The sequence below is a fragment of the Pelagimonas phthalicica genome (genome assembly GCF_004364805.1).
In the GTDB taxonomy this organism is placed as follows: domain Bacteria; phylum Pseudomonadota; class Alphaproteobacteria; order Rhodobacterales; family Rhodobacteraceae; genus Pelagimonas; species Pelagimonas phthalicica.
Genome location: NZ_SOAP01000004.1, coordinates 1 through 56,376 on the forward strand (window position 1 = coordinate 1; position 56,376 = coordinate 56,376).

A 56,376-nucleotide genomic window follows, 5' to 3' on the forward strand; every position below is an offset into this window, starting at 1 on the left:
CATTTGACCCGATAGTGATGTAGCTAATCATGAATTCTCTCTTTTACATGAGCATATTGCGCGCCTCAAATTTAGACGCGAATTCAGAACCAAAGGATGGTTGTGTGGGAGAGGCTCAAGCAATCATGGTCATCCTGATAGCGACCAAAGGACAATGGGTCAACGGCAGCTTTGTCCGCATGGTGGGCAGTGAGGCACGGATTTTGCAAAGTACACAATCTGCGCAAAACCGTCCCACCTCACACAATCGTGACCCCAAAAATCACCCTCATTCCCGGCACCTCTAACACCCCGTACGCAATCCCCCCAAAACTCTGCCAGAATCGAACAGATTGCCCCTGCCCGGGGCAAATTCCCGATCCGGGGGCCCATTTCAGCGGCACCCAATCCCCCAAAAACGCGGAGCGTTTTGCACAGATTGGCGTTTAACAAGTGGTTAAACCCACAGGTTTAACACAGCGCACGCTCGGTTTCCCAATCTCAACCCGCCCGCGCCCAAACAGGTTGCCCCCTTGACCGGTGGCCTGGGGTGACCTATCTGCAAGGGGCCGAAAAACGTTGGCCGGTACGGTTATCCCGGTCCTTGCAATCTTGCGAGAGCTAGTCGCTTTTCTTTCATCAAGCGAACCCAAGGCGATCCAGTTGAATATCTGGGTCGCATATCCTGTTTGCGGCCCTGATTTTGCCTATTGAAAGGAAAAACCATGGGCCCCGACAAAGTTACCCTCATCCTCGCGCAATTTCTGATTGCCCTCATGATGGCGTTTTTGATGACCTTCATCTTTACGGCATTTCCAATGCATTTCACCCAAGGCTGGCTTTGGGTCTGGCTACAACGCTTTGCATTGGCCTTTCCGATTGCCTTTGTCCTGTCATTGGTGGTCGGGCCATTTTCCTTCTTTGTCGCCAGATGGTTACGCAACCTTTTTTAACCATCCTGACCCGAACAAAGCCCGCTGCAAGGCGGGTTTCAACATCATCGCATTGCGCGGGCAAAAGCATCCGCCAAGTTTCCCCTTGCCAGAATCATAAGGAAAACCTTATGATAAGCTATGCCTTATGAACACGAGCTGAAATCGCTGTCCAATCCCATTCGCCAAAGCGTCATCAATGAACTGGCGCAGCGGCCGATGTCCGTGCGCGAATTGACGGTTAAAATTGATGTGTCGCAACCGGTTATGTCGCAGCATCTCAAGGTTCTCAAAGAGGCTGGCCTGATTGAGGTCCGCCCTGAAGGCACTCGGAATATCTACTGCGTCAACAAAGAGAAATTGGAAGAAATACGCGCCTTTTGGACGGCGCATTGGTCAAATCTGTTGGCGTCTCTCAATGAACAAAAGGAATAGTCACATGCCGCTTGAGCCGATCCAGGTCACGACCCAGGTGAACCGCAGCCCGCAGGACACCTTTGAGGCCTTCATGTCCAAAGTGTCGCTCTGGTGGCCCCTGGAAACGCATTCCGTCAGCCCCTATTTCGGCGATCCCGCCCCGGAAACCGTGATCATCGAACGTCATGAGGGCGGGCAGGTTTTTGAGATTTCAGCATCAGGCGAACACAGGATTTGGGGCAGAATTCTGGCCTTTGAAGAGGGAAAGCGCGTCGCTTTCACCTGGCATCCGGGCCTGTCCGAGGCCGAAGCGACAACAGTGTCAGTGTCCTTTGAACGGGCAGATGATGGCAACACCCTCGTCACTTTGGTCCATAGCGGCTGGGAGGCCAGAGGGGATCAGGCCGAAGACACAAGAGCGAACTACGTCACCGGCTGGGCCGACATCCTGCAGAACCGCTTCACCGACTTCACGAACGCGCTCTGACATGCAGGCCGCGCCGGGCTATCTGCCTTGATCGGATAATTGCCGGGCCAAAACCGCACATAGGATCGCCGCAAGCAACAGAAACACCGCCCCGATAGCCCATGCCACAGGTGTGGAATAGATCTCGGCCATGCGTCCAGCCAAGACCAATCCCAGGGCCGCCCCAAGCTGTTGTATCAGCGATCTCAGCGACAGCATGGTCGCGCGCTGATGATCCCCAACGCAGCGATGCAACAGGCTGCTGGCCGGTGTCTCGCTCAGACCAAGGCACACAGAATAAAGGATAAAAACACTGGCAAAGCCAAGGATACCCCCCTGCAAGGCCAGGGCGATCTGAACACCCGCCAGACAGAAAAATACGACCCCAAGCGTCACCCCATGCCGCCGCTTGAAAATCCGGCTGACAAAGGGGGACAGCGCGGCACCAAAAGCGATGGCAAAGAAATAGCTCGCGGTCAGGGCACCGATGACCGTGTTGGCATAGGCCGCGTCCAGCATCGGCTTGGCAAAGGTCGGCCAGATCACCTCGACCGGATTGGTGGCCATCAGGAAAAACGCCAGCGCCGCCAAAAGCACCGACAGCGTCGGATGCCGCAGGGCAAGCCAGCCAGCCTCCCGGATCACCTTTGGAACACTCGCAAAGCCCAGCCTCAAAGCACCGGGGTTCAGAGCGCGTGGCGTATCCACAATGGCCAGCATGGTGAACCCAAACACCCCCAGCATCACCACAAAACTCGCCGCATAAGAGGTGTCATAGATGCTGAACCCCAGGCGTTGCGCGACCGGCCCCAGGCTGTCCGGCAAAAGCCCGCCCAAGACCGCCCCAATCGCCAGCCCCATGGCCCCCGCCCATTGCGCCTTGGCCAGGGCGGGCTGGACATCGACATTGGGCGCTTCTGTCTGAAAACCCTCAACAAACCAGGCATCCAAGGTCCCGGATCGCAGCGCCCGCCCAAAGCCGATAAAGGCGAAGGATAGGGCGAGGACATGGAAATCACGGGTTGAAAGAAACAGCGCAAGCGAGATCAGACTGGCGATGACCGCCGCCAGGAAAACCGGCTTGCGCCCGATACTGTCCGCCAATCCGCCGAATGGCAGCTCCATCGCCATAGTCGTCAGCGAATAGACCCCAAAAAGCAGCGAGATCTGGAACAGATCCATCCCCCGGTCGCTGAGTGCCAGCGCCACCACGGCCACTGTCAGCCCCATCGCAAAGCGATCCAGAAACTGGTGCAGCTGAAACACCCGAATATGCCGTCGCGCCGCCCCGCTCAGCGCTGCAAAGGAAAACTCAGTCTCTGTACCCATATCGGCAACATCGACATTTCTCGCCCCCGCCACAACAGTTTTGCGCACCCCATGCCGCCCCTTCGCCCATCAAAGCAGCGGCGGGATCAAAGGCGGACCACCCGCAGGCGCTCCGCCCAGCATATCAGGCCATATCTCGCACGCGCCCGGAAATCCGAACCGGCGCGCCAGCTGTGTCATCCAGCTCAACCTGAATGAGCGAAGGCTGCCCCATATCCTCGCCCTGCCGTATTGTCAGCGTGCCACCATGGGGCCATGCCTGATCTCTGAGATAACCAGAAAAAGCCGCCGCCGCGGCACCGGTTGCCGGATCCTCCAGCACCCCGCCCGAGGCAAAGGCATTGCGCACGTCAAAGCTCTGATCACCGGCGATAACAACCAGCATGATCGTCACAATCCCATGTTTGCGCATCATCTCCCGCCCCTGATCCAGATCATAAGACATGCCTGCCAGCTGCGAACGCTCCTTAAGCGCCAGCACAATATGGTCAGCGCCGCCATGAATCCGGGCCGGGGCCAGACGCGGGTCAAGATCCCCCTGTTCAAATCCGAACAGGGCCAGGGCATCGGCCAACTCGTCATCAGAGATTGCCTGACTCTGTGTTGGCGGCGAAGACAGGCTCGCCTGCATCCCCGACTCAGACGATTGCGCCGCAACGGTGATCGCAGCATTGTTCAGCGTCAGGTCAAACTCCCCCGGCCCCGCATGCAACCCCAGCGCCGCGCCCAGGGCAATGGTGGCATGGCCGCAAAACGGCACCTCGGATTCCGGCGAGAAATAGCGCACCCGCCAGGCCTTGCCGCTGTCATCCTGCGCCACGGCAAAGGCGGTTTCGGAATAACCGACCTCAGCGGCGACACGCGCCATCTCGGCCTCAGAATAGGGTGTATCCGACAAAACCACCCCCGCCGGGTTACCGCCCGCATTCCCTGTGCTAAAGGCCGCAAATCGTTGAATATCCATTGGGTTTTCCTCGTATCAGTTTGACGGACATCATAGGAAAACCCGCCGCGAAAATCCTGCACATGTGAAAAGCGTTTTTCAGAAATTCCTTTTCAAACCAAGGCAACGGAAATAATCTTCTTTCATGTCAAAAGTGCTGGATCAAAAAGACTGTTCAATCATCGAGATTCTCGATTCGGATGGTCGCGCAAGCCTGTCAGAGATTGGCAAAGAGGTCGGGCTGACCGGCCCCGCCGTGGGTGAGCGCCTGCGCCGCTTGCGCGAGATCGATTGTATTGACGGGTTCGGCGTGCGGCTCGACTTGCAGGCCTTGGGCTACACGATTTTTGCCCTTGTGCGGATCAAACCGCGCAGCGGCCAGTTGCGCGCGGTCGAACAGATGATCCAGGATCAACCGCGCTTCATGTCCTGCGATCGCGTCACCGGCGAAGATTGCTATGTCGCTCGGCTGGCTCTGGTGACCATCGCCGAGTTGGACGACATCTTGCGCCCGTTCCATGACCGGGCAGAAACGCATACATCCATCGTCAAATCATCCATCTTCACCCCCCGCCTACCCCCGCTCGTGCCACGAGACTGAGCCAGACAAAGTCAGTTCAACGCCGGTTTGTCATTCTTGACATGGCGGGTCATGAGCTTTTTCTGCAACCGCCCCGACGGTACAAATCTGGCGGGCATAAGGACATCACGCCGCCGCCGTAAATTCGGAAACAGGGTTTCGATCTCGGCCCGGCCCTCCGGCGACAGCGCCTTTTGCGCCTCGCTCCCCAGGTAAAGGCTTTCTGACTTCGCACCCTCGGCAAAGAGCAGTTGATGCCCTTTGAACAGGAGGTGAATGTACTCAACCTCCTTCACGTCAAAATCCACAAAGATGCCGGGCAAGGCCGTCAGTTTGATCGCCGACACCAACACATCGCGCCGCCCAAACATCCGCTCTGCAACCTTCGACGTCACCAACATTCTATGCTGGCGCGAGACAAGCAGATCACGTTCCGGCAGGTTTTGCCCCAAGGACCCAGCACTTATGCGCACAGGTCGCAGCCCCTCATTGCGCTTGAAACCGGCTTGGTCGATGTGACGACGTCCAATCCAGCGGAGCTTCTGCGCCCCCTCATCGGCAGTCACCACCAGATCACCACTTCTGACCGTCGCGACATCCGCATAGCCCGTGGGCAGCAACACCCGCGTCCCGGCCGTGAAACAGGGGATCAGACCATCTTCAAAGGCCACGATCCCAACGGTTTCATTGATATGGTTGGTTTCGGAATTGCTGGATTGCTCCTCTTCGACAAAGACACCAACACTGCTGTTGGTTTGCCCATCAATGACAACAGTGGCCGTATCCCCGCCATTGATCGTCTGGGTTTCCGCCACCACCACCCCGTCGCTAAACGTGTCGCCCAGGCTTAGAACATCGGTGTTTTCATCCACGCCATCATGCGTATTTGCCGTGCCCGACGCCGCATCTCCGCCCGGCTCAATCGCGATCCAACCGATCGTTTCTGACGCGTGAACGCCATCCTCGCCCTCTTCTTCCTGCAATGTCAGGTCAAAACCCGAAGCGGTGATATTGCTGGGGTCACTATCGACAGTGGTCGTGTCATTTTCCGACATCACCGATGTCAGAACAACCGGAGGCTCCGTGAAACTGCCGCTAAAGGACACGCTGTCACCGGTGTTTTGCCCGGTGCTGGCAATGTCGCTTGTCCCCGCTTCGATGACGCGCCCATCTGGCAGGGTATGCACCCCTTCTTCAACCGCGATCCAGTTGATGGTCTCTGTCGCACCATGTGGGCCGTCATGATACTCCCACTCTTCGATGATGAAGGTGAAGGATATCGTGTCGCCATTCGCGTCCAGGGTCTGATCCGTGATGCGCAGGATAAACTGGTTGCCGCCGTTATTCGTGGCACTCAGCGCAAAGACAGGGTCGGTCAGCGGTTCGGTCAGATTGACCGTGATCGGTTGGTTCTCCGTCGGAGAATTCGTGGTTACGCTACCCGCCTCACCTATGGCCATACTCTTACCGCTTTCACTACCCTCTGAGCCTCTCATGCGTGTTGCTCAGACTAAACTGGTGAAAAATTACATTGGTTTTGAGGCGAATTTGTGGCTTCGGTTTGGAATTTAACCGGGGCGGACAACGTACCCGCGCTGACAGGGTCGTTCCCAATCAAAATCTCAATGGCATGCACAGGCGCCTCTGGGGCGGCATGTTCTGAACAGTCTTGCTAAAGCGCCAGATACCAGTCACCCGGAACCGCATTCCCGTCATAGAGTCAACATCCCCGGATCGCCCTGCGATCCGGTTCGCGCCCGACCCCGCCCCCAGGGCGGGCGCGAATTCGTCTCAACGTTTCAACTAGGTACAAAGTTATCTGATGCCACCACCCAGCTGCCAAGGTTTGACGCGCCCACCCTCGGTGCCGGGCGCGAACCTGTGTGGTTACTAATTGTCTATGTTGCGGATTTCAGTTCCAGGGGACTAGGCTCAGAAAGCGTTGACTAGCCGCTAATCACTACCCATCCTGTCCAAATCCAACAGTCGCCAGTAAGCGGGCTTGTTTCTCATCCTTCGATGGTCCCGAACATAGTCCCACGCTGTCTGCCCGGTTTGATCAACCAGATTATGGTCTGCCCCCGCGTCCAGCAAACGCCACAGCACCTCATCGGCACCATTCTTGGCAGCAACATGCAAAGGGGTCATTCCTTGATTGTTTGTTCCATCAAGCAGGTCAGGAAAAGCGGCGAGAAAATCGATCATCAAGTGGTTTTCGGCCTCTGCCGCCATATGAAGCAGCGAATTGCCATTCGCGTCGCGGCCAGAAACGGACGCACCAATCGCGATCAATGCCGCCATCGTCTCTCCACTTGCCCAATGGGCGGCAAGTTCAACGGGTGTCATCCCGTCTGAATTGGCCTTCTCTGCCAAATCCCCAAATGGCGCAAAAACGGGGATCGCATCAAACGCGTTGTTTCGCACCGCGTAATGCAACGGATTCCAGCCTTTTGGCGTCACGGCATAAGGATCGGCACCAAACTTAATCAGTTCCTCAGCGATCTTTCGCGCCTTCTCTCCGCCTCCATAAAACCGCCCATGCGCAAAAGCCCAATGCAATGGAGTCAGCCCTTCGTGATCTCCTGTAAAAACTGCACCATTTTCCAGCAACGCGCGAATAACACCGAGATTGCGAGCCTGCACCGCCAAATGGAGCGCTGTGTATTTGTGTCGACCTGCAATTACGTTGACGCCGGCACCTGCTGCTATCAACTCTTGAACCACCTCGGCATTGCCCCGAGGTGACGCCGCAAAATGAAGCGCTGTCGCGCTTGGACTGGCGACCGCACCTGTTTGGGCCGAAGCACCGTGAGCCAACAACAATTTGACAACCTCAGTGTTTCCCGCCGAGGCCGCACTTTGCAACGCCGTGTAGCCGAACTTGTCATGTGTTTCGATGTCATCCCGCTGCGAGAGGCAAAGCTCTACTTCAGCCGCTGTCGCGCTCCTGACAAAATTGTGTGACGTCCAATCGTCACAAGACGCAAGAACAGGCGTGGACAGAACGGTCACCCCGCCTGCCAAAACCTGCAGGCACATAAACAATTTCCAATTCACAACAGGTCCCCAAACAAAAACACCCCCCGCCAGCTCTGCATGTTAGGCACATGTCAGTTACGACCTAAATTCCATCGTTCCTGCAACCAAGTAAACCAATTGGAAGCGAGAACCAACAATTGGGAAAGACTGCCCCTCAACACAAACCTCGGCCCTTTTCACGCAAACGTGACCACAGAATTTGCCCCTATTCGTGCCCCTTGTGGCCCCACTCAGCCAATCCCCCCAAAACTCCGCCAGAATCGGACAGATAGCCCCCTGCCCGCATTAAACCCCCGATCCGGGGCCCCATTTTGGTGGCACCCAATCCCCCCAAAACGCGGGGCGTTTTGCACAGATCGGTGTTTTACAAGTGGTTAAACACCCATGTTTAACGCTGCGAACGCTCGGTTGTTTCGCCTTATGCCGCCTCTGCTATGCCCCCCTTGAAACCTGCAAAACCCCTCCCCATCTCAGAGTGACCGGGGTGCCTAATGCTGGGCCCCGCAACACGAAAACGCCTGTCCCAAACGGGAAGGCACCAACCCGGATCGCTCAACGGAGGATTCCATGCGACATTTTGATTTTGCCCCCCTTCATCGTGCCTCGATTGGCTTTGACCAGATTGCTGACATGATGGATCGCGTGCTGGCGAATGACACGCCCCAACAGGGCTACCCACCTTATAACATTGAGAAAACCGCTGATGACAGCTATCGGATTTCCCTGGCTGTGGCCGGGTTTGCCGAAGGTGATCTAAGCGTCGAGGTCAAGGAACAATCGCTGGTCGTCGCCGGGCGCAAGGCCAATGCCGATCAGGCCAAATACCTGCATCGCGGCATCGCCACCCGCGCGTTTGAGCGCAAGTTCCACCTTGCCGATCATGTCCGCGTCACCGGTGCCAGCCATGAAAACGGCATGCTGCATATCGACCTGACCCGCGAAATCCCCGAAGCGCTGAAACCCCGCCGCATCGCAATTGAATCCGCGGCAACCAAGCAGGTTGAAAAGGATGTGGTTGACGCCCAAGCCGTAAACTAACCCCTTGAAAATAAACTCCTCCGGTGCCCTGCCCGTCCCTTTGCGGGGCACCATCCAGACCCGCGCAAACCCCTCCCAATATTTGCGCGCAAAAGACCCCGGCCTCCTCCCGCCGGGGTCTTTTTGTCTTTGCCATTGACTGCCCCCACCGCTGCTTTAACCCTGTGCCCATGGATTGGCGCTCAGTGAATTTTGACTGGAACCGCGCGCGGGCCTTTTTGGTGACCGCCGAAGAAGGCTCGCTCTCTGCAGCCGCCCGCGCCTTGGGCATGGCACAACCGACCTTGGGCCGCCAGGTCGCGGCCCTCGAAGAAGAGCTGGGCGTGATCCTGTTCGAACGGGTCGGGCGTGGGCTGGAACTGACCGAGGCCGGGCGCGAATTGCTGGTGCAGGCCAAGGCCATGGGCGACGCGGCGCAGGCAATTTCCATTGTCGCCACCGGCCAATCCGAAGAACTGGCGGGCGAGGTCAGCATCTCAGCGACCGAGCTTTATTCCGTCTGGGTCCTGCCGCCCATCATCCGCAAATTGCGCGACATCGCGCCGGGGATCGCCATCAATGTGGTTTCCTCCAATGAAATCAGCGACCTGCGGCGACGCGAGGCGGATATAGCCATTCGCAACACCCGCCCCGAAGACCCGGATTTGATCGCCAAATCACTGGGCAATGATGTGGGCACCTTCTTTGCCAGCGCCGAATATCTTGAACAGCTGGGGCCGGTGACGTCGTTAGCGGATCTGAACAAGGCCGATTTTATCGGGCTTGGCGATGGTGACCGGGTTGTCACGGCTTTTCAGGAATTTGGCCTGCCGGTGACGGCCGAGAATTTCCGCACCAACTCTGCCTCGCATTTTGCCCATTGGCACCTTGCCAAGGCCGGGTTGGGCCTGTGTGTCGGCCCCTGCGCCATGGGCGATGCCGACCCGGATCTGCACCGGGTCCTGCCCAATGAGCCGCTCTTTGAATACCCGGTTTGGCTGGTCTCGCATCGCGAACTGCGCACCAATCCCCGCATCCGCCTGGTCTGGGACACCCTGCGCGATATGCTACCTGGGTTGCTGCGAGGGGTAAGCAAGTAATCGTCGAGCACGGGTATTCACTTCATTGAAGGTCAAACGCGACACAGGTTCGCGCCCGACACCGTGGGTGGGCGCATTTGTACTTGATACAACCTAGTTGGGTTAGAGCCCGATGGACAAAGTTGAAACGTTCCATTCATTTCGCGCCCGCCCTGGGGGGCGGGGTCGGGCGCGAACCGGATTGCAAGCAATCCGGGAAAAGTAAGCTATCCAGCCCCGATCAAAGCACCCGCCGCAAAGACCAAGGCTCCGCCGACCACCACTTGGAACGTCGCGCGCCAGAACGGGGTCTCCATGAACTTGTTCTGAATCCAGGCAATCGCCCAAAGCTCAATGAAAACAACGATCAAGGCGATGGTGGTGGCGGTCCAGAAATCAGTGATCAGATAGGGCAAGGCATGGCCCAATCCGCCCACCGTGGTCATCACCCCGCTGGCCAGCCCGCGTTTCAGTGGTGAACCACGCCCCGAAAGCTGCCCATCATCCGAGGCAGCCTCGGTAAAGCCCATGGAAATCCCCGCCCCGACCGAGGCCGCGAGGCCAACCAGAAACGTGGTCCAGGTGTCCTGCGTGGCAAAGGCGGTGGCAAAGATCGGGGCCAGGGTCGACACCGACCCGTCCATCAACCCCGCCAGGCCCGGCTGCACCCAGGTCAGCAGGAATTGGCGATGGCGTGTGGCGTCCTCTTCATCACCGTTTTCACTGGCCTTGTCGGCCATGCTTTCAGCGGCAGTCTGGTGCCCGGCCTCTGCCGCCGCCAGATCACCCAGCAATTTGCGCGTATCCGCATCCGTGCTGCGCTGCGCCGCTGACAGATAAAAGCGTTCCGCATCCCGCTCCATGCTCGCCGCCTCTTCGCGAATGCGCTCAAGCGACAGGTTCTCAACCAGCCAGACCGGGCGACGCGCATAATAGCCCGCCACATGTTCGCGGCGGATCAGCGGGATGACCTCGCCAAAACGCTGTTGATGCAAGGCGATCAGGGCGGCGCGATGGGTGTCCTCTTCCACCGCCATCCCGTCAAAGACCGAGGCGGTTTCGGGATAGTCGGCGCGCAAACGCTCCGCATAGCTGCGATAGATACGCGCGTCATCTTCTTCCGAGGAAATGGCCAGCGCCAGGACCTCTTGTTCGGACAGATCATCAAAGCGGCGGCGATGGGTTAAAAAGCGCATTTTCGGCCCTCTTTTTAGAATGACTCTAATGTAATCGGAATTTGCATAGCTGCAATGCGAAAAACTGAACCGAATAGTTCAGTTTCAATCTTGCAAACTGAACCGAATAGTTTAGATAACTAAACGAAACAGTTTAGAAGGACCCAAACAATGCGTTCTATTGCCCTAGCCGCCCTCGTTGCCCTGTCCACCGCCGCTTCGGCCATGGCCCTGCCCTCCATGCCTTTGCCAGACCTCACCTTCCCGGCCCCTGATGGGGATGTGACCCAAGGCTGCACCGATCTGATTGGCGGCGTGACAACCTGCGAATAAGCATTGACGTTACCGCAACAGATTCAAAAACCCGGGCATTCTTTGAGGGCTTGCTATCGAGCCCCTGGGGGATGCCCTTTCATTTTGCGCTACGGCAGGTGACTTGCTTCCTTGCCGCGCCGCGCTCAGCCGCCCTATATAGGGGTTGGGATAACAGGGGTTACATATGGGTTCCGACACCGCCACGACCACAGAACGGACAGCCGGCGTTCGCAAAGGGCGCAAGTTCGATCAGGTTCTCGCAGGCGCACGCGAAGTGTTTCTGCGCGATGGGTTCGAGGGGGCCAGTGTCGATGACATCGCCCGCGAGGCCGGTGTGTCCAAGGCGACGCTCTACAGCTATTTCCCCGACAAACGGCTGTTATTCATGGAGGTGGCTTCGGCCCAGTGCCGTGCTCAGGCCTCTGAGGCGCTGACCACCATTGATCTCACCGCCCCGCCGCGCCAGATCCTGACTCAGGCCGGACAGATGTTTTTGCATTTCATCTATTCCGATATGGGCCAGCGCATGTTCCGCATTTGCGTGGCAGAGGCGGATCGTTTCCCCGAGATCGGGCACGAATTTTACCACAGCGGCCCCATGGTTATGCGCCATGCGATGATCGAATATCTCAGCGCCGCGGTCGAGCGCGGAGACCTCAAGATTGACGATATGCCACTGGCGGCGGATCAATTCGCCGAGCTGTGCAAATCCGACCTGCATCCAAAACTGCTTTTTGGCATCCAAACGTCGTTTTCTGACGCAGAAATAACGCGAATTGTGGATGGCGCTGTCGACACCTTCATGGCACGTTACGGCACATGAACTGGCCCGCCCCAGGGCCCTGATTTGCCTTGGAGAGCGTGCATGCAAACTGTTTCGGAAAACCGGTGTTTTGGCGGAGTTCAGGGGGTCTATTCCCACAGCTCGGACGCCTGTTCCTGCGACATGACCTTTGGCCTGTTCCTGCCTGACGCCGCGCGCGAGGGCGAGGTGCCGGTGCTCTGGTATCTCTCGGGCCTGACCTGCACCCATGAAAACGCCATGACCAAAGCAGGCGCGCAGGCCTGGGCCGCCGAAGAAGGGCTTGCGCTGGTCTTTCCTGATACCTCGCCGCGCGGCGAAGGTGTTGCCAATGACGAGGCTTATGATCTGGGTCAGGGTGCCGGGTTTTACGTGAACGCCACCCAAGCCCCGTGGGCCCCGCATTTCCGCATGTGGGATTACGTGGCGGATGAGTTGCCCGCCCTGCTGGGCAAGGAATTCGCGGTTGATCTGGATCGCCAATCCATCACCGGCCATTCCATGGGCGGCCATGGCGCGCTGACCTTGGCGATGTCCTTGCCTGAGCGTTACCGCTCCGTCTCGGCCTTTGCGCCGATCGCCAATCCCACAGCTTCGGACTGGGGGCGCAAGCAGCTTGCTGCCTATCTGGGAGTGGATGAAAGCACATGGGCGGCGCATGATTCCACCCTGTTGATGGCCGAAAAAGGTTTTGACGGCCCGGTCCTGATTGATCAGGGCAGCGACGACCAATTCCTAGACCTGCTCAAGCCCGAAGCGCTGAGCCAGGCCATGGCGGCCAAGCGGCAAGAGGGCACGTTCCGCATGCAAAAGGGCTATGATCACAGCTATTTCTTTGTCTCCACCTTTATGGAAGACCACATCGCCTTTCACGCCAACGCGCTTTATTCATGACCACGCCTACCAAGATCACGACGCTCTATATCGACGCAGATGCCTGCCCGGTGAAAGCCGAGGCAGAGCGCGTCGCGACACGCCACAAGATCCCGATGAAACTGGTGTCAAACGGCGGATTGCGCCCGCACGCCAACCCTTTGGTCGAAACGGTGATCGTACCCGAAGGCCCGGATGTCGCCGATATGTGGATCGCCGAACGCGCCGGTAAGGGCGACGTGGTGGTGACATCAGACATGCCCTTGGCCGCGAAATGTGTTGAGGCGGGGGCAAAGGTTTTGCGCCATGACGGCTCGGCCCTGACCCAGGCCAATATCGGTCAGCAATTGGCGATGCGCGACCTGATGGCCGATCTGCGCTCGGCTGATCCGTTCCGCCAAGGCGGCGGCAAGGGCTTTTCCAAGGCGGATCGCTCGCGTTTTCTGGATGGTTTGGAACGCGCCCTGCGCGCGGCAAAGAAAGAGATTTTATGACACCCGAAGCAGTGATTTTCGACATCGGCAATGTGCTGATCGAATGGCAACCCGAACGCTATTATGACGCGGTGATCGGCGAGGACCGCCGCCGCGCCATGTTTGCCGAGGTTGATCTGCACGGCATGAATGATGTGGTGGATCGCGGCGGCGATTTTCGCGATACGATTTACGCAACGGCCGAGAAATACCCGCAATTTCGCGATGAAATCCGCATGTGGCATGACAATTGGCTCGACCTGGCCAAACCCGCCATCCCGCAATCGGTGCGTTGTCTGCGGGCCTTGCGCGCGCAAGGGGTCAAGGTCTTGGCCCTGACCAATTTCGGCATTGGCACCTGGGCGATTGCCACACCGGTCTATGACTTCCTCAACGAATTCGACCATGCCTATGTCTCGGGCCATATGGGCGTCATCAAACCAGAGACGCGCATCTATGAGATGGTCGAAGACCACTCAGGCCTTGACCCTTCGGCGCTGCTTTTTACCGATGATCGCATCGACAATATCAACGCCGCCATGGCGCGGGGCTGGCAGGTGCATCACTTTACCGGCTCGCAGGGCTGGGCCGATTGCCTGGTGTCCAAGGGGCTTTTGACAGCGGAGCAAGCGACATGATCATTATCCCCTTTGCCGCAGGTGAGGCCAATCTCGACTGGCTCGCCCTGACCGACGCCTTGGCCGCAGGACACGCTCTGCCCAAGGCCGAGATCGCCGATACGTTCCTTTATCGCGGCAAGGACACATTGCTGAACCGCTCGGCCTGGATCGACGGGCTGGGCGTGGCTGTCAAGGCGGCGACGGTGTTCCCGGACAACCCGACCAAGGGGGAGCCGATGATCAACGGCGCGGTGAACCTGTTCAACGATGCCACTGGCGCGCTCGAGGCTTTGGTGGATTTCCATCTGGTGACCAAATGGAAAACCGCCGGGGATAGCCTGTTGGCGGCGCGGCGCTTGGCCCGACCTGACAGTCGCAACATCCTGATTGTTGGCGCGGGCACGGTTGGGCGTTCGCTCTATGCCGCCTATTCCGCTGCCTTCCCAGATGCAGAATTCACCCTATGGAACCGCACCGCAAGTTCGGGTCAAGCGATGGCGGATGACCTTGGCATTCACTGGCAGCCTGATCTGCAAACTGCGATGGCCGGGGCCGATATCATCACCTCTGCTACCATGAGCACAACCCCGGTGATCAAGGGCGAGTGGATCCAGCCCGGCACCCATGTTGACCTGATCGGGGCCTATCGCCCTGACATGCGAGAGGCCGATGATACCGCCCTGCAACGCGCGCGGCTCTTTGTTGACAGCTTTGACACAACGCTGGAACATATCGGTGAGCTGAAAGAGCCGCTGGCCACAGGCGCGATCACCCGCGACCATGTGCTGGCGGATTACTACCAGCTCGACGCCTTTACCCGGCAAAGCGACGAGGAGATCACCATGTTCAAAAATGGCGGCGGCGCGCATCTCGACCTGATGGTTGGGCGCTATATCCTTGATTGCTGGACGGCGGCGCAAGGCTCGCAAGGATCATGAGTTGGTTGGCCTTGATAGCCGGGGCGGGCGTGCTCAGCGCCGCCGCCCTGCCAATCTACCAAGAGGCCAAACGCTCCCCCACCCCCGATGCCAGCCCCAAGGCCAAACTGTCCAGGGGCGAGACCTATTACCGCTGGTATGGGCCGGATAACGGGCCGGTTGCGGTCTGTGTGCATGGGCTCTCGACCCCGTCGATTGCCTATCACGAATTCGCCCAGAACATGGCACTGCTGGGCTTTCGCGTTTTGGTCTATGACCTCTATGGGCGCGGGGCCTCGGATGCGCCGCGCGGACGGCAAACCCCGGCCTTTTTTGAGCGGCAATTGCTGGACTTGCTGGCAGATCAGGGGTTGGATAGGGACATCACCCTGATTGGCTATTCCATGGGCGGCAGTATCGCCGCGCATGTGGCCGCCGAAAACCCCGAGCGTTTCCGCGAAGTTGTCCTGCTCGCCCCCGCGGGCATGGGCGAAGAGCTGGGGCGCATGGCGCGGCTTTGTGCGCGGGTGCCGGTACTGGGGGATTGGCTGTTTTCGCTCCTCTATCCCCAGCATCTCTTGGCCGGGATAAAAAGCGACAGCAGCGCCCCGCCCGCCGTGCTGCGCCACCAAGAGGCTGAATTGCAGCGGCGCGGTTTTATCCGCTCGGTCCTGTCATCACTGCGCGGCACCCTGAACCGCCCATTGGAAAAGACCCATCGCAAGCTAGCCGAGACCGGCCTGCCGGTGACAGCGGTCTGGGGGCAGGTGGACACGGTCATCCCCCTGCGCTCTATGGGAACTTTGGTGCAATGGAACCGCAATGCTCACCAGATCGTCATCGACGGTGCCGGGCATGGGCTGCCCTATACCCACGCGCTGGATGTGGTGGAGCATTTGCTGGACGAAGAGTAGCGCGAAACGACAGGTTCGCACCCGAGCCGAGGGCGGCACAAAGGCTTGCGGGACTGCAGATCAAGCGTTTCCGCGACGGGAAAAGCAAAGGCAGAAATTCGCACCCGCCCTGGGGGGCGGGTCGGGTGCGAACCGGATTGCAAGCAATCCGGGGCATTAGGTTATGGTCCTAAACCCGCCCTCGGGTCGGCCGCCAACCTATCGGTTCACTACGCAGCCACCGCCCCGGCACTCTCGCGCTTTTCGCGGATCGGCAGATGCACAATCGCGCTGAACGCTCCGACGCCAACACCAATCCACCAGACCAGCGTGTAATCGCCATAGATGTCGTACATCTTGCCGCCCAGCCACACGCCCAGGAACCCTCCAACCTGATGGGAAAAGAATACGATCCCATAGAGCGTGCCCATATAGCGCAAGCCATATAGATGCGCGACAAGGCCCGAGGTCAGCGGCACCGTGGCCAGCCACAACCCACCCATCACCGCCGAGAAGATAATCACCGACCAGGGCGTGATTGGCATCAGGATAAACGCCGCCGCCACAACCGTGCGCAGGGTGTAGATGATCGCCAGCAGGTATTTCTTGGAATAGCGATTGCCCAGCCAACCCGCTGTCAGCGTGCCAATAATATTGAACACCCCGATCAGGGAGATCGACACCGCCCCTAGGGCCGAGGTCGTGGTGATCCCGACATTATGCAGCACACCGCCCGCCAAAATCGGCCCGCACATCTCGGTCACAAAGGCCGGGAAATGCGCGGTGATAAAAGCCAGCTGATAGCCACAGCTGAAAAAGCCAAGGAAGATCAGGGTAAAGCTTGGATCGCGCGCCGCTTTTCCTAGGATCTCGCCCATGCTTTCCTGCAGCTCTTGCTTGGTGGCGGCCGGGGCGCGCATCAGCGGCAGCAGCAGCAGCACGGCAAGGATCGCGGCGGCAAAAATCAGGAACACTTGCTGCCAGCTCATCATGCCCAACATCCATTCCGCCATTGGCGCGCCAAAGACCTGACCGGCACTGCCCGCCGCCGTAGCAATCGCCAGGCTCATGGAACGGTTCGCATCACTGCTGGCCCGGCCAACAACCGCTAGGATCACGCCAAACCCGGTGCCGGCGATGCCAAAGCCGACCAATACCTCATAGGCCTGATGCGCCTCGGGCGTGACTGCCATGCTCGACAGAACCAGACCCGCCGCATAGACCAGCGCCCCCATGATGATCGCCTTGCGGTCGCCAATCTTTTCCGCAATCGCTCCAAAAATCGGCTGACCAATCCCCCAGGCAAGGTTCTGAATGGCAATCGCCAAGCTGAATTCAGCCCTCAACCAGCCAAATTCCTCGGCAATCGGGATCTGAAACACGCCAAAGCTGGCCCGGATAGCAAAGGACACCAAGATAATGAGACAGCCGACAATCAAGACCGGCGTAAAAAGAGGGGTACGGCTTTGCATAATATGGGCTCCTAACAGCCGCGCGACTGTGCCGCCTTGCCCCGATTACGTCAAATCGAATTAATTCATGTGACGCATCAACATCTTTTATGCGTTTTTGCGCACTACCCTTTTCGCTGATGAAACGCTAAGCCAAACCCATGGAAACACTGCACCAAATCTATGACGCCCGCGTCGCCTCTGGCCAGATCAAGCGCGACGATGCCCAGCTTGCCGCCCTGCCCGAGTTGGAGCGTATCCGCGAAGAGCTGGCCAAACCGGTCAAGCGCGGCTTTTTTCGCAAAGCGCCTGAGCCGCCCAAGGGTCTGTACCTGTGGGGCGGGGTTGGCCGTGGTAAATCCATGTTGATGGATCTCTTTGTTGATGCTTTGGACGAACCGGCGCGTCGCGTGCATTTCCACGCCTTCATGCAGGAAATCCATTCCGAAATGCACCGGCTGCGCAATGACGGAGTCGAGGATCCGATCAAACCCATTGCCAAATCCGTCTCGGATGCGGTGCGGGTGCTGGCCTTTGACGAGATGCAGATCACCGACATCACCGATGCGATGATCGTGGGCCGCCTGTTTGAACAGCTCTTTGAGGCCGGTTGCGTCGTGGTGACCACCTCAAACCGCATTCCCGATGAGCTCTATAAAGACGGGTTGAACCGGCAGCTCTTTTTGCCCTTCATCGATCTGCTCAAAGATAAGATGGTCGTCAAAGAGCTGGTTTCAGAACGCGACCACCGTCAGGACCGTCTACAGGGTGCGCAGGTCTATTTCACTCCGGTCAATTCAGACTCCCGCGCCGCGATCAACGCTCTTTGGGAAGAGCTGACTCACGGGGTCGAGGAAACCCTGACCCTGCATGTGAAAGGGCGCGAAATCGAATTGCCGCGTTACCATAATGGCGTCGCGCGGGCGAAATTCTTTGACCTCTGCGGCAAGATGTTGGGGCCGGGGGATTATCTGAAGCTGGCGGAAAATGTTCGCGTGCTGATCCTCGAAGACATTCCGCAACTCAGCCGCCGCAACTTTAACGAAGCCAAGCGCTTTGTTACTCTGATCGACACGCTGTACGAGGCTGGGACTTGCCTGATCGCCTCAGCCGCGGCCCGTCCCGAGATGCTTTATGTCGAAGGCACCGGCAGCTTTGAATTCGAACGCACCGCCTCGCGCCTGCGCGAAATGCAAAGCGCCGATTGGGGGGCCAAGGCGTTTGGCGATGGGGCTTAGAGACAGGACGCATTTTCCCCGGATCGCTTGCGATCCGGTTCGCACCCGATCCGCCCCCAGGGCGGGTGCGAAATAATCACATCCGCAGGATATCACTCCAGGTTCGGAAGGTCGAAACCCGGTCAATAAGTCAAACGGCACCCACCCTCGGATCGGGTGCGAACCTCTGATGTGTTCGAAAAAACCACATATCCCAAACAAAAATCAGGGTCCCGAAGGACCCTGAAGACTGCTCGTTGGCTTTGTTTCGCCTGTATTGTTAATTCTGTTATTCCGTTTCAGGAATGCGCAGGGTCATGCCCGCGCGCAGGTCTGACGGATTGGCCAGCACGTCCTGATTTGCATTGATGATCTGAAGATAAGCCACCGTGGTGCCATAGAACCGGAACGCGATGCCCGGCAGGCTATCGCCCTCTTTGACCGTATAGGTCCGCATGGGCGGCGCTGCGGGTTCGAGCTTGGCGGTTTGCTGATTGGCCAGCGCCGGAACGCGCGCCTGAGGGCGCAGGGTTGGCGTGGCGGGCTTTTGGCTCGGCTCGGCCTGGAAGGCACCGATAATGCCGTAACTCATGGTCGCCACCGCATCATTTGTGATGTCACGTTTGGCGGGTTTGGCAGCCACGACCGGAGCTTGCTGAACCGGGGCGGCCTGAACTGGGGCTTTGGCCACCGGTTGCGGCGCGGGCGCGGCGGGTTTCGGGGCCAGGGCCGCCTTGACCTGATCGGCCAAGGATGTCGCCGCAGGAGAAGCTTGCACAGGGGCAGGAGCCGGTGCCGGAGTGACAGTGCGCGGGGCCAAAGCCGCGCGTGCTTGGTCAGCCAGCGATGCCTCTTGCACCGGTTTTGGCGCGGGCTGCGGCTGGGGCACCAGATTGGACGGGCGCGCCACCGGGCGGATGCGCGGGATCTCGGCCACTTCGGCCTGGATCGCCGCGCGCACAGTCGCTGGAACCGGCGCTTGCGCCACGGGCTGGTTCATCACCACACCCGATTGCACCAGAGCTGGTTGCAGGCTCAGCGTGGCAGGTTCGGAACGGCTGACTTCGTTGAGTTCGCCCTGCGGCTTGGCATTGCGGTCATCCAATCCCCATAGAACGGCACCCACCATGGTGACGGTCCCAAAGGACAAAGCGATAAGACGTATCATGCGCGCCCCCAGACACTGGGCACGGTGCCGGTCTGGCCGGCCAAATCATGCGAAACCATGTGTATTCCCCCAAAGAACCGCGAACCGAAAGTGGCAGCTTTCTTGCGATTACATCGGTTATAGGCGAATCACCTATTCGCCGTCAACATTTAGTAAGCGCGTCAAGGGGTATGAAATGTGTGTCAGCTCCGCCACAAGGTGTAGCGGTCTATTTTGCAGGCAAAATCAGCGTCAAACCCACCCGAAGATCGTCTGGCCGCGTCAGGATCCCCTGATTGGCTGCAAAAAGCGGGCCGGTCATGTTCACATCGCCATAGATCTTTTCGGCAATCGACACGAGGCTGTCGCCGGTTTCGACCACATAGACTTGTGGCTGGGACAGGTCCGGCGCGGCGGCACCATTGGGCGCTTCGTCCAATGAGCGACGCACGATGGTATGCAACAGGCTGCCCGGCTGACCCGGCGCGCTTTCGCGGCCCGTAGCGTGGTTCAGGCTCGACAATGTCTGCCAGGTCATCTTGCGCAGCGATTGATCATCCAGATCGTCCTGGGCCATCACCGGCGCGGCGGGACGCGGAGCCTGTGGCTGCACCAGAGCCGGAGGGCGTGTTTCGCGCAGGCCAGCCGCCGCCATCGGATCAACCGGAGTCAATCCGGGATCGGCGCGGGTGACTGTGGGCTCGGCCACGGGCAGGTCAGCGCTGCGCTGGCCCATACCGGGCATCATCACCACCAAGGCCACCGTCACGGCGACAAATCCAAGGGCAAGAAGAACCATCCTGATCATTATTCACTCCTCCCGCTATCGGCTCAGCGCTGTGCTGAGACCCAGGGCCACCCAGGCGTTCAAACCGCCCCGGTAATATTTGAGCTTGCTCGCCGGATAGCCGGCATCCAGCAGGCTGCGCACCGCCTCGGCCGCCTCTGGATCATCGGCACCGCTGCCAAATATCACCAGATCAAAGGCCGAGGAAAAATCACCGCTGCGCACGCCCAGCGCGTTCAGCAGATCATCGCGATAGGGATTGCCCGGACGCAGCGTTGCTGCGGGCACGTTGACCGCGCCCGGAATAGTCCCGGCCCCAAACCCTTCGGGCAGACGGATATCCACCAACAGGCCAGATCCTCCGGCCACAAAGAGTTCGAGGAAATCCAGCATCTCAAGCTCGCCAATCGTAGACACGCCCGGCCCCGCCTGCATCGGTTGCAGACAGGCAGGCGGACACGCCACGCCAGAGCGGGTGATCGACACAGAGGCCCCGTTGACCGACATCTGAAAGCGATCTCGATCTTCGGAAATACGGCTTTGCTGCGCCAAGGCTGGCATGGCCAGCATGGCGACACTCACCGCGGTCAGTACTAGACCCTGATACATCTGCTCGTCCTCTGGCGGTCTTTTTGACCGTCACTTGTTATACTTATTCCAAAATATAGGGCAGACGGGTTGAATCAGTCAATATGCGGTGGGTGCACACAAGCGTGTAAATCAACCCTCAAAAGGGGAATTTTCATGGGAAAAACACCCGTTTTGGGAAAATCGCCGTCAGAACGGCCTTTTAGCAGCCTCGTAGTGAAAGCCTTACTTTCGAAACCCGAGACCGTGCCACATCTGTTTTCCACGCTTCGCAGACAGCCAAGCGATATTTGAAAACAGTAAGATAAGGTATCTAGATATGAAAAAGCTCTCTTTTGGCGTTATCGCCGCCGCGCTTGTTCTGGCCTCCGCCGCCCATGCTGCCCCAAAGAAAACCGATGACCCTGCCTGCCCCTATAAAGTGGGCGGCATTTGCTACTCAAAGCCCGGTGCGAAAACCGGCTGTAACGGCTTGGACAAAGTCACCTTTGGCAAGGAAACCTATTGCAAACTGGGCCCGGCAAACAACCCCAAGCCCGTGCCAACTCTGAAAGAGCCGGCACGGATTCAAGGTCGTGATGGCTAACCCCTATTCGGGCAGCGCGAATTCGCGCAGCACATAGCCCGCCAGATAGAGAGAGCCGCAAATCAGCACCCGCGCCTGCGGCTCTTGCTTGGCGATGCTTGTCAAAGCGGTCGCCACATCCGGGGCGGTTGCCGTCTCAAAGCCGACATTGGCCGCCGCCTTGGCGGTGTCTTCTGCCGACAGGGTTGCCGCCTCACCCGGGATGGATATCCCGGTCAGATGTTGCGCCTGCTCGGACAAGGGGCGCATATAGCCGCTGACATCCTTGGTGTTAAGCATGCCACAAATCAGATAGGTCGGGCGTTTTGGCAGGCCTGACAGGTGTTTGGCCAAAGCCTCCCCCGCTGCTGGGTTATGCCCGCCATCGAGCCACAGCTCGACACCCGGAGCCGCCTCGGCCAGGGGACCATCCTTGAGCCGCTGCATCCGCGCGGGCCAATAAGCCTCGGACACCGCCGCCTCATAAGCTGCTTCGCCCATGTTCAGATGCCGCAAAGCCGCCAAGGCCGCCCCGGCATTCTGATACTGGTGTTCGCCCGGCAGGTTGGGCAAGGGCAGGTCGAGCAAGCCGGTTTCGTCCTGATAGATCAGGCGACCGCGTTCCTCATACACATGCCAGTGCTGACCATGGGCGATCAGTTCACAACCCAAGGCGCGCGCCCGATCCTCTATAACTTCCATCGCCTCATCGGGTTGCGGGCCAACAACGCAAGGCACGCCGCGTTTCAGAATGCCCGCTTTCTCTCCGGCAATCTTGGCCAGGGTGTTGCCGAGAAACTGTTCATGGTCGATCGAGATCGGCGTGATCACCGTCAGGCCCGGCTTTTCAACCACATTGGTGGCGTCCAACCGCCCACCCAGCCCGGTTTCGAGCAAGGTGAAATCCGCCGGTGTCCGCGCCATGGCCAGCAGCCCGGCGCAGGTTGTGATCTCAAAATAGGTGATCTGCTCGCCACCATTGGCGGCATAGCATTCATCGAGGATCGCACTCAGCGCTTCTTCGGTGATCAAAGTGCCCGCCAGCCGGATGCGCTCATGAAACCGCGCCAGATGCGGGGAGGTATAGGCGTGCACGCTCTTGCCCGCCGCCTCCAAACCCGCGCGGATCATGGCCTGAGTACTGCCCTTGCCATTGGTCCCGGCAAGGTGGATCACCCCCGGCAGATCATTCTGCGGATTGCCCAGCGCGTCCAGCAAACGCCACACGCGATCCAGCACCAGATCCATCACCTTGGGATGCAGTGCCATCATCCGATCCAGGATGACATCCGAGCGGGCTTGGCTCATTTCTGGTCGGCCTCTGGCGCAGCGACGTCTTGATCTTCTGGTCCAGGCGCGGGCAGGTCACCCCATGTGGGTGGCGTCTGCTTCATCAGCATGCGGCAGATCATGATCAGTTCTTTGCGGATCTCGCGGCGGTCGGTGACGCGGTCGAGCATTCCGTGTTCCAGCAAGTATTCAGCGCGCTGGAAGCCCTCGGGCAGTTTTTCCCCGATGGTCTGCTCAATCACCCGCGCCCCGGCAAAGCCGATCAGCGCGTTGGGTTCGGAAATCTGCACATCCCCCAGCATCGCATAAGACGCGGTCACGCCCCCGGTGGTCGGGTGGGTCAGCACAACGATATAGGGCAGGTTCTTTTCCTTGAGCATTTGCAGCGCCACGGTGGTGCGCGGCATCTGCATCAGGCCCAGAATACCCTCTTGCATACGGGCCCCACCCGCAGCGGAGAACAGCACAAAGGGGCGACCAAGGCGCGCGGCCTCTTCGGCACCGGCAACGATGGCGTTGCCGACATACATTCCCATGGAGCCACCCATAAAGCTGAAATCCTGCGCGGCGGCCACGATGGGCGTGCGTCCGATTTCACCGGCTGCAACCAGCATGGCTTCTTTCTCACCGGTCTTTTTCTGCGCCGCTTTCATCCGCTCGGGATATTTCTTTTGATCGCGGAATTGCAGCGGGTCGGCGATGGGTTCGGGCACCTCAACCTCGGCATAAACACCACCATCAAACAGCGCGTGGAACCGTTCACGCGGGGTGATATGCATGTGGTGATTGCAATTGGTGCAAACGTGCTGGTTGTCGCTCAGCTCGCGATGGAACAGCATGGTACCACATTCGCTGCATTTCGTCCAAAGGTTCTCGGGCACTTCACGGCGCGAAAAGATCGAGTTGATGCGAGGACGGACGTAGTTTGAAATCCAGTTCATTGGGCACCTTGGCGGTTTTCTGATTTCGCCTCACTTAAGCGTGACGGAACGGAAATGCAATCAAACCCGCAAGGCAAGACGCGCCGCAAGCCAATAAATCACGATAAAAAGGAACTCGGCGGGCATTTCGGCACGAATGGCGGCCTCGGCCTCGGGGCCAAACGGCAGCTGCCACAGCGCCAGACCCGACATATCCCCATATAAAGAGACCAGCGCCAGCGCGGTAAAGTTATTGGCGAAATGCAGCGCAATGGCGGGGCCCAGCGTGCCGGTGCGCGCGGTCAAGTCGGCTGCAGCAATGCCAAAGAGCAAAGACCAGACCACAAGAAACGACGCATTCGAACCATAGACCTCGGGTTGGTAATGCAGCATGGCAAACAGGGTCGATGGCACGAACATCCACACCATGGGATTGGCAAAGCGCGCCGCCAGTTGCGACTGAAAATAGCCGCGAAAGACCAGCTCTTCGGCCCCGGTCTGAATCAGCAGCGCCACAATGGTCAGCGGCAACAGCATCAGCCAATGCCCGAGCGACAGACCGGGCAACAAAGGTTCACCGGTCAGGAACATCAGCGCCATGATCACGCCCGTCAGCCCGATCATCATCCGCAGCACCGCCCAGAATTGCGTCACAGCGGGGCGCAGCGGACCAAACAGGCTGCGAAATGGGCGTTGATGCACCAGCTCACTCGCCACGATCACCCCCAGCCCCATGCAACCGGTCAAGATCAGCACCGCCAAAAGCGACCCGGGCGTATCCGCCCTCTGAATGCCCGAGACCAGACGGAAATAGGTGTCACCCGAGGCCACCGTATGAATGATCGCAAACACCGCCTGCACCAGCACGATCTGCAAAAACGCAATCGCAACCAACCCCAAAGCCAGCCGCCCCAAGCCAGATGAAGGGCGGGCGGCCGTGACCATGCGCTCAAAAGGGGCGTATTTGTTGCTCATCACATCCTCGCTTGTCGGCGGTGTTGTGGAAAAGTTGACAGCTGTCAACTGATTGTCAAAGGGTTAACGCCTGCCAAGCCAATTGACGCCAAAAATTAACATGTTACCAACTCAGTATGATTGAGGTTTTGCTGAAAACGCTGCCATTCTTTGGCTTGATCGGGCTGGGCTATGGCGCGGCACGCACGCGGTTCTTTGATGAACAGGCCACGGCAAACCTGACCAAGTTCGTGTTCTACTTTGCCCTGTCGGCGATGCTGTTCCGTTTTTCCGCCAATCTTTCGCTGGCGGAGATCTTTGATGCGCAATTGGCCGGGGCCTATCTGTTTGGCACCGCTGCGGTTTACGGCGTGGTGATGATCGTCGGTTTTCTGCGCCGCCTCGATGTCGCCACCGCCGCGATCGAAGCGCAGGTGGGGGCGATCGGCAATACCGGTTTTCTTGGCGTGCCGATGCTGGCGCTGCTTTTGGGACAACAGGCCATCGGCCCGATCATCCTTGTGCTGTCCATCGACCTCATCGTGTTTTCCTCGCTTTTGGTGATCCTGATCACCGGCTCGCGCGAGGGGCGCTCCAAGCTGGCCATGGTGAAGACCGTCAGCATGGGCCTGCTGAAAAACCCGATGATCGTGTCGATCTCACTGGGGCTATGTGTGTCGGCCAGCGGCGTCACCCTGCCCGAGGTTGCCAATTCTTTCCTCACCACGCTGGGCAATGCCGCCACCCCCGGCGCGCTCTTTGCCATCGGCGCTTCGCTCGCGACGAAATCGGCGGAACGGATCGAGATTGCCGTCTGGCTCAGCTTTGCCAAGCTGATCCTGCACCCGCTCTTTGTCGCCATTGGCGTCTATTACCTGTTTCAGGTCGGCGACTACCCGGCCTCGGTGGCGATTTCCGCTGCCGCCCTGCCTGTGGCGGGCAATGTCTTTATCCTTGCCCAGCATTACGGCGTCGCGCCCCAGCGAGTCTCGGCGGCGATCCTGATTTCCACCGCCGTCAGCATCCTGACCGTCAGCTGGATCATCGCCGCTGTGACCGCCTGACAGGGTCAGGAATCTCTGCCCTGACAGAACGCGCCCAAGGGGTTAGCCTGCGCGCAATTTATTCAAACAGGGACATTGGGCATTATGGAATATCTGGAAAAACTCCCCATCGAAAAGGGCTTTGCCGAGGTCTTTTATGACCGGATCGAACCCGAGCTGAACATGCTCGAAACCCAGCGCCAAAACATGCGCAAGGAAGGGCAGCGCAATTTCTGGATCATCATGGGGATCGGCATCGCCATCAGCGTCGCGGCGTTTTTCCTGCTGCAAGGCCATGAATGGCAATTCATGATCATGTTTGCAGGCATTGGTGGCGGGTTCTTTGTTGCCATGATCGGCAAGGGCCGCGCCACTGGTGGCTGGAGCAGCACCATCAACGATGTCATCATGCCGCCGGTCTGCGACTTTGTCGGCGACATGCACTATGATCGCCATGCGGGCAAAGGCTTTGGGCTCAGCCGCTTCACATCGCTGAAACTGGTGGCCAATTACGATGATGCCAGCCTCGAAGACCGGATCGAAGGCACTTATAACGGCGTCGATTACGCCATGGTCGAGGCAACCCTGACCAAGGAAAGCACCGATTCCGATGGAGACAGATCGGATTCAACCGTGTTTCGCGGGCTGCTGTTCCGCATCTCTCTGCTCAACGATGCCCCCTGCCCGATCCTGATCACAAAGGATTATGGCAAGCTCGGCAATCGTTTTGCGGGCATGTTCTCGGGCGGCAAAGGGCGCGGCATGCCACGGGTTGAAACCGGCCACCCGGAGTTTGAGCGTTTTTTCGAGCTACATGCTGATCATGGCGAAGCGGCGCTGGAATACCTCCCCGATGCCTTCCTCGACAACCTGATGGATTTGGGCTCGACCGATATTCGCTGTGCCTTTGACGGGCGCGACTTTCTGATGGCCATGGGGCGCAAACAGGATTTCCTGAAAATGCCCGGCATCAATCAGCCGATGTCCGAGCTGACCGGCGAGATCAACAAGGTCTTTGTCGACCTCGCCATGATCCGCCGGGTCATCGACCGCCTTACGAATTCGGCCTAACAGCCTGGTTAGCAAACTCCACCCGGGTTTCTTCTTGGCCCAAATACTCCGGGGGTGAGGGGGCTGGCCCCCTCTCCTGCCAGCCCCTCAAACGAATCCCTTGCCTTATGGGCGCATTCCTCCTATATCCCCCTCAACAGCGGCGTGCTGGGGTCCACACCCACCACCCACCGGGAAAGATGCACGGGCCGCTGGCCCGTTTTTTTGTGCTTGCAGGATCCGCCTGCAACAAGTGCCGGAAAGGCAGACAAACATGAGTGATCTCATCGCCAAATCCGCCATGGATCGGCGTATCGCTGAAATCATCGCCCCTGTCATCGAGGATATGGGGTTTGAACTGGTGCGCATCCGCCTGATGGGCGGCAACACCAAGACCTTGCAAATCATGGCCGAACGCCCCGAGGGCGGCATCGAAGTTGACCAATGCGCCGAAATCTCCATCGCGGTCAGCGCCATTCTGGATGTCGAGGATCCGGTGACGGACGCCTATAACCTTGAGGTCTCCAGCCCCGGCATCGACCGCCCCCTGACCCGCCTCAAGGATTTCGCCAATTTCGAAGGCTATGAGGCCAAGCTGGAAACCGCCGACCTGATCGACGGGCGCAAGCGCTTTCGCGGCATTCTGGCCGGGGTCGAAGACAATGATGTGCTGATCAACACCGACCAGGACGGCGAAACCGTCACCATCGGCCTGAACTACGACTGGCTGGCCGAGGCCAAGCTGGTCATGACCGACGAGCTGGTCACTGAAATGCTGCGTGCGCGCAAAGCGCAGGCTGTGGATGAATCCAAATTCGATGAAATCGAGGCCGAAACCGGCCCGCAGGAGGAGTAAGAGCGATGGCAATCACCTCTGCCAACCAGCTGGAACTGCTGCAAACCGCCGAAGCGGTGGCACGCGAAAAGATGATCGACCCCGGTCTGGTTGTCGAAGCCATGGAAGAAAGCCTCGCCCGGGCGGCGAAATCACGCTACGGCGCGGAAATGGACATCCGTGTCTCGATTGACCGCAAGACCGGCAAGGCGACCTTTACCCGCGTGCGCACCGTCGTCGATGAGGAGGAGCTGGAAAACTACCAGGCGGAAATGACCGTCGAGACGGCCAAGCAATATATGGCAGACCCTCAGATCGGCGACACCTTTGTCGAAGAGGTTCCTCCGGTGGAGCTGGGCCGTATCGCCGCGCAATCCGCCAAGCAGGTCATCCTGCAAAAGGTGCGCGAAGCCGAGCGTGACCGCCAGTTCGAAGAATTCCAGGATCGCGCCGGCACCATCATCAACGGTGCTGTGAAGCGCGAAGAATATGGCAACGTGATTGTCGATGTGGGCCGTGGCGAAGCCATGCTGCGCCGCAATGAAAAGATCGGCCGCGAAAGCTATCGCCCCGGCGACCGCGTGCGCTGCTTCATCAAGGATGTGCGCCGCGAAACCCGTGGCCCGCAGATCTTCCTCAGCCGCACCGCGCCGGAATTCATGGCCGAGCTGTTCAAGATGGAAGTGCCGGAAATCTATGACGGCATCATCGAGATCAAGGCCGTGGCCCGTGACCCGGGTTCGCGCGCCAAGATCGCCGTGATCTCGCACGATGGCGGCATCGACCCTGTTGGGGCTTGCGTTGGTATGCGTGGCTCCCGCGTTCAGGCGGTTGTGAACGAGCTTCAAGGCGAAAAGATCGACATCATTCCCTGGAATGAAGACACGCCGACCTTCCTGGTGAACGCTCTGCAACCTGCCGAGGTTTCCAAGGTGGTTCTGGACGAAGAGGCCGAGCGCATCGAAGTTGTCGTTCCTGACGAGCAGCTGTCGCTGGCGATTGGTCGTCGCGGTCAAAACGTGCGTCTGGCGTCGCAGCTCACCGGTCTGGATATCGACATCATGACCGAATCCGAGGAATCGGAGCGCCGTCAGAAAGAATTCGAACAGCGCACCAAGCTGTTCATGGAAACGCTGGATCTGGACGAATTCTTTGCCCAGCTGCTGGTGTCTGAGGGCTTCACCAATCTCGAAGAAGTCGCCTATGTCGAAATCGACGAGCTGCTGGTGATTGACGGTGTTGACGAAGACACCGCCAACGAACTCCAGACCCGCGCCCGTGAATTCCTTGAGGCACAGGCCCGCAAGGCGATGGAACGCGCGCAGGAACTGGGTGTTCAGCAAAACCTCATCGATTTTGAGGGCCTGACCCCGCAGATGATCGAAGCTTTGGCCGAGGACGGTGTTCTTTCGCTCGAAGATTTCGCCACCTGCGCCGACTGGGAGCTGGCCGGTGGCTGGACCACCGTTGATGGTCAGCGCGTCAAGGATGACGGTCTGCTCGAAAAGTTCGACGTCGATCTCGAAGAGGCGCAGAACATGGTCATGACCGCGCGCATCCTGCTGGGCTGGGTTGACCCTGCCGAGTTGGAAGCAGCCGAGGAAGAAGACGGCGAAGATGCAGCAACCGAGGAAGAGGTCTGAACCTGATGTCCCGAGGCGGCCAGACAAAAAACCGCGAAGACGGTCCGGAACGCAAATGCATCGCCACAGGCGAGGCACAGCCGAAAACCGGCCTCATTCGCTTTGTTCTGGGGCCGGATGGACGAATCGTGCCAGACTTAGCTGGTAAATTGCCCGGTCGGGGCGTATATGTGAGTTCCGACCGCAAAGCGCTGGACAAAGCCATCTCAAAAGGCCTTTTTCAGCGCTCCCTGAAACAGCCGGTGAAACTGCCCGAAGGGCTGCTTGAGCTGCTGGAACAAATGTTGGTGCGCCGGGTGATCGACCTGATCAGCCTTGCGCGCAAATCCGGGGATGCGGTTTCTGGCTACGAAAAGGTCAAGGATTGGCTGATGAAGGATCAGGCGGATGTCCTGATTCAGGCAACAGACGGTTCCGAGCGCGGCAAGACCAAGCTCAGCACACCTTATGGTGGAACATATATAGGATGGCTCTCAGCGGATGAGCTGGGAATGGCGTTTGGGCGTCAATCTGTAATACATGCGGCGCTAGGCACTGGCGGTCTGGCCTCACGTGTTGTAGAGGAAGCCCAAAGATTGAAGGGTATGCGTGTTCCGGCGTCCAAATCAGGGGCGAAAGACACGGATCGCGGCGGCAGGGGCCGCCGGAAAGGATAAGAAGCTTCATGAGCGATAACGACGGCAAAAAGACATTGGGACTGCGCGGTGGCGCCCGTTCGGGCAATGTGAAGCAGAGCTTCAGCCATGGCCGCACCAAGAACGTCGTGGTGGAAACCAAGCGCAAGCGCGTTGTGGTCCCCAAGCCGGGTGCGGCTGGGGCCAAGGGCGCTGCTGGCCCGGCAGGCGGTGGTGGCAAGCGCCCCGCTGGCATCTCTGATGCGGAAATGGAACGTCGTCTCAAGGCGTTGCAGGCTGCGAAAGCCCGCGAAGCCGAAGAGACAGCCAAGCGCGAAGCCGAGGAAAAGGCCCGCGCCGAAGCCCGCGAGCGTCAGCGCGCCGAGAAGGAACAGAAAGAGCGCGAACAGCGCGAAGCTGAAGAACGCGCGCGCAAGAAGGCCGAAGACGAAGAGCGTAAGGCCAAGGAAGCCGCTGAGGCTGCCAAGCGCGCTGCGGCGGCTCCGGCCCCCGCTCCGGCCCGCGACGACGCACCGAATCGCGGCAAGGCCAAAGAGGCTGCTCCGCGTCGTGACGACCGTGGCAACAACAATGACCGCAACGATCGCAATCAGCGCGGCCGTGGCCGCGATGACAATCGTCGCAGCGGCAAGCTGACGCTGAATCAGGCGCTGGGTGGCGACGGCAATCGCGGTCGCTCCATGGCCGCGATGAAGCGCAAGCAGGAACGCGCCCGTCAAAAAGCGATGGGTGGCACCCAGCAGCGTGAGAAGGTTGTGCGCGACGTTCAGCTGCCCGAGGCAATCACCGTGGCGGAACTCGCCAACCGGATGGCCGAACGCGTGGCAGATGTGGTCAAGGCCCTGATGACCAATGGCATCATGGCGACCCAGAACCAGACCATCGACCAGGACACTGCGGAACTCATCATCGAAGAGTTCGGCCACAAGGTGACCCGCGTTTCTGACGCTGACGTCGAAGACGTGATTCAACAGGTCGAAGACAAGGAAGAAGATCTGCAAGGTCGTCCGCCTGTCATCACCATCATGGGTCACGTTGACCACGGTAAAACCTCGCTCTTGGACGCGATCCGCAATGCCAAGGTGACCGCAGGCGAAGCCGGCGGCATCACCCAGCATATCGGCGCCTATCAGGTGAAAACCGATGGCGGCACCGTGCTGAGCTTCCTCGATACTCCGGGCCACGCGGCCTTTACCTCGATGCGCTCGCGTGGTGCTCAGGTGACGGATATCGTTGTTCTGGTGGTTGCGGCTGACGATGCGGTGATGCCGCAGACCGTCGAAGCGATCAACCACGCCAAGGCGGCTCAGGTTCCGATGATCGTGGCGATCAACAAGATCGACAAACCAACCGCGAACCCGACCAAGGTGCGCACAGACCTGCTCCAGCACGAGGTTGTGGTGGAACAGATGTCCGGTGAAGTACAGGATGTCGAAGTCTCTGCCCATACCGGTCAGGGTCTGGATGAACTGCTCGAAGCGATTGCGCTGCAGGCGGAAATTCTGGAACTCAAAGCCAACCCGGATCGCAATGCCGAAGGCGCGGTGATCGAGGCGCAGCTGGATGTGGGCCGCGGCCCTGTTGCCACCGTTCTGGTTCAGAACGGCACCCTGCGCACCGGCGATATCTTTGTTGTGGGTGAGCAATACGGTAAGGTCCGTGCTCTGATCAACGACAAGGGCGAGCGCGTCAAAGAGGCGGGCCCGTCGGTTCCGGTCGAGGTTCTGGGTCTCAACGGCACACCCGAAGCGGGTGACGTGTTGAACGTGGTGGAAACCGATGCTCAGGCGCGCGAGATCGCCGAATATCGTGCCAACCTTGCCAAGGAAAAGCGCGCCGCTGCCGGTGCCGCGACCACCCTGGAACAGCTGATGCAGAAGGCCAAGGAAGACGAAAACGTCTCCGAACTGCCTGTTCTGGTCAAAGCAGACGTACAGGGTTCGTCCGAGGCGATCGTTCAGGCGCTGGAAAAAGTCGGCAACGACGAGGTACGCGTGCGCGTGCTGCATTCCGGTGTTGGCGCGATCACCGAGACCGATGTCGGCCTGGCCGAAGCCTCGGGCTGCCCGGTCATTGGCTTTAACGTCCGTGCAAACGCCTCGGCCCGCAACGCGGCCAACCAGAAGGGCGTTGAGATCCGTTACTATAGCGTGATCTATGACCTGGTGGATGATGTGAAAGCGGCGGCCTCTGGCCTGCTCGAAGCAGAGATCCGCGAGAACTTCATCGGCTATGCGAGCATCAAAGAGGTGTTCAAGGTCACAGGCGTTGGCAAGGTTGCCGGTTGTATCGTCACCGAAGGTGTGGCGCGCCGTTCTGCCGGTGTGCGTCTGCTGCGCGACAACGTGGTGATCCACGAAGGCACGCTGAAAACCCTCAAACGCTTCAAGGACGAAGTGGCCGAGGTTCAGTCGGGTCAGGAATGCGGTATGGCGTTTGAAAACTACGACGATATCCGCGCTGATGACGTGATCGAAATCTTCGAGCGCGAAGAGATCGAACGCACGCTGGACTAAGTCTTTTGGTCGGCACCGATCACAAAACAAGAAAAACCCCCGAAGGACCTTCGGGGGTTTTTCTTTGGTGGCTTTGACCGTTCCTGAGGGTGGAGTTTAAGCCGCCTGAGCAATGGGCTTGACAAGGCGACCAACATAAAGCTTGTCACCAACGCGCACACAAACCCGCCCATCTGGTAAGGTCTTCTCAAATTGCCCCTGAATGGAAACGCAGCTTCCCAGGGTGATTGTTCTAATCATGGCAGTTCTCCCCAAAGACCGTGCTGAACACAGCGAAACGTGATGATCTGCGAAGGGATGTGGTGTGACCGCGACAGTCCGGGTTGCCCCAGCCAAAAGCGCAAACATGTGTCCAGGCCCCTCCTCAGACAACACGAGTCAAACCTATAAAAGATAGGTTAACAGAATCCTGCACCAGCGGACGCAACCTCGCGAAAATGTGCAACAGGGTGAGGGGTTGCCCCTAATGTCTGGTCCCAGTGCGTAACCCTAGAGCCAATCACGCAAGATCGGGATCAGGGGAATATCTGCCGGGGGCATGGGATAATCGCGCAGCTCGCTGGCGCGGACCCATTTCAGGGTCTGCCCCTCTTGGGCCTGCGGGATACCCTCCCATTTGCGGCAGGCAAAGAGCGGCATGAGCAGGTGGAAATCATCATAGGTGTGCGAAGCAAAGGTCAGCGGAGCCAGACAACTGGCCCAGGTGTCGATGCCCAGCTCTTCTTGCAATTCCCGGATCAGGGCCGCCTCGGGGGTTTCGCCCGGTTCAACCTTGCCCCCGGGAAATTCCCACAGCCCGGCCATGGATTTTCCCTCGGGGCGTTGGGCCAGCAGAATGCGGCCATCAGCGTCAATCAGGGCAACGGCTGAAACAAGAATGGTTTTCACGGGAATGCTCCTGTTCGCGGGCGGGTGCGAGGGGCCAGCCCCTCGCGCTCCCCGGGATATTTTTGGCCCAAAGAAACCATGAGGGCGCGTGTGTTATGATCGGTAATCGGCGTTGATGCTGATATATTGATGGGTGAGGTCGCAGGTCCAGACGGTGGAGCAGCCCTGACCAAGGCCGAGATCGACGGTGATGTCGATTTCTTGTTCTTTCATCAGCGCCGCCCCGTCCTCTTCGCGGTAGCTGTCGGCGACCCAGCCGCTTTCGGCGACAAGCACATCGCCAAAGCGGATCGAGAGCAGGTCACGATCTGCCGCCGCGCCGGATTTACCGATGGCCATGACGATTCGGCCCCAATTGGGGTCCTCGCCAGCGATGGCGGTTTTGACCAGCGGCGAATTGGCGATGGCCAGCGCATGGGTGCGGGCGTCTGCATCATTGGCCGCGCCGGTCACGTTGATGGTGACGAATTTGCTCGCCCCTTCACCGTCGCGCACCACCTGATGGGCAAGGTCGAGAAAGACTGCTTCCATGGCCTTGGCAAAGGCGTCATGACCGGTGACATCAACGCCAGAGGCCCCTGTGGCCGCCATCAAAAGCGTGTCCGAGGTGGAGGTGTCGCTGTCAACCGTGATGCAGTTGAAACTGCGCGCATTTATGCCGCTGACCAGAGCTTGCAGATCGGCGCGGGCGACTTTGGCGTCGGTGAAGATATAGACCAGCATGGTCGCCATATCCGGCGCAACCATGCCCGAGCCTTTGGCAAAACCGGCGATATTGACGGTCTGGCCGTCGATCTCGACCGCGGCTGAGGCCCCTTTGGGGAATGTGTCGGTGGTCATGATCGCCTCGGCGGCGGGTTTCAGTGCGGTTTCATCCAGCGTCGCGACCAGCTCGCCCACCTTGCCGGTGATGCGGTCATGGGGCAGGCGTTCGCCAATCACCCCGGTCGAAGAGGTAAAGACCCGTGTCTCGGGCAGGCCCGTCGCCTCGGCCACCGCCTGGCAGATCGCCGCGACAGAGCCATCACCGGCCTTGCCGGTGAACGCGTTGGAATTGCCCGAATTCACGATGATCGCTGCACCAGCATCGCTGTCAGCGCCAATCTTGGCCTGACAGTCCAGCACGTTAGAGGAGCGCGTCGCGGATCGTGTAAACACCCCGGCCATCACCGACCCCGGATCGAGCACGGCCAGCATGACATCGGTTCGGCCCTGATATTTCACCCCCGCAGCGGCCGCGGCAAAGCGCGCGCCTTTGATCATGGGCAGGTCAGGAAAGTGTTCTGGGGCCAGAGGCGACCGGGGCAGTGTCATTTAGTTCTCCAGCAGGTCGAGATTGGAGAGGATCGAGGTGTCGACATCCTCTTTCTTGGTGCGGGTGACATTGGCGGCATTGACCAGATCTTCGATCTTTTTGGTCACGGTTTGCTGACGGAGCGTGCTTTCAATCTGCGCGCGCACCTGATCCAGGCTTGGGGCCTCTTTGATGCGGGTCTCGTTCAGCTTGATCACGTGCCAGCCAAATTGGGTTTTGACCGGGCCACCCACACCGCCGGGCTCCATTTTTTCCACGGCTTCCTGGAAGGGGGGCACCATCATGCCCGGGCCAAACCAACCCAGCGCACCGCCCCCCGGACCGGATGGGCCGGTGGATTTTTCCTTGGCCAAGGTCGCGAAATCCGCACCGGCGGCCAGCTCGGCCACGATGGCTTGGGCCTCTTCTTCGGTCTCGACCAGAATATGCGAGGCGTTGAATTCCTTGCCCTGCGGGCCATTGGCATATTCTGCCTCATAGGCGGCCTTGATCTCGTCTTCGGGGATCGGCTGTTCGGCCAGTTCGGCCAAGACGACCGAGGCCAGCTGCGAGCGGCGCTCATTGTCCAGCGCAATGCGCACGCGTGGCGTTTCCTTGGCCATCTCATCGGTCGACAGAACCTGCTGCTGAATCAGCTGATCAAGGATCCCGTCCCAAAGCACATCGCCGGGCAGTTGCTGGTACTGTTCAGGCAGAAAGGCGCGGACCATCAACATGTGACCCAGCGTGATCTCGACCCCGTCCACGGTCGCCACAACGCTGTCCACCTTGAGCTCTTCGGCCTGCACAGGCAGTGCCATGCTCACGGTGAGGGCGACGGTGCCCCAGAAATTGCGGGATTTTAACATCGTTTTGGTCCTTCCAGACGGGCCGCGACATGGGCGGCGTTGACACTCCACACCCCCGGGCTTACATGCCGAATGGGCATTTTAAAACCGGTCGTTTCTTCCGTCATATGGGCTGTATGAGCGCCGGGCAAGCAGATGCCGACTGATGTTGGATGAAACAGGTAGATCAAGCATGCTGGGAAAACTCGCGCGAAAGGTGTTCGGCACCCCGAATGACCGCAAGATCAAGGCCACCCGCCCGGTGGTGGCACAGATCAACGCGCTGGAGGACGAGTTTGAGAAACTCGATGATGCCGGCCTGATCGCCAAAACCGAAGAGTTCAAAAAGCGCGTCGCAGATGGCGAATCGCTGGACAAGCTTTTGCCAGAGGCCTTTGCCAACTGCCGCGAGGCCGCGAAACGCGCGCTGGGGCTGCGGGCCTATGATGTGCAGCTGATGGGCGGGATCTTCCTGCATCAGGGCAATATCTCGGAGATGAAAACCGGTGAGGGCAAAACCCTCATGGCAACCTTTGCCGCCTATCTGAACGCCCTGACCGGGCGCGGCGTGCATGTGGTCACGGTGAACGATTATCTCGCCAAGCGTGACGCCGAATGGATGAGTAACGTCTATGGCGCGCTGGGTCTGACCACCGGTGTTGTCTATCCACGTCAGCCCGATGATGAGAAAAAGCAGGCCTATGACGCCGACATCACCTATGCCACCAATAATGAGCTGGGTTTTGACTATCTGCGCGACAATATGAAATCCGAGCTCAAACAGATGAGCCAGCGCGATCATTATTTCGCCATCGTGGATGAGGTCGACTCGATCCTTGTCGACGAGGCGCGGACACCGCTGATCATTTCTGGCCCGGCGGATGACCGTTCTGACCTTTATGTGTCCATCGACAAGCTGATCCCGGATCTTTCGCCCGAACATTACTCGGTCGATGAAAAGACCCGCAATGTGACCTTTACCGATGAAGGCAACGATTTCCTCGAAGAGCACCTTCAGGCCCGTGGCCTGCTGCCCGAGGGTCAGTCGCTTTACGATCCTGAATCGACAACCATCGTGCACCACGTGAACCAGGGTCTGCGTGCCCATGTGCTGTTCACCAAGGACAAAGACTATATCGTCCGCGATGGCGAGGTTGTACTGATCGACGAATTCACCGGTCGTATGATGGCCGGGCGTCGCCTGTCCGAAGGTTTGCACCAGGCGATCGAAGCGAAAGAGGGCTGCAACATCCAGCCTGAAAACGTCACACTCGCCTCTGTGACCTTCCAGAACTATTTCCGCCTCTATGAGAAACTGGGTGGTATGACCGGCACCGCGGCCACCGAAGCCGAAGAATTTGCCGAAATCTACGGGTTGGGCGTGGTCGAAGTGCCCACCAACCGCCCTGTCGCCCGGATTGACGAAGACGACAAAGTCTATCGCACCGGCAAAGAAAAGTTCGAAGCGATTGTCGAAGAGGTCAAGCAGGCCCATGAAAAAGGCCAGCCGGTTCTGGTCGGCACCACCTCGATTGAAAAATCCGAGATGTTGAGCCAGATGCTCAAGGCGGCAGACCTGCCCCATAACGTTCTGAACGCCCGCCAGCACGAGCAAGAGGCGCAGATCGTTGCCGATGCTGGCAAGCTGGGCGGCGTGACCATTGCAACCAACATGGCGGGCCGTGGCACCGACATCAAACTGGGCGGCAATGTCGAATTCAAGATCATGGAGGCCATCGCCGCCGATCCCGAAGGCGATCCCGAGGCGATCCGGGCCCGGATCGAAGAGGAACACACCGCCGACGAGCAGGCGGTCAAAGACGCCGGTGGTCTCTTTGTTTTGGCGACCGAGCGTCATGAAAGCCGCCGCATCGACAACCAGCTGCGTGGTCGTTCCGGCCGTCAGGGCGACCCGGGCAAATCTTCCTTCTTCCTCAGCCTCGAAGATGACCTGATGCGCATCTTTGGCTCGGAACGTCTGGACAAGGTGCTGTCCTCGCTTGGCATGAAAGAGGGCGAGGCGATCATTCACCCCTGGGTGAACAAATCGCTGGAACGTGCCCAGGCCAAGGTTGAGGGGCGCAACTTTGACATCCGTAAGCAGCTGCTGAAATTTGACGATGTGATGAATGATCAGCGTAAGGTGATCTTTTCCCAGCGTCGCGAGATCATGGAATCCGAGGATCTGTCCGAGATCACGCAGGATATGCGCCACGAGGTCATTGACGAGCTGGTCGATATCTATGCACCCGACAAATCCTATGCCGAGCAATGGGACATGGAAGGGCTCTATGGCGCGACCATCGAAAAGCTGGGCCTTGATATTCCGGTCATGGGTTGGGCGGATGAGGATGGCGTCGACCAGGACGTGATCCGCGAACGCCTCGAAGAGGCCAGCGACAAGCTGATGGCCGACAAGGAAGAGGCCTTTGGCTCCGACACCATGCGCCAGATCGAAAAGCAGTTCCTGCTGCAAACCATCGACGGTAAATGGCGCGAGCACCTGCTGACGCTGGAACATCTGCGCTCGGTCGTGGGCTTCCGCGGCTATGCGCAGCGCGATCCGCTGAACGAATACAAGACCGAAGCCTTCCAACTGTTCGAAAACCTGCTGGAATCCCTGCGCGAACAGGTCACCACGCAGCTTGCTCAGGTCCGTCCGATGACCGAGGAAGAGCAGCGCGCCATGATGGCCGAAATGATGCAGCAACAGCAGGCCCAACAGGCCGCCTTGCAGCAGCAAGCGGCGCAACAGGCGGGTGCCGAGGGGGCTGAGACTGCCCTGGCCGGTGATTTTGAACCGCTGATCGAAGGCTTTGACGAAAACGATCCGTCAACCTGGGGCAATCCGGGCCGCAACGATGCTTGCCCATGTGGCTCTGGCAAAAAGTTCAAGCACTGCCACGGGCGTTTGGCGTAAACGTCAAAACAAGGCTCCATCACGCGGAATCAAGGGCCTTGGCCCGCCGCGTGATCGCCGTCCCGCCCCCCGGGATGGCGATTTTCAAGCGTCTGGGTGAACACGGATGCTGTAAAGAGCTTGGCTGAGATAAAGTGGCAAAAAGCAACGGAGCGTCGCCAACCCGCAGGACGGCGACCACACGCCTCCGTCCTTTTTTCTCCCAAGTCTATGCCCCTCTCCCCTTCTGCCCGGCACCAATGCCCCAATTCGCGTCATACGGTATCAAAATGCCGCAATGACTCCGCCGCCCTGCCCCAAGACCGCCATGTTTCCCCGCCATTTTCATCCCGTATCTTCATGAACGGGAGGCCAAAATGGCGCGTCTCAAAAGCACTCTGCTGGCAGGAACGACCCTGGTTTGCGCCTTGGGCATTGGTTATGTCATGCAATTCGGCCTGGCCCTGCCCGGTCAAAAACAAACCGCTGCGGCTGAACCGCTTCAGGTGACCGATGTGGCTGAGGTCTCTTCGGCAACAGCCCTACCGCTGCCCCCCTCCGATGTGCAGTTTGAAATCGACCTGCCCGACCAGAAAATCGAACTGGCCGCCGCGGATGCCGGTCTGGCCGGAACCGACCTGCCGCAGGAACCGCTCAGCGAAAGCTTTGGCTGTGACGTGCGCATGGAATCCAGCCCCGCCGCCGGAGCCATGGTGCGCCTGTCCTTGTCCTCCGCCTGCCATGGCAGCGACCGTGTGACCATCCACCACCAGGGCATGATGTTCACCGAGGTCATGCAGCCCGATGGCACGCTTGACATCACCGTGCCTGCCCTGTCGGAAAACGCGGTCTTCATGGCCTCTTTTGCCAGCGGCGACGGCGCAATGACCACCGCCGAAGTGCCCTCGATGCCCTTCTATGACCGCGTGGCCGTGCAATGGCGCGGCGAGGCCGGGCTGCAATTGCATGCGCTGGAATTTGGCGCTGAATATTTCGGCACAGGCCATATCTGGGCCGATACCAGCGGTGATCTGGGTGCCGCGGCGCGCGGCGAAGGTGGGTTCCTGACCCGTCTCGGCCAACGCGCCGCACCCGAGGCGCAGCTGGTTGAGGTCTATTCCTACCCCACCGGGGCCTCCACCCGCGATGGCGACATCGCCCTGTCGGTCGAGGCCGAGGTGACGGCAGCCAATTGCGACACCATGGTCGAGGCGCAAACTTTTGAACTGGTGGGCGAAGCGGATCTGCGCATCCGCGATCTGACACTGGAAATTCCCGGCTGCGACACTGCTGGTGACTTTCTGGTGTTGAATAATCTTGTCCAAGACCTGACAATCAGCGCGCGTTAACCGCGTCACTTCAGGATCTGGGCAGGGCAAAACATGCAGATTTGGCGTGCGGCGATCATCGCCGCACTTTTTCTATTCGGGCAGGCCATTGCGGCCTTGGCCCAAGACATCACCCTGCGCTCGCGCGATGGCGCGATCGAGCTGACCGGCAGCCTGCTGGGCTTTGATGGCGAGTTCTATCGCATCGAAACCAAATTTGGCGAGTTGACCGTCGACAGTTCCGGCGTGCTCTGCGAAGGCCCGTCTTGCCCCTCGTTGACCGATTACGTGGCACAATTGTCGATCTCGGGCTCGGCCACCATCGGCTCGGTCCTAATGCCTGCCCTGCTCGAAGCCTTTGCCCTGCGTAACGGGCTGACCGCCAAGCGACAAAAGATCGACGCGCACCGCTTTGCCTATGTGCTGACCAATATCCGCAGCCAGAAAACCGTCGGCGTCTTTACCTTTCGCGTGACCAACACCGATGAAGGCTTTGCCGACCTGCTCGCGGATGAGGCCGATATCGTCATGGCCCTGCGCGAGATCCGCGACAGCGAGGTGGCATTGGCGCGCGAGGCCGGGCTGGGGGACCTGGAAAAACCCAATCGCGCCCGCGTTCTGGCGCTGGACGCGCTGGTTCCGGTGGTTGCCCATAACAACCCGGTCGATCAAATCTCGCTCAATGATCTTTCGCGCATCCTGTCCGGTCGCCTGACAAATTGGCGCGAGCTGGGCGGGGTTGATGCCCCGGTCAGTGTGCATCTGCGCGATGCGGGTTCCGGCCTCTCACAAGGGCTGGAGGACCGGGTTCTGACCCCGGCGAATGTGACCCTCGCCCCAACGGCGCAGCGCCATGACAGCAATGGCGCGCTGGCCAACGCCGTGTCGCGCGACCCGTTCGGCATCGGCATTGCCAGTTTTTCGGAAATCGCCAATGCCAAGCCATTGGTGATTGGCGGCGATTGCGGGTTTTCCCTGCGCGCCGCCCGCCGCTCGATCAAGACCGAGGATTACCCGCTGACCGCGCCTATGTTCCTCTATGTGCCTGCCCGCCGTCTGCCCGCATTGGCGCGCGAATTTCTAGCCTTTACCCGCACCCCACCGGCGCAAATCGTCATCCGCCGCGCCGGGTTCGTTGATCAGGCCCCCGAAGAGGTGCCCGTCGATCTGCAAGGCAACCGCTTTACCAATGCGGTGGTGGTGGCCCAAGGGCAAACCGGATTGGCACAGCTGCAACGCATGGTGCGCAGCCTGTCCGAGATGCGGCGGCTGACCACCTCTTTCCGGTTTGAAACCGGTTCGACCCGGCTAGATGCGCAGTCGCGCTCCAACGTACAACAGCTCGCCCGCTCGCTTGAGGCGGGAGTTTATGATGGGCGCAAGCTGGTCTTTGTTGGCTTCTCTGATGGGGTTGGTCCGGCATCAGAAAACCTCGACATCGCCCGCAAACGCGCCGAAACCGTGCGCCGAGCAGTGGAACGCAGCGCTGAAACCGCGGATCTAGACCGGATCGAGATCGCCTCGGACGCCTTTGGCGAGGCCATGCCCATGGCCTGTGACGAAACCTCCTGGGGACGACAGGTGAATCGCCGGGTTGAGGTCTGGGTGCGCTAGAGGCACGCGGTTCCAAATTTCATCGATGAAATTTGCAAATTCCGTGCACGGAATTTGGGTGCGTCTAGAGTAGACCTTCGGCGCGAAAACTCAGCTCGCGGGATTTGCCGATCACCAGGTGGTCATGCAGGGTGATGCCCAGCACCTCACCCGCCTCGCGGATCTGTTCCGTCATCTCAATATCCGCGCCGCTGGGGGTCGGGTCACCGGACGGGTGGTTATGCACCAGGATCAGCGCCGTGGCGTTCAGCTCTAATGCGCGTTTGACCACTTCGCGTGGATAGACCGGCACGTGATCCACCGTGCCTTTGCCCTGTGCCTCATCCGCGATCAGCACGTTTTTACGATCCAGATAAAGCACGCGGAACTGCTCCACATCACCATGCGCCATTGCCGTCTGACAGTAGCTCAACAAGGCGTCCCAACTGCTGACCACCGGCTTTTTCAGCACCTTGGATTGCGCCAGCCGATGCGCCGCCGCCTCAACAATCTTGAGTTCGGTCACCACCGCATCGCCAACCCCCTTAATCTCGGCCAATCGCGAAACAGGGGCCGACAGAACCCCGTTGAAATCGCCAAACAGGCTGAGCAATTGCCGCGCCAGAGGTTTCACGTCGCGGCGCGGGATGGCGCGGAACAGGACCAGTTCCAACAGCTCGTAATCGGGCAGCGCATCCGCCCCGCCGATCATGAACCGCTCGCGCAGCCGGGCGCGGTGATCCTTGATATAAGAGGGCAAGACCTTGGTATCGGGCACCGGTTGGACGGGTGCCTCATCCAGGTCAAACAGCGCAGCCTGTGAATCAGAGAAATGCGGACCTCGGGTCATACCGCAACTTTGCGCTCATCTTGGTGAACAAGTGGTTAAGACGGCAAAGGGGCAAAAAGCAAAACGGCACCCGAAAGGGTGCCGTTCTCAAAGTCTTAACACGAGCAGGAATTTACCCCTTCATCGAATCCCAGAAATTCTTCACCGAAGAAAAGAAGCTGGAGCTTTCGGGGTTGTTATCCTCTGCCAGACCTTCGAATTCGCGCAGCAATTCCTTTTGGCGCGAGGTCAGGTTGACCGGCGTTTCCACCGCCAATTCGATGAACATATCCCCGGTGCCACCGCCGCGCAGGGCTGGCATGCCCTTGCCGCGCAGGCGCATCTGGCGACCCGATTGGCTGCCTGATGGGATTTTCACCCGCGAGCGGCCGCCATCAATGGTTGGCACTTCGATATCGCCGCCCAGTGCCGCCTTGGCCATCGAGACCGGCACACGGCAATGCAGCTCGGTGCTTTCGCGTTCAAAGATCTTATGCTCTTCGACCTCGATAAAGATATAGAGGTCGCCAGGAGGCCCCCCGCGCATCCCGGCCTCACCCTCACCAGACAAGCGAATGCGGGTGCCGGTTTCCACGCCCGCCGGGATATTCACCGACAGCGCGCGCTCTTTCTGCACGCGGCCCGTGCCGCCGCAGCCTTTGCACGGGTTCTTGATGATCTGCCCCAGACCGGAACAGGTCGGACAGGTGCGTTCCACGGTAAAGAACCCCTGGGTCGCGCGCACCTTGCCCATGCCGGAACAGGTCGGGCATGTGGTCGGTTCTGCGCCGCCTTCGGCGCCAGAGCCGTCACATTCGCCACATTGCACTGTGGTTGGCACGTTCAGGGTCTTTTGCAGGCCGGAATAGGCCTCTTCCAGAGTCACGCTGAGATTATAGCGCAGGTCGGACCCACGCGTTGCGCGCTGACGCCCGCCGCCACCGCGACCGCCCATCATATCGCCGAACAGGTCGTCAAACACGTCGGAGAACGCGCTGGCAAAGTCACCCTGGCCGCCGCCAAAGCCGCCACCAGGACGTCCGCCACCGCCGCCCATACCACCCTCAAAGGCGGCGTGGCCATAGCGGTCATAGGCGGCTTTCTTTTCCGGATCCTTCAACACGTCATAGGCTTCGTTCACTTCCTTGAACTGCGCCTCTGCGTCGGGATTGTCGGCATTGCGGTCCGGGTGCAGCTCTTTGGCCTTCTTGCGATAAGCTTTCTTCAGCTCATCCGCAGAGGCGCCTTTGGCCGCTCCCAGGACATCATAAAAATCACGCTTGGACATCTAAGCCCTCCTTTCCAGGAAAGGAAAAGGGCCAGCCCGGGTCCAATGCCCGGACCGGCCCCGATCACTACGACAGGCGCTTATGCGCGTTTGTCGTCACCCAGATCTTCGAAATCGGCGTCAACGATGTCATCGTCACCCGCCGCCGGGCCAGCATCATCCGCGGCGGCAGGTTCATCACCCGCTTCCTCGGCCTGTGCCTTGTAGATCGCTTCGCCCAGGCGCATCGCAACTTCGGTCACGTTCTGGATGCCAGCCTTCAGTTTCTCTGCAGAAACGTCGTCTTTCTCCAGATCGTCCTTCAGCGCGGCAACGGCCAGTTCGATCGCCTCAACGGTGGATGGGTCCACCTTGTCGCCATGCTCTTCAACCGATTTCTCGGTGGAATGCACGAGGCTCTCGGCCTGGTTGCGCGCCTCGACGAGTTCCTTGCGCTCTTTATCGGCTTCGGCGTTTTCTTCCGCCTCTTGCACCATGCGCTCGATATCGTCATCCGACAGACCTCCCGAGGCCTGAATGGTAATCTGCTGCTCTTTGCCGGTGGCCTTGTCTTTGGCGCCAACGGAGACGATGCCGTTTGCGTCAATGTCAAAGGTCACTTCGATCTGCGGCATGCCACGTGGGGCTGGCGGGATCTCTTCCAGATTGAACTGGCCGAGCATCTTGTTATCCGCTGCCATCTCGCGCTCACCCTGGAAAACCCGGATGGTCACAGCCGACTGGTTGTCTTCGGCGGTCGAAAAGACCTGAGACTTTTTCGTCGGGATGGTGGTGTTGCGGTCGATCAGACGGGTGAACACGCCACCCAGGGTCTCGATGCCCAGCGACAGCGGGGTCACGTCCAGCAGAACCACGTCTTTAACGTCGCCCTGAAGAACACCGGCCTGAATGGCCGCGCCCATGGCAACAACTTCGTCCGGGTTCACGCCTTTGTGTGGCTCTTTGCCAAAGAATTTGGTCACCTCTTCGATGACTTTTGGCATACGTGTCTGACCACCAACCAGAACGACTTCGTCGATCTCGGATGTGGACAGGCCCGCATCTTTCAGAGCCGCTTGGCACGGTTTGATCGAAGCTTTGATCAGGTCACCCACCAGGCTTTCCAGCTTGGCGCGGGTCAGTTTCATCACCAGGTGCAGCGGGGCACCGGAGTTTGGATCCATGGTGATGAACGGCTGGTTGATCTCGGTCTGCGTGGCCGAGGACAGTTCGATCTTGGCTTTTTCAGCGGCTTCTTTCAGACGCTGCAGGGCCATCTTGTCCTTGGTCAGGTCGGCACCATGCTCTTTCTTGAACTCATCCGCCAGGTAGTTGACGATGCGCATGTCAAAGTCTTCACCACCCAGGAAGGTGTCGCCATTGGTCGATTTCACTTCGAACAGACCATCGTCGATTTCCAGGATGGTCACGTCGAAAGTACCACCACCAAGGTCATAAACGGCGATGGTTTTGCTTTCTTTCTTGTCCAGACCATAGGCCAGCGCAGCCGCGGTCGGCTCGTTGATGATGCGCAGCACTTCGAGACCGGCGATTTTACCGGCATCTTTGGTGGCCTGACGCTGAGCGTCGTTGAAATAGGCAGGAACGGTGATGACCGCCTGGGTCACCTCTTCGCCAAGATAGCTCTCGGCGGTTTCTTTCATTTTGCCCAGGATAAAGGCCGAGATCTGCGAAGGAGAGTATTTCTCACCCTTGGCTTCGACCCATGCATCGCCATTGCCGCCGTCAACGATGGCGTATGGAACGATGTCTTTATCTTTGGTGACTTCGGCGTCGGTGGTACGACGGCCGATCAGACGCTTAACCGCGAAAACGGTTGCTTCTGGGTTGGTGACAGCCTGACGCTTGGCCGGCTGGCCAACGAGGCGTTCATCGTCGGTAAAGGCGACGATAGAAGGGGTGGTGCGTGCGCCTTCTGCGTTTTCAATAACGCGGGCAGCAGAACCATCCATGATGGCAACGCAAGAGTTTGTGGTGCCGAGGTCGATACCAATCACTTTGGCCATGTTTTCGATCCCTTTCGTTACAGGCGATATCTCGGAGCGATGGACCCATTATGGCATCCGGCTCCGCTTTGCAATGAACACTGGACCGGCCGGATCCAGCGCGTTCGAAGGGTATATAAGGAGCCATCCTGCACCCTGCAAGCATCGCGGTGTCCGCAATTGTGCAGAATTGCTTGGCGAATGTTAGGAATCCGGCAAGAAAGAGGTATGAAGCACGCAATTTCCCCACCGATCCGGCAAAAGGGCTTTGAGATCTATCGCGGTTTTCTGGACCGCAGCGCACAGGAATCACTGGTTGTGACCTTGCGTGACCTGCTGCGCCAGGCGCCATTGTTTCAACCCGTGACCGCTCGGGGCAAACCGATGTCGGTGCGCATGAGCGCGGCGGGGGAGTATGGTTGGATCAGCGACCGGCGCGGCTATCGCTATGAGCCGCAGCACCCAAACGGCACGCCCTGGCCTGCGATTCCTGAGCAAATTTTGGCCATCTGGCAAGCACTTGCCAATGGCGGAACGCCCCCGGATCGCGCGCCGCAATGCTGTCTGATCAACTGGTATGGCGAGGGCACGAAAATGGGCCTGCATCAAGACCGAGATGAGAGCGATTTCGCTTATCCGGTCGTGTCGGTCAGCCTCGGCGATGAGGCACTGTTTCGCATGGGCAATGTCGAACGCGGCGGCAAAACCGAATCGATCTGGCTGCAATCAGGGGATGTGGTGGTGATGGGTGGTGAGGCCCGGCTGGCCTATCACGGGGTGGACCGCCTGCGCTTTGGCTCTTCGACCCTCTTGCCACAAGGGGGGCGCATCAACCTGACTTTGCGCGTGGTGACGTGAGGGGTTTCCTGTTCGGTTAGAAGCGGTTAGCCGCGTGGTCGCCGTCCCGCGGGTTGGCGAACAAGCATACGTTTCTGCCACTTAATCTCAGCCAATCACTTTCCATCATCCGTGTTCACCCAGACGCCAGCTAAATCGCCGTCCCGGGGGGCGGGACGGCGATCACGCGGCGGCCCAAGGGCCTTGATTCCGCGTGATAAGAACCGCGTTGAAAGAAGCCACCTACCCCAACACCCGATCCTGAAACCAGATCAGCGACGGATAGGCGCAAAGCCAGATCCAGAAAAACCGGTTCAGCCCGAACAGGCAGGCATTGGCCAGATGAAACGTTCCGGCGACCACCAGAGCACCGATCAAAGCCGCCGGATGCAACAGGCTCAGCGGGAACAGCACCTCAAACCCCATCACCGCCCAGCTCATCAACCAAAGCACCCCCGGGCGTTCGGCCCAGCCGCGCAATCGCTCAGATACCGGATAGGCGGAAAAGCGAAACACATCGCACAATGCCTCCCCACTGCGCCACTCCGCCTTGATGATCTTGATGTAACCCGAAACGAAATAGGACAGCACCAGCTGCACCGCGAGATAGGCCATCGCCATCTCTTGCCAGCGTGTATCCGGGGCGAGGTGATAGGCCGACAAACAAGCCGTGATCAGCAAGGTCATCTTGTCCGAGCCGCCATTGTACGGCCCGTCAAACCGGTGCAGCAGCACGACCCCATAGGCAAACAACGCCCAGGTGACCCAAGCCTGCTGCCAGCCCGAAACCAGCACCAGCGCCAAAATCAACCTCGGCAGAAACAACAGCCGATCCCGCGCGCCTGCCAGATGCTCGGCGGATTGCTGTGCCACGGCCAGCCCCAGCATCACCGACATGACCTGCACCACCTCCGGCAGGCTCATGACACGTGCTCGGCCACCGGCAAAACCGGGCTTTCATAATCGATGAATTTCACGATCTGCGTGCCCTCGCGCTGCAAGAACACCAAGCGAAACTGAAACCGCTCCCCCCCTGTCAAACCCGCGCGCACCAGGCGCTCCAGCTCGGCCCGCGCATGGTCGCGCCCGTCCTCGGCCAGCCGCTCTGACAAGCTGACCATATAAAGCTGCTCATTCCGCCTTGGGTTCCAAACCAGCCGCCGCGCCATCCGCGCCAAACCCACCCGCTCCGGGATCGGCCTTGCCTCCTGCCAGTCCCCCGCATCGACCCGCAGCTCAACCCGGGGCGAGGCCGCAACCGTCTTGAAAAACCGCCACGAGGGCAGCAGAGCGGGCAAAAGCAGGGATATCGTCTTGGCGATCACAGGCGGCCTCGGGCAATGTCTCCCCTCTCCATTATCTCATGGCGATTACCAAACTGTTTCCTACCCTCAAAGTTGACCATTGCCCTGTCGCTCATTAGGGTCAGGATGCATTGATTTGGCGTCACTGGCGCAGGAAGAGCAATAAAGCAGAGGTTTTGGGCGCGCAGGAACTGGCAGGGTCAATTTCAAGCGGTCAAGGCCGCTGCTTTGCAGCGCTTCCCGCGTCAGGACGATTTACCTGATCTTGCCCCTGATCTGCGTTACATCACCTTGAAATACAACCAGTATTTCCGCGTCGATGTGTCTTGTCAGGAACAAGATCAGGTAAACCAGTGGCGTCAAATCAATGCATCCTGACCCTAACGTCAGACCCGATTGCGGAAAGGTATTGAGATGAGTGTCGCACTATTGGCTTTGCTGGCTTTGGGTCTGCTGACCCCTTTGATGTTTACATCGGATGATAACGGGGCGTCAGACGATCCCGAGCCAACCGAAGATGACCCGATCACCGAACTTCAAGGCGACAGCTATACCGGCACCTCTGGCAATGACACGCTTGACCTCGATCCACGCGACGGTGGGTATAACGGCGTCTCGATAGATGCCGGGGCCGGGGATGATCTGCTTGACCTGTCTGACGAAGACGCCGTGCGCGAGTCCTATGAAACCTGGGTCGATGCGCATTGGGTTGGCGGCACCGTGCTCGGTGGGGAAGGCGACGATACGATCAATATCAGCGGAGAATCCAGCCTCATTGACGGGGGACCCGGCAACGACTCAATCGACAATCATTTTGGAGGCCAATCCACCATCATCGGCGGCTTGGGGGATGACGTGCTTCATCTTGCAACATCCGGTCAAGGATATGGCGAGGCCTACGGCGGAGAAGGCAACGACACATTGTCAGGGGTCGAAGCCGCCCGCTTATACGGTGAAGAAGGTAATGACAGGATCGAAGTCTCTGGCGTAGGGGACCGCGGAGCTGGATATTTCGTTACGGGCTATGGCGGAGTGGGTGACGACACACTGGCTTTCGAAGGCTCTGCTATCTCAAACGCTTATGATGATAGCCCCAACAGCCTCTATGGCGGAGAGGGCAGCGATACGTTCGAGTTAACCTTGAACGAAGGTGGTGACTTCAACCATGAGTCCGTTGAACAACCCGACGGAACCTGGCGCATGGAGTCGATCATAATAGGCGACTTCGAACCCGGCATTGACCAGCTCCAGATCGAGCTTGAGGTCCAGAATGACGGCTACGCCCCGACCACGGCCCGCATCGAAGGCTCGGACCTGATCATCCGCTACGAACATGCCAGCGAACCGATCCGGGATGTTGTCATTTCGACCGGCACCACAGAGCTGAGTTTTGACGACATCACCTTTACCGGCGACCACATCCCGGCGGTCTTGCAAGAAGATGAACCGCAACTGGTCACCGAGCTGCCCTTCAATTCCTTTGCCGGAAGTGACGGCAATGACACGCTTGACCTCGATCCACGCGACGGTGGGCATAACGACGTCTTGATCGATGCCGGTGCCGGAGATGATCTGCTGGATCTGTCTGACCGAGAAACCTTCGGGGTTTATGAAACCTACGAGAACGCCTTGCTGAACAGCAGCACTGTGCTCGGCGGCGAAGGCGATGACACCATCATGTATATCGGAGATGGCAACCTTATCGATGGCGGACCCGGAAATGACAGTATCAACGCAGATGAATTTTCAGGCGGCGGGGAAATTCATGGTGGCTTGGGCGACGACTATATTGACCTGATCACGGATTCTGAACCTGGTTTTGCCCATGGCGGTGCTGGTAACGACACCTTAACCGGTGGGGGTGCCGGTGGACTTTATGGCGATGAGGGAGATGACCGTATCTATGTCGGAACGGCAGGTGACCGCGGCGCAGGTTATTTTATGATTGGCCATGGCGGTGCCGGCAATGACACGATGGTCATCAATGGCTCAGCGATTACAAACCCGCAGGAATGGTCCCCGTCCAGTGTTTATGGCGATGAGGGAAGCGATACGTTCGAACTCACCTTTGATGAAGGTCGGGCCGATTTAGATAGCTCGGTTTTAGTTACGAATGGCGTCGCAGAATTGGATTTGGTGAACCTGCCCGACTTCGAACCCCGCATTGACCAAATCGAGATCGAGCTTGAGGTCCAGAATGACGGCTACGCCCCGACCACGGCCCGTATCGAAGGCTCGGATCTGATCATCCGCTATGAACATGCCAGCGACCCGATCCGGGATGTTGTCATTTCGACCGGCACCACAGAGCTGAGTTTTGACGACATCACCTTTACCGGCGACCATATCCCGGCTGTCTTGATACCCACCGCCCAGGCGGCCAACTGAGGATTTCCCAATGAGTATTGCTTTACTTGGTCTTCTTTCCCTTGGTCTGCTGCTGCCCCTGTTCATGGGCTCTGACAGTTCGGACAGTGACGAGGATAGCTCGGCAACCGAGCCGCTTGACCTGACCGAGATCGACGGAGACAGCATCCTCGGCACCGAGGGCGATGACACCCTGAACATCGACGCGCGTGATGGCGGTTTTGAGGGCATCACGTTAGAGACCGGTGCGGGAAATGATCTGCTCAACCTGTCTGTCACCGGCCCCGACGATACACCCCGTGATGCAACTTGGTGGTGGTCACAAATCGACATGGGCGAAGGCGATGACACGATCGATGCCTCTGTCGAGCTCAGCCATGTGCAGGGTGGGGACGGGGATGATATCATGTCCTTTGATCATGCCGGTGTCAGCACCATCGAAGGTGGAGCGGGCAATGACCTGATCGAAGCACCCTATATCGATGAGACCGAAATTTATGGCGGCGAGGGTGATGATACGATCCGCGTCGAGGATGCCGCAGGGTCGATAGGCACCATCCGCGGAGGTCCAGGGGATGACCTGATCGAAACCGGGGGGCCAGGCGATAGGGGAGCAGGTTATTTCGCCAGCACATACGGGGATGAGGGCGATGATACGATTTCCTATACCAGCGGCGACGTTTCCTTCTTCCTCGCCAGCCCCAACTCCATTTATGGCGGCGAGGGTGCGGATCTGTTCCAAGTCCATTTCAACGAAGGGCTCTATTCCGAAGAAACAGACCCGGAGCTTTCACATGACGCCATCCAGCCCGACGGGACTTACAGGTTTGGGGTCGTAGACATTGAGGACTTTGAAACGGGTGTGGATCACATCGAAATCCACGCCGATATTGCGGGTGACGGCTACGAAATCACCTCGGCCCGCATTGAAAACGGGACCCAATTGATTGTCAGGTATGAACACGAAACGGAACCCACCCGCGACCTGGTGATCACTGCGGGGGCTGGTCTTGATTGGGACGACGTCACCTTTGTCGGAGATCACATTCCGCCCGTCCTGCAACCGGTGGCGTGATCCGGCTCACTCCCACTTGTAGTTAAAACTCACACTGACGCGGTTGTCTTCGTCGGCCATGTTCAGCCCGACCTCATGGCGCAACCAGCTTTCCCAGAGCAGCACGTCACCGACCTCGGGCTTGGCATAGAAAAACGTCTTGAGGTCGTCACGCGCCGATTTCTTGCGTGGTGGGGCGGCCATCATCATCGGCAGGCGCGGATCTTCGAGTTTCAGCGAGGCCGCGCCATCGGGCATCGACACATAGGTAGTGCCGGAAATCACCGAATGCGGGTGGATATGGCTGGAATGGGTGCCGCCGGGGGGTAGGATGTTGATCCAGATATCCTCAAGCACGACACTCTTGTCGCCAAGGTCAAAATCCAGCTCTTCGACAAAGGCCGCCACATGGGCGTCCAGCACCTTGACCAGATCGCCAAAGATCGGAAAGCGCCAGGGTAGATCGGTCAGCGAGGCATAAGAGGTATAGCCCGGATAGCCCTCGGTCTCGCACCACTCCTGCCCGGCCTCGTCATCTTCAGCGATGGAATAGCAAGAGGCCTCCAGCTCATCCGGGTCAATCGCCGCTCCCAATTCGGACAGGCGGGCGCGATACAGGCGGGTGGCAAACAGCGATTTGATTTCAGACATCTTGGACATCCCGAAGGTTAGGCGTTCACCACCGCCCTATCCCCAGACGCCCCCCGCCGCAACCCGGCCTTACGCCGCAACCGGTGACAGCACCGCGTTATCAGCACCAGCCAGGGTGATCTGATCCCAGGTCAGCCCGTCTGTGTCCAAACGGATCATGATCTCACGCGGTAGCAAGTATTCCTGATATTCCAACGGGATATATGTCACCACAATCCCGTCCCCTTCGATCCGGACCGAGCCAACCTCGAACTGATCGCTTTCCGGGGTCAGGTTCAACTGCAAGGTTTCGGTCTGTGGATCGAAATCGGTCAGAGTCAAAGCCGTTGTTCTCACTGCAGTTCCGTCTGAGTTTTCCAGAAAGCTAAAGTCTTCCTGGAATAGAGACAGTGCGTCGGGGTCGGAGACGGTCTCATCGCTCAGTTCAAGCCCCTCATTCAATTCAACGATAAAATGGTCCACCCCGCCGTTGCCCAGAACGCCATCAGTGGTCCAATCTTCACCCTGGATTGGAAACCAAAACTCATGATCAACAGTGACATCTAGAGTATCATTGCCTTCACCGCCCGACGTTGAGGTAAAGAAGCCCGTTCCACCGGGGTACCCGACGAAGGTCAGGATGTGGTCGTCGCCCGCGCCGCCAGTGACCACAGTTGAGGCGGATTCACTCACGTCAATCGTGTCATTGCCGTCCCCGCCATGAACCTCTGCCTCAAAGGCCCCGGGTGCCAGGATGGAATCGTCACCGTCACCGCCAAGTACGTGGTGACCAAATTCCAGCCATCCATAGGTCGCGGCAAAAGTGTCATCGCCGTCGCCCATGTCAACGACATCCGGAATACCGGTGTCGTTCAAACTCATATCAGGGTTGTCTTCGACCCAATTCTCGGGCACCCGCAAATCCACCAGATCATCGCCATCACCGGTGGAAATGGTGGTCGGCACAATCCCATCATCGATATCGTCAAAGGTGATGACATCATCGCCCTGGGTCCCATACAGGTTCCCCTCATCGTCGATTTCTAGATCCGGGTTCGAAGGTTCATCATCCTCCGACCCGCCGCTGCTGCCGCTATCAATAAATGCGGTCCCAAGCAGGGCGAGCGAAAACAAAGCAAGTAAAACACCTAGTCCCATAATGACACCTTAGGGCCAGGACCCCATAATTTACAACGCTCAGTTCATCTGATTTTGTTCCAGACCAGGCATATGCCCGCAGGAATAGTGGTTCTATTTCAAGGGTATATAACACAGGCTGGGGCAAAATCACATGAACCCGAAGGGCATGGAGAAATACAAGCTCTAAGTGGCTCGGCTTTCTTGCCAAGGCAACCAGCCTTGTCTGCGACAATCCAAACCACTGATAACTCGTATTTTTCCATGCTGAGTATTGCAAATTATGGGGTCCTGGCCCTTAGCACAAAAGTCAGCAAACACTGCTACTTTAGCGGGATTACGGGGTCAGAACAGGTTAATTCGATTTGGAAACAAATTGTTTCCGTTGGTTCTAATGCTGGGGTCAGACTTCGACCACCGTCACCTGATCCATTGTCATACCTTCGGTATTCATGCGGATCAAAATCTCGCGGTCGAGCTGTTCTCCGGTGCTTTCGTAGCGCACGATCACACCCTCTTCCTCGATCCGCATCGAGCCGAGCGTGTAGTCGTCATTGACAGATTCTACCTGCAATTCGAGCGTTTCAGTCGCCGGGTCGAAATCCTCAAACGCCGCCGCTTCGACGCGCCAGGCGGTGCCATCTGCAGTTTCCAGATCATCCCATGCGTCACCGACCGTGGGGTCATCAGCATCCAATGCCCCCTCATCCAGCGCCACAACAAAGTGATCCGTGCCTGTGCCACCATTCACTTCCAGGTTGTCATTCAAGGCCCCAGGCTCATCGAAATCCGTGACCGCCTGAACCGACAGCGTGTCGTTCCCATCACCGCCATTTACATCGATGACATGACCCGTGCCGCCAAATGCGCGTCCAATACCACTAATCAGGTCATCACCCTCGCCACCGTCAACATCGACATTTGTGGTCATGTTGAGGTCAATCGTATCGTTGCCCGCTCCGCCGTTGATCGATGAAAGATCACCTGAAACCTCTTCGAGATCGATCACATCATTCCCTGCGCCACCAGACACCGTAGTACCGGCAATCGGCCCCGTCAGCGTATCGTCGCCATCGCCCAGATCAAAGCGGATGCTGGACACAACGCCCAGGCCCGTCTCCCCTTCAGCTGCGCTAAGATCAATCAGATCGTCACCTGCCCCAGCCTCGACATCCTCAGCCAAAGAGGTATCCAAATCATCCCGCGTCAGGGTGTCATCGCCCTCGGTCCCAGCCAGGATGCCGTCGCCGTCCAACTCAAAGCCCGAGCTTTCTTCATCATCGCCCAGAAATCCCAGATCAGTGTCTCCGCTGTCTGGTGAGTCCGCCTCAGCGTCACCGCTCCCCTCGATCACAAACGGAGCGCCCATGATGGCAGCCACCAACAAACCGAATATCAATCCACCACCCATGGCACTCTCCAATCATGCGGGTACAAGACGTCCTCATCTTATGGTGGTTTTTGACTAAAATGCGGTTCAAATGCGGCGGAAACTGTGTGTTTCCAAACGTGCTCTACACGCTCAACTCGCCCGACGGGCTTAGAAACACAGCCTCGGCCAGATTGTCCTCCGGCAGAAAGGCCCGCGGCAGGCCGGTCGCAGAAAACACCGGCCGCGCGCTTGTCTCTTCGGCAATGCTCAGCTCAGCACCATTGGCCAACCGCAGTGACAGGCTGACCCGCCCCAAAGTGGCCGAGGTGATCTCCTGCCCCTCAAGGCGCGTGATCAGCGCCCGGTCATCCCCATCGATGATCCAGCCCTCGCCTTCGCCATCCGGCTCAAGGATACGGCCATCAACCTGTACCCAATGGGCGGCCCCGGTGATCGGGATGATCAGCCAGTCCTCATCCTCAAACAGCAGGCCGACAAAGCCGAAATCACCCATTCCATAGGAGCCCAGCCGCGTCATCACCGAAGCAATGCGCCGCCCCACCAGATCCGAGCCACTGACCGGTTTGGGCACCAGCGGCACCAACTCGTAATCGCCAAACATCCCACCCTGTTCCGCCTCGGGCAGGGGGCGGGTGAAATCCGGGATCATCAGATCCTCTTGTACCAATGGGGATTGCGCCGGCAGGGTCTCAACGAATTTCTGCATCTCATTGGCAACCACCCGTTTGGCAACCGGATTGCCCTTATCCGCAGCATTCACCACCGCCAGATTGATCTTGCCTTTGATATGCGAAAACACCACGCCCCTCCCCCTCTGGGTGCAAGGACATTAACAATTCGCGCAAAAAGAAAAACCCCTGACGTGACAACGCCAGGGGTCAATCTTTGGGTAGGGTGGGGTTTGACCCCACCGAGACCTTAGTCAGGCTTACCAATCTTCGCGAACAACAACGCGGGTTTTCACTGGCAGTTTCATCGCGGCCAGACGCAGCGCTTCACGGGCGATATCTTCGGCAACGCCGTCGATTTCGAACATGACGCGGCCCGGCTTCACTTTGCAGGCCCAACGGTCAACAGACCCCTTACCTTTACCCATACGAACTTCGATAGGCTTGGCAGTGATCGGGGTGTCAGGGAAGATGCGGATCCAAACACGGCCCTGACGCTTCATGTGACGCGTCATGGCACGACGGGCGGCTTCGATCTGACGGGCAGTGACACGCTCAGGCTCAAGAGCCTTCAGACCGTATGTGCCGAAGTTCAGATCAGAACCCCCTTTGGCAAGGCCTTTGATCCGGCCTTTGTGCATCTTGCGGAATTTAGTACGCTTTGGCTGAAGCATAGTTACCCCCGGTTATCGCGACGACCACCACCGGCACCACGAGGTGCTGGGCCGTCTTGAATTTCTTGTGACTTGCGGTCACGTGCTGCCGGATCGTGCTCCATGATCTCGCCTTTGAAGATCCAGACCTTGATCCCGATGATACCATAGGGGGTCGAAGCTTCGACTTGGCTGTGATCGATATCCGCACGCAGGGTGTGAAGAGGCACGCGGCCCTCACGGTACCATTCGGTACGCGCGATTTCAGCACCACCCAGACGGCCAGCAACGTTCACGCGGATGCCCAGGGCACCCATACGCATGGCGTTCTGAACAGCCCGCTTCATGGCGCGGCGGAAGGAAACACGGCGTTCCAGCTGCTGAGCAATGCTCTCACCAACCAGCTGGGCGTCCAGCTCTGGCTTGCGCACTTCTACGATGTTCAGGTGCAATTCGCTGTCGGTCATCGCCGCCAGTTTCTTGCGCAGAACTTCGATGTCAGCACCTTTTTTGCCGATGATCACGCCCGGACGCGCGGTGTGAACAGTCACACGGCACTTTTTGTGGGGGCGTTCAATGATCACACGCGCAACACCAGCCTGCTTGCACTCGGCGTGGATGAATTCGCGGATCTTGAGATCTTCCAGCAGCAGATCACCATAGTCTTTGGTGTCAGCGTACCAACGGCTGTCCCAGGTGCGGTTCACCTGCAGACGCATACCGATCGGGTTTGTTTTATTACCCATTAGGCTTGCTCCTCAACCTGACGCACCTTGATGGTGAGTTCCGAGAACGGCTTGTTGATGCGACCAAAGCGACCACGGGCACGTGGGCGACCACGCTTCATGATCAGGTTCTTGCCAACATAGGCCTCGGCGACGACCAGTTCGT

Annotated in this window: 56 protein-coding genes (1 of these 56 only partly in view); 28 read left to right on the forward strand and 28 right to left on the reverse strand. The window is 58.8% G+C overall.

The features are described from left to right. Positions 1–704: 704 nt before the first annotated feature. The 3 genes from CLV87_RS20615 (at position 705) to CLV87_RS20625 (ending at position 1,815) form a co-directional block, all read left to right on the forward strand. Positions 705–932: a DUF2798 domain-containing protein gene (locus CLV87_RS20615; protein WP_099248387.1), complete on the forward strand. Its 228-nt coding sequence runs from the start codon at positions 705–707 to the stop codon at positions 930–932. A gap of 120 nt (positions 933–1,052) precedes the next feature. Beyond that, entirely contained in the window at positions 1,053–1,346 is a 294-nt protein-coding gene (locus CLV87_RS20620; protein WP_099248385.1) for an ArsR/SmtB family transcription factor, read from the forward strand. Between the two features lie 4 nt (positions 1,347–1,350). Next, positions 1,351–1,815: an SRPBCC domain-containing protein gene (locus CLV87_RS20625; protein WP_166652814.1), complete on the forward strand. Its 465-nt coding sequence runs from the start codon at positions 1,351–1,353 to the stop codon at positions 1,813–1,815. Positions 1,816–1,833: 18 nt separating this feature from the next. Here the strand turns inward: CLV87_RS20625 and CLV87_RS20630 are convergent, their stop codons facing one another. Then, on the reverse strand, positions 1,834–3,123 hold the full coding sequence (locus CLV87_RS20630; RefSeq protein ID WP_099249293.1) for an MFS transporter: 1,290 nt from the start codon (positions 3,121–3,123) through the stop codon (positions 1,834–1,836). A gap of 124 nt (positions 3,124–3,247) precedes the next feature. Further along, positions 3,248–4,087: a PhzF family phenazine biosynthesis protein gene (locus CLV87_RS20635; protein WP_099248381.1), complete on the reverse strand. Its 840-nt coding sequence runs from the start codon at positions 4,085–4,087 to the stop codon at positions 3,248–3,250. A 124-nt stretch (positions 4,088–4,211) separates the two neighbouring features. On the opposite strand from CLV87_RS20635, the gene CLV87_RS20640 reads away from it, so the two are divergent. Next, the gene (locus CLV87_RS20640; RefSeq protein ID WP_099248380.1) at positions 4,212–4,667 is read left to right on the forward strand and encodes an Lrp/AsnC family transcriptional regulator; all 456 of its coding nucleotides are present in this window, start codon (positions 4,212–4,214) and stop codon (positions 4,665–4,667) included. 11 nt (positions 4,668–4,678) lie between these two features. Here CLV87_RS20640 and CLV87_RS20645 read toward each other — a convergent pair whose 3' ends face one another. Further along, positions 4,679–6,106: a Hint domain-containing protein gene (locus tag CLV87_RS20645; protein WP_099248378.1), complete on the reverse strand. Its 1,428-nt coding sequence runs from the start codon at positions 6,104–6,106 to the stop codon at positions 4,679–4,681. Positions 6,107–6,599: 493 nt separating this feature from the next. After that, the gene (locus CLV87_RS20650; protein WP_133840860.1) at positions 6,600–7,703 is read right to left on the reverse strand and encodes an ankyrin repeat domain-containing protein; all 1,104 of its coding nucleotides are present in this window, start codon (positions 7,701–7,703) and stop codon (positions 6,600–6,602) included. A gap of 549 nt (positions 7,704–8,252) precedes the next feature. On the opposite strand from CLV87_RS20650, the gene CLV87_RS20655 reads away from it, so the two are divergent. After that, positions 8,253–8,723, forward strand: a complete 471-nt coding sequence (locus tag CLV87_RS20655) for an Hsp20 family protein (protein ID WP_099248374.1) — start codon at positions 8,253–8,255, stop codon at positions 8,721–8,723. Positions 8,724–8,893: 170 nt separating this feature from the next. Then, on the forward strand, positions 8,894–9,802 hold the full coding sequence (locus CLV87_RS20660; protein WP_099248372.1) for a LysR family transcriptional regulator: 909 nt from the start codon (positions 8,894–8,896) through the stop codon (positions 9,800–9,802). A 206-nt stretch (positions 9,803–10,008) separates the two neighbouring features. On the opposite strand, the gene mbfA is transcribed toward CLV87_RS20660, so the two are convergent. Beyond that, positions 10,009–10,977 carry an iron exporter MbfA gene (gene mbfA, locus CLV87_RS20665; RefSeq protein ID WP_099248370.1) on the reverse strand — a complete coding sequence of 323 codons (969 nt, stop codon included), beginning with the start codon at positions 10,975–10,977 and terminating at the stop codon, positions 10,009–10,011. A gap of 150 nt (positions 10,978–11,127) precedes the next feature. On the opposite strand from mbfA, the gene CLV87_RS23980 reads away from it, so the two are divergent. From CLV87_RS23980 to CLV87_RS20695, 7 genes are all read left to right on the forward strand, one after another. Next, complete coding sequence (locus CLV87_RS23980; protein WP_166652815.1) at positions 11,128–11,289, forward strand: hypothetical protein; 162 nt, start codon at positions 11,128–11,130, stop codon at positions 11,287–11,289. Between the two features lie 166 nt (positions 11,290–11,455). Next, positions 11,456–12,094 carry a TetR/AcrR family transcriptional regulator gene (locus CLV87_RS20670; protein ID WP_099248368.1) on the forward strand — a complete coding sequence of 213 codons (639 nt, stop codon included), beginning with the start codon at positions 11,456–11,458 and terminating at the stop codon, positions 12,092–12,094. Between the two features lie 42 nt (positions 12,095–12,136). Further along, the gene (gene fghA, locus CLV87_RS20675; protein WP_099248366.1) at positions 12,137–12,967 is read left to right on the forward strand and encodes an S-formylglutathione hydrolase; all 831 of its coding nucleotides are present in this window, start codon (positions 12,137–12,139) and stop codon (positions 12,965–12,967) included. A gap of 14 nt (positions 12,968–12,981) precedes the next feature. Then, the gene (locus tag CLV87_RS20680; protein ID WP_099249291.1) at positions 12,982–13,440 is read left to right on the forward strand and encodes a YaiI/YqxD family protein; all 459 of its coding nucleotides are present in this window, start codon (positions 12,982–12,984) and stop codon (positions 13,438–13,440) included. Next, positions 13,437–14,057 carry an HAD family hydrolase gene (locus CLV87_RS20685; protein ID WP_099248364.1) on the forward strand — a complete coding sequence of 207 codons (621 nt, stop codon included), beginning with the start codon at positions 13,437–13,439 and terminating at the stop codon, positions 14,055–14,057. The genes CLV87_RS20680 and CLV87_RS20685 overlap by 4 nt, the downstream gene beginning before the upstream one ends. Next, positions 14,054–14,977, forward strand: coding sequence for an ornithine cyclodeaminase family protein (locus tag CLV87_RS20690; RefSeq protein ID WP_099248362.1), 924 nt, complete (start codon positions 14,054–14,056; stop codon positions 14,975–14,977). Before CLV87_RS20685 ends, CLV87_RS20690 begins: the two co-directional genes overlap by 4 nt. After that, a complete protein-coding gene (locus CLV87_RS20695) occupies positions 14,974–15,870 on the forward strand; it encodes an alpha/beta fold hydrolase (protein ID WP_099248360.1) in 897 nt (298 codons plus the stop codon). Before CLV87_RS20690 ends, CLV87_RS20695 begins: the two co-directional genes overlap by 4 nt. A gap of 209 nt (positions 15,871–16,079) precedes the next feature. On the opposite strand, the gene CLV87_RS20700 is transcribed toward CLV87_RS20695, so the two are convergent. Further along, entirely contained in the window at positions 16,080–17,321 is a 1,242-nt protein-coding gene (locus CLV87_RS20700; protein ID WP_099248358.1) for an MFS transporter, read from the reverse strand. Between the two features lie 140 nt (positions 17,322–17,461). Here CLV87_RS20700 and zapE point away from each other — a divergent pair, with 140 nt between their 5' ends. After that, positions 17,462–18,538, forward strand: coding sequence for a cell division protein ZapE (zapE, locus tag CLV87_RS20705; RefSeq protein WP_099248356.1), 1,077 nt, complete (start codon positions 17,462–17,464; stop codon positions 18,536–18,538). A gap of 268 nt (positions 18,539–18,806) precedes the next feature. Here zapE and CLV87_RS20710 read toward each other — a convergent pair whose 3' ends face one another. From CLV87_RS20710 to CLV87_RS20720, 3 genes are all read right to left on the reverse strand, one after another. Further along, complete coding sequence (locus CLV87_RS20710; RefSeq protein WP_133840861.1) at positions 18,807–19,685, reverse strand: LysM peptidoglycan-binding domain-containing protein; 879 nt, start codon at positions 19,683–19,685, stop codon at positions 18,807–18,809. 208 nt (positions 19,686–19,893) lie between these two features. Continuing rightward, the gene (locus CLV87_RS20715) at positions 19,894–20,472 is read right to left on the reverse strand and encodes a LysM peptidoglycan-binding domain-containing protein (protein ID WP_133840862.1); all 579 of its coding nucleotides are present in this window, start codon (positions 20,470–20,472) and stop codon (positions 19,894–19,896) included. Positions 20,473–20,487: 15 nt separating this feature from the next. Continuing rightward, complete coding sequence (locus CLV87_RS20720) at positions 20,488–21,060, reverse strand: rhodanese-like domain-containing protein (protein WP_099248350.1); 573 nt, start codon at positions 21,058–21,060, stop codon at positions 20,488–20,490. A 298-nt stretch (positions 21,061–21,358) separates the two neighbouring features. Here CLV87_RS20720 and CLV87_RS20725 point away from each other — a divergent pair, with 298 nt between their 5' ends. Further along, on the forward strand, positions 21,359–21,625 hold the full coding sequence (locus CLV87_RS20725; RefSeq protein ID WP_099248348.1) for a hypothetical protein: 267 nt from the start codon (positions 21,359–21,361) through the stop codon (positions 21,623–21,625). Positions 21,626–21,628: 3 nt separating this feature from the next. Here the strand turns inward: CLV87_RS20725 and CLV87_RS20730 are convergent, their stop codons facing one another. From CLV87_RS20730 to CLV87_RS20740, 3 genes are read right to left on the reverse strand one after another with little or no spacing between them, the layout of a single operon-like run. Further along, entirely contained in the window at positions 21,629–22,912 is a 1,284-nt protein-coding gene (locus CLV87_RS20730; protein WP_099248346.1) for a bifunctional folylpolyglutamate synthase/dihydrofolate synthase, read from the reverse strand. Beyond that, positions 22,909–23,835, reverse strand: coding sequence for an acetyl-CoA carboxylase, carboxyltransferase subunit beta (accD, locus tag CLV87_RS20735; protein WP_099248344.1), 927 nt, complete (start codon positions 23,833–23,835; stop codon positions 22,909–22,911). Before accD ends, CLV87_RS20730 begins: the two co-directional genes overlap by 4 nt. Before the next feature lie 60 nt (positions 23,836–23,895). Next, entirely contained in the window at positions 23,896–24,789 is an 894-nt protein-coding gene (locus CLV87_RS20740; RefSeq protein ID WP_099248342.1) for a CPBP family intramembrane glutamic endopeptidase, read from the reverse strand. A gap of 116 nt (positions 24,790–24,905) precedes the next feature. Here CLV87_RS20740 and CLV87_RS20745 point away from each other — a divergent pair, with 116 nt between their 5' ends. From CLV87_RS20745 to infB, 6 genes are all read left to right on the forward strand, one after another. Then, positions 24,906–25,832 (forward strand): AEC family transporter, encoded by a 927-nt coding sequence (locus CLV87_RS20745; RefSeq protein ID WP_099248340.1) that lies wholly within the window; start codon positions 24,906–24,908, stop codon positions 25,830–25,832. Positions 25,833–25,916: 84 nt separating this feature from the next. Further along, positions 25,917–26,882 (forward strand): DUF3137 domain-containing protein, encoded by a 966-nt coding sequence (locus tag CLV87_RS20750; RefSeq protein WP_099248338.1) that lies wholly within the window; start codon positions 25,917–25,919, stop codon positions 26,880–26,882. A gap of 253 nt (positions 26,883–27,135) precedes the next feature. Next, positions 27,136–27,717, forward strand: coding sequence for a ribosome maturation factor RimP (gene rimP, locus CLV87_RS20755; protein ID WP_099248336.1), 582 nt, complete (start codon positions 27,136–27,138; stop codon positions 27,715–27,717). A gap of 5 nt (positions 27,718–27,722) precedes the next feature. Then, a complete protein-coding gene (nusA, locus tag CLV87_RS20760; protein WP_099248334.1) occupies positions 27,723–29,339 on the forward strand; it encodes a transcription termination factor NusA in 1,617 nt (538 codons plus the stop codon). A gap of 5 nt (positions 29,340–29,344) precedes the next feature. After that, positions 29,345–29,995, forward strand: a complete 651-nt coding sequence (locus CLV87_RS20765; protein ID WP_099248332.1) for an RNA-binding protein — start codon at positions 29,345–29,347, stop codon at positions 29,993–29,995. Positions 29,996–30,003: 8 nt separating this feature from the next. After that, positions 30,004–32,490, forward strand: a complete 2,487-nt coding sequence (gene infB / locus CLV87_RS20770) for a translation initiation factor IF-2 (protein ID WP_099248330.1) — start codon at positions 30,004–30,006, stop codon at positions 32,488–32,490. A 96-nt stretch (positions 32,491–32,586) separates the two neighbouring features. Here the strand turns inward: infB and CLV87_RS23985 are convergent, their stop codons facing one another. From CLV87_RS23985 to CLV87_RS20785, 4 genes are all read right to left on the reverse strand, one after another. Next, positions 32,587–32,730 (reverse strand): hypothetical protein, encoded by a 144-nt coding sequence (locus tag CLV87_RS23985; RefSeq protein WP_099248328.1) that lies wholly within the window; start codon positions 32,728–32,730, stop codon positions 32,587–32,589. 249 nt (positions 32,731–32,979) lie between these two features. Further along, positions 32,980–33,378 (reverse strand): 8-oxo-dGTP diphosphatase MutT, encoded by a 399-nt coding sequence (gene mutT / locus CLV87_RS20775; protein WP_099248326.1) that lies wholly within the window; start codon positions 33,376–33,378, stop codon positions 32,980–32,982. 93 nt (positions 33,379–33,471) lie between these two features. Further along, entirely contained in the window at positions 33,472–34,692 is a 1,221-nt protein-coding gene (gene argJ / locus CLV87_RS20780; protein ID WP_099248324.1) for a bifunctional glutamate N-acetyltransferase/amino-acid acetyltransferase ArgJ, read from the reverse strand. Next, positions 34,693–35,541: a peptidylprolyl isomerase gene (locus CLV87_RS20785; protein ID WP_099248322.1), complete on the reverse strand. Its 849-nt coding sequence runs from the start codon at positions 35,539–35,541 to the stop codon at positions 34,693–34,695. A gap of 172 nt (positions 35,542–35,713) precedes the next feature. Between CLV87_RS20785 and secA the strand changes: the two genes are divergently transcribed. From secA to CLV87_RS20800, 3 genes are all read left to right on the forward strand, one after another. After that, the gene (gene secA, locus CLV87_RS20790; protein WP_099249289.1) at positions 35,714–38,440 is read left to right on the forward strand and encodes a preprotein translocase subunit SecA; all 2,727 of its coding nucleotides are present in this window, start codon (positions 35,714–35,716) and stop codon (positions 38,438–38,440) included. A 356-nt stretch (positions 38,441–38,796) separates the two neighbouring features. Beyond that, the gene (locus CLV87_RS20795) at positions 38,797–39,768 is read left to right on the forward strand and encodes a translocase (protein WP_099248320.1); all 972 of its coding nucleotides are present in this window, start codon (positions 38,797–38,799) and stop codon (positions 39,766–39,768) included. A gap of 33 nt (positions 39,769–39,801) precedes the next feature. Next, positions 39,802–41,361 (forward strand): phosphate ABC transporter substrate-binding/OmpA family protein, encoded by a 1,560-nt coding sequence (locus CLV87_RS20800; RefSeq protein ID WP_099248318.1) that lies wholly within the window; start codon positions 39,802–39,804, stop codon positions 41,359–41,361. A gap of 64 nt (positions 41,362–41,425) precedes the next feature. Here CLV87_RS20800 and radC read toward each other — a convergent pair whose 3' ends face one another. The 3 genes from radC to dnaK all read right to left on the reverse strand — a co-directional run bounded on the left by radC (position 41,426) and on the right by dnaK (position 45,463). Continuing rightward, a complete protein-coding gene (gene radC, locus CLV87_RS20805; protein ID WP_099248316.1) occupies positions 41,426–42,190 on the reverse strand; it encodes a RadC family protein in 765 nt (254 codons plus the stop codon). A 112-nt stretch (positions 42,191–42,302) separates the two neighbouring features. Beyond that, a complete protein-coding gene (dnaJ, locus tag CLV87_RS20810) occupies positions 42,303–43,457 on the reverse strand; it encodes a molecular chaperone DnaJ (RefSeq protein ID WP_099248314.1) in 1,155 nt (384 codons plus the stop codon). An 80-nt stretch (positions 43,458–43,537) separates the two neighbouring features. Continuing rightward, a complete protein-coding gene (dnaK, locus tag CLV87_RS20815) occupies positions 43,538–45,463 on the reverse strand; it encodes a molecular chaperone DnaK (RefSeq protein WP_099248312.1) in 1,926 nt (641 codons plus the stop codon). A 207-nt stretch (positions 45,464–45,670) separates the two neighbouring features. On the opposite strand from dnaK, the gene CLV87_RS20820 reads away from it, so the two are divergent. After that, positions 45,671–46,300, forward strand: a complete 630-nt coding sequence (locus CLV87_RS20820; protein ID WP_141561261.1) for an alpha-ketoglutarate-dependent dioxygenase AlkB family protein — start codon at positions 45,671–45,673, stop codon at positions 46,298–46,300. 222 nt (positions 46,301–46,522) lie between these two features. Here CLV87_RS20820 and CLV87_RS20825 read toward each other — a convergent pair whose 3' ends face one another. Together CLV87_RS20825 and CLV87_RS20830 are read right to left on the reverse strand one after the other, a co-directional pair. Beyond that, positions 46,523–47,203, reverse strand: coding sequence for an HTTM domain-containing protein (locus CLV87_RS20825; RefSeq protein ID WP_099248308.1), 681 nt, complete (start codon positions 47,201–47,203; stop codon positions 46,523–46,525). Beyond that, positions 47,200–47,604 carry a hypothetical protein gene (locus tag CLV87_RS20830; RefSeq protein ID WP_099248306.1) on the reverse strand — a complete coding sequence of 135 codons (405 nt, stop codon included), beginning with the start codon at positions 47,602–47,604 and terminating at the stop codon, positions 47,200–47,202. Before CLV87_RS20830 ends, CLV87_RS20825 begins: the two co-directional genes overlap by 4 nt. A gap of 207 nt (positions 47,605–47,811) precedes the next feature. Here CLV87_RS20830 and CLV87_RS23990 point away from each other — a divergent pair, with 207 nt between their 5' ends. From CLV87_RS23990 to CLV87_RS20840, 3 genes are read left to right on the forward strand one after another with little or no spacing between them, the layout of a single operon-like run. Continuing rightward, the gene (locus tag CLV87_RS23990; protein ID WP_166652816.1) at positions 47,812–47,961 is read left to right on the forward strand and encodes a hypothetical protein; all 150 of its coding nucleotides are present in this window, start codon (positions 47,812–47,814) and stop codon (positions 47,959–47,961) included. Positions 47,962–47,997: 36 nt separating this feature from the next. Beyond that, complete coding sequence (locus tag CLV87_RS20835) at positions 47,998–49,971, forward strand: hypothetical protein (RefSeq protein ID WP_099248304.1); 1,974 nt, start codon at positions 47,998–48,000, stop codon at positions 49,969–49,971. 10 nt (positions 49,972–49,981) lie between these two features. Continuing rightward, the gene (locus tag CLV87_RS20840; RefSeq protein WP_099248302.1) at positions 49,982–51,025 is read left to right on the forward strand and encodes a hypothetical protein; all 1,044 of its coding nucleotides are present in this window, start codon (positions 49,982–49,984) and stop codon (positions 51,023–51,025) included. A 6-nt stretch (positions 51,026–51,031) separates the two neighbouring features. Here the strand turns inward: CLV87_RS20840 and CLV87_RS20845 are convergent, their stop codons facing one another. From CLV87_RS20845 to rplV, 7 genes are all read right to left on the reverse strand, one after another. Continuing rightward, on the reverse strand, positions 51,032–51,655 hold the full coding sequence (locus tag CLV87_RS20845; protein ID WP_099249287.1) for a TIGR02466 family protein: 624 nt from the start codon (positions 51,653–51,655) through the stop codon (positions 51,032–51,034). A gap of 69 nt (positions 51,656–51,724) precedes the next feature. After that, positions 51,725–52,792 (reverse strand): hypothetical protein, encoded by a 1,068-nt coding sequence (locus tag CLV87_RS20850; RefSeq protein ID WP_133840863.1) that lies wholly within the window; start codon positions 52,790–52,792, stop codon positions 51,725–51,727. A gap of 382 nt (positions 52,793–53,174) precedes the next feature. Next, positions 53,175–54,182 carry a calcium-binding protein gene (locus tag CLV87_RS20855; protein WP_099248298.1) on the reverse strand — a complete coding sequence of 336 codons (1,008 nt, stop codon included), beginning with the start codon at positions 54,180–54,182 and terminating at the stop codon, positions 53,175–53,177. Between the two features lie 103 nt (positions 54,183–54,285). Beyond that, positions 54,286–54,966, reverse strand: coding sequence for a hypothetical protein (locus CLV87_RS20860; protein ID WP_099248296.1), 681 nt, complete (start codon positions 54,964–54,966; stop codon positions 54,286–54,288). 126 nt (positions 54,967–55,092) lie between these two features. Then, positions 55,093–55,506 (reverse strand): 50S ribosomal protein L16, encoded by a 414-nt coding sequence (gene rplP / locus CLV87_RS20865; RefSeq protein WP_099248294.1) that lies wholly within the window; start codon positions 55,504–55,506, stop codon positions 55,093–55,095. Between the two features lie 2 nt (positions 55,507–55,508). Continuing rightward, entirely contained in the window at positions 55,509–56,231 is a 723-nt protein-coding gene (gene rpsC / locus CLV87_RS20870; RefSeq protein ID WP_099248292.1) for a 30S ribosomal protein S3, read from the reverse strand. Beyond that, a protein-coding gene (rplV, locus tag CLV87_RS20875) for a 50S ribosomal protein L22 (RefSeq protein WP_099248290.1) crosses the window boundary here: on the reverse strand, positions 56,231–56,376 show its 3' end. It continues 235 nt past the right edge of the window; 146 of the gene's 381 nt are visible here — the last part of the coding sequence; its start codon lies beyond the right edge, outside the window; the stop codon is at positions 56,231–56,233. The genes rpsC and rplV overlap by 1 nt, the downstream gene beginning before the upstream one ends.

Coding starts and splice junctions, on each gene's coding strand:
- CLV87_RS20615 (WP_099248387.1), top strand. CDS start 705: ATGGGCCCCGACAAAGTTACCCTCATCCTCGCGCAATTTCTGATTGCC.
- CLV87_RS20620 (WP_099248385.1), top strand. CDS start 1,053: ATGCCTTATGAACACGAGCTGAAATCGCTGTCCAATCCCATTCGCCAA.
- CLV87_RS20625 (WP_166652814.1), top strand. CDS start 1,351: ATGCCGCTTGAGCCGATCCAGGTCACGACCCAGGTGAACCGCAGCCCG.
- CLV87_RS20630 (WP_099249293.1), bottom strand. CDS start 3,123: ATGGGTACAGAGACTGAGTTTTCCTTTGCAGCGCTGAGCGGGGCGGCG.
- CLV87_RS20635 (WP_099248381.1), bottom strand. CDS start 4,087: ATGGATATTCAACGATTTGCGGCCTTTAGCACAGGGAATGCGGGCGGT.
- CLV87_RS20640 (WP_099248380.1), top strand. CDS start 4,212: ATGTCAAAAGTGCTGGATCAAAAAGACTGTTCAATCATCGAGATTCTC.
- CLV87_RS20645 (WP_099248378.1), bottom strand. CDS start 6,106: ATGGCCATAGGTGAGGCGGGTAGCGTAACCACGAATTCTCCGACGGAG.
- CLV87_RS20655 (WP_099248374.1), top strand. CDS start 8,253: ATGCGACATTTTGATTTTGCCCCCCTTCATCGTGCCTCGATTGGCTTT.
- CLV87_RS20660 (WP_099248372.1), top strand. CDS start 8,894: ATGGATTGGCGCTCAGTGAATTTTGACTGGAACCGCGCGCGGGCCTTT.
- mbfA (WP_099248370.1), bottom strand. CDS start 10,977: ATGCGCTTTTTAACCCATCGCCGCCGCTTTGATGATCTGTCCGAACAA.
- CLV87_RS23980 (WP_166652815.1), top strand. CDS start 11,128: ATGCGTTCTATTGCCCTAGCCGCCCTCGTTGCCCTGTCCACCGCCGCT.
- CLV87_RS20670 (WP_099248368.1), top strand. CDS start 11,456: ATGGGTTCCGACACCGCCACGACCACAGAACGGACAGCCGGCGTTCGC.
- fghA (WP_099248366.1), top strand. CDS start 12,137: ATGCAAACTGTTTCGGAAAACCGGTGTTTTGGCGGAGTTCAGGGGGTC.
- CLV87_RS20685 (WP_099248364.1), top strand. CDS start 13,437: ATGACACCCGAAGCAGTGATTTTCGACATCGGCAATGTGCTGATCGAA.
- CLV87_RS20690 (WP_099248362.1), top strand. CDS start 14,054: ATGATCATTATCCCCTTTGCCGCAGGTGAGGCCAATCTCGACTGGCTC.
- CLV87_RS20695 (WP_099248360.1), top strand. CDS start 14,974: ATGAGTTGGTTGGCCTTGATAGCCGGGGCGGGCGTGCTCAGCGCCGCC.
- CLV87_RS20700 (WP_099248358.1), bottom strand. CDS start 17,321: ATGCAAAGCCGTACCCCTCTTTTTACGCCGGTCTTGATTGTCGGCTGT.
- zapE (WP_099248356.1), top strand. CDS start 17,462: ATGGAAACACTGCACCAAATCTATGACGCCCGCGTCGCCTCTGGCCAG.
- CLV87_RS20710 (WP_133840861.1), bottom strand. CDS start 19,685: ATGATACGTCTTATCGCTTTGTCCTTTGGGACCGTCACCATGGTGGGT.
- CLV87_RS20715 (WP_133840862.1), bottom strand. CDS start 20,472: ATGATCAGGATGGTTCTTCTTGCCCTTGGATTTGTCGCCGTGACGGTG.
- CLV87_RS20720 (WP_099248350.1), bottom strand. CDS start 21,060: ATGTATCAGGGTCTAGTACTGACCGCGGTGAGTGTCGCCATGCTGGCC.
- CLV87_RS20725 (WP_099248348.1), top strand. CDS start 21,359: ATGAAAAAGCTCTCTTTTGGCGTTATCGCCGCCGCGCTTGTTCTGGCC.
- CLV87_RS20730 (WP_099248346.1), bottom strand. CDS start 22,912: ATGAGCCAAGCCCGCTCGGATGTCATCCTGGATCGGATGATGGCACTG.
- accD (WP_099248344.1), bottom strand. CDS start 23,835: ATGAACTGGATTTCAAACTACGTCCGTCCTCGCATCAACTCGATCTTT.
- CLV87_RS20740 (WP_099248342.1), bottom strand. CDS start 24,789: ATGAGCAACAAATACGCCCCTTTTGAGCGCATGGTCACGGCCGCCCGC.
- CLV87_RS20745 (WP_099248340.1), top strand. CDS start 24,906: ATGATTGAGGTTTTGCTGAAAACGCTGCCATTCTTTGGCTTGATCGGG.
- CLV87_RS20750 (WP_099248338.1), top strand. CDS start 25,917: ATGGAATATCTGGAAAAACTCCCCATCGAAAAGGGCTTTGCCGAGGTC.
- rimP (WP_099248336.1), top strand. CDS start 27,136: ATGAGTGATCTCATCGCCAAATCCGCCATGGATCGGCGTATCGCTGAA.
- nusA (WP_099248334.1), top strand. CDS start 27,723: ATGGCAATCACCTCTGCCAACCAGCTGGAACTGCTGCAAACCGCCGAA.
- CLV87_RS20765 (WP_099248332.1), top strand. CDS start 29,345: ATGTCCCGAGGCGGCCAGACAAAAAACCGCGAAGACGGTCCGGAACGC.
- infB (WP_099248330.1), top strand. CDS start 30,004: ATGAGCGATAACGACGGCAAAAAGACATTGGGACTGCGCGGTGGCGCC.
- CLV87_RS23985 (WP_099248328.1), bottom strand. CDS start 32,730: ATGATTAGAACAATCACCCTGGGAAGCTGCGTTTCCATTCAGGGGCAA.
- argJ (WP_099248324.1), bottom strand. CDS start 34,692: ATGACACTGCCCCGGTCGCCTCTGGCCCCAGAACACTTTCCTGACCTG.
- CLV87_RS20785 (WP_099248322.1), bottom strand. CDS start 35,541: ATGTTAAAATCCCGCAATTTCTGGGGCACCGTCGCCCTCACCGTGAGC.
- secA (WP_099249289.1), top strand. CDS start 35,714: ATGCTGGGAAAACTCGCGCGAAAGGTGTTCGGCACCCCGAATGACCGC.
- CLV87_RS20795 (WP_099248320.1), top strand. CDS start 38,797: ATGGCGCGTCTCAAAAGCACTCTGCTGGCAGGAACGACCCTGGTTTGC.
- CLV87_RS20800 (WP_099248318.1), top strand. CDS start 39,802: ATGCAGATTTGGCGTGCGGCGATCATCGCCGCACTTTTTCTATTCGGG.
- radC (WP_099248316.1), bottom strand. CDS start 42,190: ATGACCCGAGGTCCGCATTTCTCTGATTCACAGGCTGCGCTGTTTGAC.
- dnaJ (WP_099248314.1), bottom strand. CDS start 43,457: ATGTCCAAGCGTGATTTTTATGATGTCCTGGGAGCGGCCAAAGGCGCC.
- dnaK (WP_099248312.1), bottom strand. CDS start 45,463: ATGGCCAAAGTGATTGGTATCGACCTCGGCACCACAAACTCTTGCGTT.
- CLV87_RS20820 (WP_141561261.1), top strand. CDS start 45,671: ATGAAGCACGCAATTTCCCCACCGATCCGGCAAAAGGGCTTTGAGATC.
- CLV87_RS20825 (WP_099248308.1), bottom strand. CDS start 47,203: ATGAGCCTGCCGGAGGTGGTGCAGGTCATGTCGGTGATGCTGGGGCTG.
- CLV87_RS20835 (WP_099248304.1), top strand. CDS start 47,998: ATGAGTGTCGCACTATTGGCTTTGCTGGCTTTGGGTCTGCTGACCCCT.
- CLV87_RS20840 (WP_099248302.1), top strand. CDS start 49,982: ATGAGTATTGCTTTACTTGGTCTTCTTTCCCTTGGTCTGCTGCTGCCC.
- CLV87_RS20845 (WP_099249287.1), bottom strand. CDS start 51,655: ATGTCTGAAATCAAATCGCTGTTTGCCACCCGCCTGTATCGCGCCCGC.
- CLV87_RS20850 (WP_133840863.1), bottom strand. CDS start 52,792: ATGGGACTAGGTGTTTTACTTGCTTTGTTTTCGCTCGCCCTGCTTGGG.
- CLV87_RS20855 (WP_099248298.1), bottom strand. CDS start 54,182: ATGGGTGGTGGATTGATATTCGGTTTGTTGGTGGCTGCCATCATGGGC.
- rplP (WP_099248294.1), bottom strand. CDS start 55,506: ATGCTTCAGCCAAAGCGTACTAAATTCCGCAAGATGCACAAAGGCCGG.
- rpsC (WP_099248292.1), bottom strand. CDS start 56,231: ATGGGTAATAAAACAAACCCGATCGGTATGCGTCTGCAGGTGAACCGC.